Source organism: Roseateles sp. P5_D6, from assembly GCF_054049415.1.
On record NZ_JBFUMK010000005.1, the window covers coordinates 1 to 54,703 of the forward strand.

The following is a 54,703-nucleotide window of genomic DNA, read 5'->3' on the forward strand; positions in this document are numbered from 1 at the left end:
TTGATCTGCTTTCGCAGCATCGTCAAGTACTTTGCGAAAATTTCTTTTCAGAACTCTTCAGCACCCAACGAACTCTCCAGCTCGCCATCCAGACCTTTCAGCCCAGCTCCACCAACCACCTCACAACCATCCGCCGTTCCCGACAAGCGCTGCGTTGTGATCAGCGAAGCCCACGACTGTAGCATAGGTTTTTCGGATGCGGAAGCCACGCCAGTTCTTTTACTGGATCAGCAGGCGGGAACGTATTCAATCGACGTTGGCTTGCAATGCTCGCCGTCCGGACGCTGCGAGTCCGGCCAACGACCGCGGACGACCGACGTCAAGGCAAGAGTCAGGCAGGCAGCGGGCGACCGTCACGCCTCTTCGTGGAAAGCTTCCTCGCGCTTGCTCTTGATGGACGGCAGCATGACGACGACGATCATCAGTGCCGCTGCAATCAGCAATCCGGCGGATAGTGGACGGGTCAGGAATGTGCTCCAGTCGCCCCGCGCCAGCAGCAGCGCCCTGCGAAGGTTCTCTTCCATCATAGGCCCCAGAATGAAGCCCAGCAGCAGCGGCGCCGGCTCGCAGCTCAGCTTGTAGAAGACGTAGCCCAGCAGCGCAAACGCCGCAGTCATATAGACGTCAAAGCTGTTGTTGTTCAGCGAGTAGGTGCCAATGCAGCAAAAGACGACGATGGCCGGAAAGAGAAACCGGTAGGGCACTGTCAGCAACTTGATCCAAATGCCGATCAGAGGCAGGTTGAGCACGATCAGCATCAGATTGCCGATCCACATCGATGCGATCAACCCCCAGAACAGCTCCGGGTTGCTCGTCATGACCTGAGGCCCCGGCTGAATGCCCTTGATGGTCATGGCACCCACCATCAGCGCCATCACAGCATTTGGCGGAATGCCAAGCGTGAGCATCGGAATGAAAGAGGTCTGCGCACCGGCGTTGTTGGCGCTTTCTGGGCCGGCGACCCCTTGGATGGCGCCTTTGCCGAAGGGCACACGAGGATTGCGGACGACTTTCTTCTCCAAGGTGTAGGACGCGAAAGAGGCCAGCAGCGCGCCGCCACCGGGCAACACTCCCAGCACAGCGCCGAGGGCCGTGCCCCGCAGCACCGAAGGCCAGGCCTCCTTGAAGTCTTCCTTCGTCGGCCACAGGCCTTTCACCTCCTTGGTGAAGACCTCGCGATGTTCTTCGGGCTGACCCAGATTGGCGATGATTTCCCCGAAGCCGAACACGCCCATGGCGATGACCACGAAGCCAATGCCGTCAGTCAATTCAGGAACATCGAAGGAGAAGCGCGCCGTGCCGGTGATGACGTCGGTGTTGATCTGCCCGAGCAGCAGGCCAAGCACGATCATTGCAATGGCCTTGATGAGCGATCCCGACGCGAGCACAACGGCGCCGACCAGGCCGAGCACCATCAGTGAGAAATACTCGGCCGAGCCGAACTTGAAGGCCAGCTCGGTCAGCGGCGGCGCGAAGGCCGCGATGATGATGGTGCCCACGCAGCCGGCGAAGAAGCTACCCAGGCCGGCGGCCGCGAGCGCCGCACCGGCACGGCCGCGCCGGGCCATCTGATAGCCGTCGATGGCCGTCACGACGGAGCTGGACTCACCCGGCACATTGATCAGGATGGCCGTCGTCGAGCCTCCGTATTGAGCGCCGTAATAGATACCGGCCAGCATGATCAGGGCAGGTGTGGCGTCCAGCGTGTAGATGGACGGCAGCAGCATCGCGATGGTCGCGACGGGCCCCAGACCGGGCAGCACGCCAATAAGCGTTCCCAGCACCGACCCGAAGAAGCAGTACATCAGGTTCTGCAGCGTCAGCGCCGTATGGAACCCAAGACCCAGATTGTTCAGCAGGTCCATGGTGCCCTCAGCCCGTGATGTAGATGGGCCAGAGCGGGATGGTCAGCTTCAGGCCAAGGATGAACAGCGCCCAACTGCCGACCGTCAGCACAACACTGCTGATCAACACATCACGCCAGTGGAACTCATTGCCGGCCAAGGCGGACAACGTGATGAGCAACGGCAGCGTGCAGGCCAGCCCCAGGCGGGGCAGCGCGACGCCGAAGACGGCGATGGCGGCGACGATGATGAGCAAAGGGCGCCAGGCAATGGCGCCGATGGGATCGCCGCCTTCTGATTCCAGCGTCAACGCCTTGAAAAGCACGAGGCCGCCCAGCAAGGCCAGCAGGATGCCCAGGCCGAAGGGGAAATAACCCGGGCCTGGTCGGGCCGAGGTGCCGAAGGAGTATTCCGTCGAGCCCCATGCGAACGCCACGCCCACCACCAGGAACATCAGCCCGGACCAGAAGTCCCGCTGGCTTTTGATCTTCATTGCTTGTCGCCTCCGGCGCGCCGCGGGCGCGCGTTTTCTTGCCGGTGATTCTGGCAGTCGGGTCGACGCTGCCCGACTGTGGATTACACGTAAGACAAGAGAGACTAGCCTTCCCAGGACGGCGTGCTGCGCAACACCTCCTCCACCGTCGTCACCCCTTCCGCCACCTTCATCGCGCCGGCCAAGCGCAGTGGGCGCAGGCCCTCCTGCATGGCCTGACGTCGCAGCGCGGCCAGGTCAGCGACCGAGGCCTTGACGCCTTCTGAAACGGTCAACAGTTCGTAAAGGCCAGCACGGCCGCGAAAACCCGTATTGCGACATTCCAGGCAGCCCACCGGCTTGTAGGGCTTGACGCCTCCACCCAGGCGCCAGTGCCGCACCAGCTCATTGAGGTTCTCCCGCGTGACCATGGGGTCGGGCTGCTTGCAGTGCGGGCACAGGGTGCGCACCAGCCGCTGGGCCAGCACACCAATGACGGTGGCGCTGATCAGATAGCTCGGCACGCCCAGGTCCATCAGCCGCGTGATTGCCGATACCGAGTCGTTGGTATGCAAGGTGCTAAAGACGAGGTGACCCGTCAACGCGGCCTGGATGGCCATCTCGGCCGTCTCCAGGTCGCGAATCTCGCCGACCATGATGATGTCCGGATCCTGGCGCATCAACGCACGCAGGCCTTCGGCAAAACCGAGATCCAGCACATTCTGCACCTGGGTCTGGTTGAAGGCCGGCTCGATCATCTCGATGGGGTCTTCGATGGTGCAGACATTGACCTCTTCGGTCGCCAGGCGCTTGAGCGTCGAGTACAGCGTCGTCGTCTTGCCGCTGCCGGTCGGGCCGGTCACCAGGATGATGCCGTGGGGCTGCTTGACCAGGCTCTCCCAGCGGTCGGAGTCGTGCTGGCCGAAGCCCAGGGACGACAGATCCTTGACAGCGGTCTCGGGGTCGAAGATGCGCATGACCATCTTCTCGCCGAASGCGGTCGGSAKCGTCGACAGSCGCATTTCGACTTCGTCGCCGGYTGGGTTGCGSGTCTTGATGCGGCCATCCAGCGGGCGGCGCTTCTCGACGACGTCCATGCGGCCGAGCAGCTTGATGCGCGAGGTCATTGCGCCCATCACCGTCGGTGGCAGCTGGTAGACCGTATGCAGCACGCCGTCGATGCGGAAACGGATGACACCCATCTCGCGGCGCGGTTCAAGGTGAATGTCCGATGCGCGCTGGTCGAAGGCGTATTGCCACAGCCAGTCGACGACCTGTACGACGCCCTGGTCATTGGCATCGAGCTGCTTGTTGGTCTTGCCGAGTTCGACAAGCTGCTCGAAGCTGGCCACCTGGCTCTGCTCGCCCGCCTTGGCTGCGGCGCGTACCGAACGTGCCAGCGTGAAGAACTCGGTCGTGTAGCGCGCGATCTCCAGCGGGTTGGCAATGACGAGCTTGATGGGCTTGCGCACATGCGACTCAATCTGCGCGACCCAGCTGATGTCGAAGGGCTCGGATGTCGCGATCGTCACGTCATTGAGGCCGAACTGCACCGGCAGGCAGCGCTTGGCTTCGGCATAGCCGATGGACATCACGTCGCCGACGCGGCCCACGTCCACCTTCAGCGGGTCGATGCGCAGATAAGGCAATTTGGCGCGCACTGCCAGCCATTCGGACAATGCGTCCACATCCAGTGGCTTGCCAGTCGACAGGCGCACCAGAGCGGCGTGGCCCAGGCGAACGAGGGGATGCAAGGCGCTATCGCCGGCCGCGAAGCGCTGCTCCGTGCGCTGGACCTGGCTTTCGTCGATGAGGCCATCCTCCTGCAGCCAATGCAGCAGCTGGCGCCATTCCAGGCGGCCTTCAGTCTTCGTGGGGGCAGCCAGTGGCTTGGACTTGGTCGACATCGAGGCTCGGCTTCTCAAAGGGCGTTGAGGATGCTCATCGGCAGCGGCCGCACCAGCCTAAGCCATTTGCGGGCCGGCAACTTGAAGCGCGATTCGATATTAGCTGCGCGCTGCTCCAGGATGTCACGATGTGGCACCTGCACGCCGCGCGCCGCGACGACGACGGTGTTGCCCTCCTTGGTGGGCGCCAGGCTCCAGACCTGATCCGACCCGAAGGCCTTGGCGATACGCAATGCGCTGCGCGCAAAGCTCGCGCTGCGACCGAACAGATTGACCGTCATCAGCCCGCCGTCCGCCAGCACGCCGCGGCAGGCGGCGTAAAAGGCCTCGTCGTCCAGCACGGGCGACGCCGCGTCATGGTCGTAGAGGTCCACGTTCAACACATCCACCGTCTGCAGGTTGGCGTCGTCGTTGACCCAGGCCGCGGCGTCGCCGTTGACGACGCTCAACCGGGCATCGTTGCCCGGCAGACGGAACCACTGCCGGCAGGCGGCGATGACCTCGGGGTTGATCTCCACCGCCGTCGTGCGCATCTTCAGCTGGCCATGGCAAAAGCGCGTCAGCGCCGCGGCGCCCAGGCCGAGTTGCACGGCATGGCCTTCGCCCAGTGCGGCCGGGTCCCGCCACAACATCCAGGCGCACATGCGCTGGATGTACTCCAGCTCCAGCTGATCCGGCTTGCGAATGCGCATCGCACCTTGCACCCAGATCGAGTCCAGGTGCAGAAAACGCACGCCGTCGAATTCGCTCAGCGTCGCCGGGCCCCAGGTCGTTGGCTTGGGCTTCATCGCCCGGCCGTCAGCAGTCTTGTCATAGGCGGGATCCTAGGCCACCAGATACGGCGCCAGCCCGGCCCGCCAGGCGGCGATCTTGTCTGCCAGGCTCAGGCCGGCATGCGCTGGGCTCGTCGACGGCAGTCGCAGCACGGGCAAGGCCACGTCGCCCAGGGCCAGCAGCGTCTGCCGGTGAGCGAGCGCGCCGTTGCAGGCAATCGCGCGCAGCTGCGGCAGCCGGGTGACGAGATCCATCAGATCGCTCGGCTCGGCGGCTTCGATGGCCGTGTCCAGGCTGCCCTCGCGCCGGCAGGCAGCCACGGCGTCCCACAGCGCCACACGGCCGCGGCGCAATGCCTGCAGGCGCTCGGCATAGGGCCGCGTCGCCAGATCCGGTTCGCCCAGCAGCGCCGCCATGACGGGCCAGAAGGCATTGCGCGGATGCGCGTAGTACTGCGCTGCCTGCAGCGAAGCAGCGCCGGGAAAGCTGCCGAGCACCAGCAGGCGGGCCTGGGCGTCAAACACCGGCGCGAGGCCGACAAGACGCTCGTTTTCGGGGTTTGGAGGCCTGGCAAACACGGCCGGCAGCTGCGACGATGCGCGGGTTTTCACAGGGAGTGACTCGACATGATGAATACGGAAGCCATCTGGCTGTTTCTCAGCACCCAGGGCGTGGACTTCGGCTTGAAGATTCTCGCGGCCATCGCGGCCTGGGTCGTGGGCCGGTGGCTCATTTCAATCGCGCTGCGCGTGTTCTCGGCGGCGCTGGAGCGCGGCAAGCGCATCGACTCGACGCTGGCCACCTATCTGCGCTCCATCCTCAGCGTGCTGCTGAACCTCGTCCTCATCCTCGCGATCCTGGACATCTTCGGCGTCAAGACCACCTCCTTCGCCGCCTTGCTGGCCGGCGCGGGCCTGGCTATCGGCACCGCCTGGGGCGGGTTGCTGACCCACTTCGCGGCCGGTGTCTTCATGCAGGTGCTGCGCCCCTTCAAGGTGGGCGACTTCGTGCAGGCCGGTGGCGTGACCGGCACGGTGACCGAGATTGGTCTCTTTGGCACCACCATCAACACGCCGGACAACGTGCACACCCTCGTCGGCAACAACACCGTGTTCAGCAGCGCCATCCAGAACTATTCGGCGCAGGCATTCCGCCGCGTCGACTGCCTGGCCAAGGTTGCCAACAGCGTGGACCCGCTGGACGCCATCGCGCGGCTGCGTCCGGCCATCGCGGCCATTCCCAATGTGCTGGCCAAGCCGGCGCCCGATATCGAGATCCTGCAGTTCACGCCCGAAGGCCCGCTGCTGTGCGTGCGGCCGTACTGCCACACGGACCATTACTGGCAGGTCTACTTCGACACCCACAAGGCCGTCGTCGCGACCTTTGGCGCCGCCGGCTACCCGGTGCCGGAGACGCCCCTCGCGCCGCGCAATCGCTGAACCTGGAGAAACCATGGCTGACCTGACCGCCCGCGTCGCCGGGCTGTGGCGCTACCCCGTCAAGTCGTGCGCCGGCGAAGCCGTCAATACCCTGCTGCTGGACGGCGACGGCTGGCCCGTGGGCGACCGCGGCTGGGGCATCGTCGACGCGGGCGGCGAGCTGACATGGATGGGCGCGCACCCACGGCTCGCGCTGGTCCACGCCCGGTTGGTGTGCTCGGACCTCGAGTTGCAGGCCTTGGGCCGGTCGTTGACGGTGCCCGGCGAAGGCGGCGACGCGCTGGAAGTGCGCGGCTGGAACGGCGAACGCCAGGACTTCGACGTGCTGCAGGTCTGGGATGCTGGCGAAGACGCGGCCGCGCTGCTCAAGGCGACCACGGGCGAGCCGCTGCGGCTGGTGCGCTTGAGCATTGAGGCACAGCGCCGGCCCATCCTCAATGCCCTGCACATCGTCGGCGAGGGTTCGCTGCAGTCCTGGCAGGACGCCACGGCCCAGCCGCTGAACGAGCCGGCACAGCGCGCGCGACCCAATCTGCTGCTCAGTGCCGAAGACGGCGGCGACCTGCCGCCTTTCATCGAGGACATCCTGGTCGAGGCCCGCATCGGCGCACTGACGCTGCGCCGCACGACGGTCTGCGTGCGCTGCATCGTGCCCACCGTCGACCCGTCCACCGGCGAGCCCCAGCCGCCTGCGCTGGACGCGCTGACCCGGCTCAGCGCCGAGCGCGCCCCGGGCGCACCGGTGCAGTTCGGTGTCTATGCGCGTGGCGACGGCGCGGGGACCCTGCGCATCGGCGACCGCGCCGAACTCGTGCTGAACTTCGCCGGCGCCTGATCAGCGCAGCCGCGGCAGCGCGGCGCGCGCGTTGGCGCTGGTGATTGCCGCCGTCTGCTCAAGCGTCCAGCCGCGCAGCTCGGCCAGGCTTTCGGCAATACGCGGCAGCTCGGCCGACTCGTTGCGTGCCTGGCCTGGACTGGTTTCGCGCTGTTCGGCGGTCTTGTAGAGCCACTGTGGCGGGATGTCCGGCGCATCAGTTTCCATGACCAGCGCCGTATCCGGCACGCCGGCTGCAATGCGGCGGATCTGCAGGGACCGCTCGAAAGTCAGCGTGCCGCCGAAGCCGAGCTTGAAGCCCAGGTCGATGAAGGCTTGCGCCTGCTGCTCGCTGCCGTTGAAGGCATGGGCTATGCCACCGTGCGTGAAGCCGACACGGCGCAGGCCGGCCAGCAGCTTGTCGGCGCTGCGCCGCACATGCAGCAGCACCGGCAGGCCGGCGCGCTTGGCGAGCTTGAGCTGCTCGACGTAGAAATGCTGCTGGGTGTCCGGGTCGATACCTTCGACGAAATAGTCCAGGCCGATCTCGCCGACGGCGACGAGGCGCGGATCGGCATGATGCGTTTCCAGCGCTTCGGCAAGCTTGTCAAGGTCCCCATCGGCAGCCCCCATCACGCACAGCGGATGGATGCCCAGGGCGTAGCTGAAGTCGTGCTGGATGGCCAGCAGGCGCACCGTATCGAGGTTGTGCGCATCGACGGCGGGAATGACGATCTGCGTGACGCCGGCGGCCCTGGCACGCGCGACGACGGCGTCGCGGTCAGCGTTGAACTCGGCCGCGTCGAGGTGGCAGTGGGTGTCGATCCACATGCCTTCCCTTGTATCTCAGCGGAAGACGACCGTGCGGTTGCCGTTGAGCAACACCCTGTGCTCCGCGTGCCACTGGATGGCTCGCGCCAGCGCCACGCATTCCATGTCGCGGCCGATGCCCACGAGCTGCTCGGGCGGCATGCTGTGGTCGATGCGGGCGACTTCCTGCTCGATGATCGGGCCCTCGTCGAGGTCGCTGGTCACGTAATGGGCCGTCGCACCGATCAGCTTGACACCACGCTCGTAGGCCTGGTGATAGGGCTTGGCGCCCTTGAAGCTGGGCAGGAAGCTGTGGTGGATGTTGATGGCCCGGCCGCTCAGGTCGCGGCACAGCTCGGGCGACAGGATCTGCATGTAGCGCGCCAGCACGACGAGGTCGATCTGGTTTTCGGCCACCACTTCGCGGATCTTGGCTTCCTGCGCCTGCTTCTGTGCGTCGGTGGCGCCCAGCAGCGGGAAGTGGTGGAAGGGAATGTTGTGCGAGGCCGCGAGCTGATAGAAGTCGCGGTGGTTGGAGACGATGGCCGGGATCTCGATGGGCAAGTGCCCGGTCTGCACGCGGAACAGCAGATCGTTCAGGCAATGGCCGAGCTTGGACACCAGCAGCAGCACACGGGTCTTGCGGGCGCGGGCCACCAGCTCCCAATCCATGTCGAACTGGGCGGCGAGCGGCGCAAACGCGGCCTGCAGCGCACCCTCTTCAGCCTTGGCCTCGAACTCGATGCGCATGAAGAAGCGCGCATGGTCAGCGTCACCATGCTGGTGGGAGGTCAGGATGTTGCCGCCTTCGCGCAGCAGCACACCGGTGACGGCATGCACGATGCCGGCGCGGTCGGGGCATGAAAGCTTGAGGATGAATCGCGGGGTCATGCGGGAGTCGTTTGGAATTGCCCCGCCACCAGGCGCAGCTGCCGATCGCAGCGCGCCGCCAGGTCGCGGTCATGGGTGACGAGAACGAAGGCCGTGCCGGACTCGCGGGCGCGCTCCAGCATCAGCTCGAAGACGACCGCGGCGGTGTCGCGGTCGAGGTTGCCGGTGGGCTCGTCGGCCAGCACGCAGGCCGGGCGGGTGACGAGGGCCCGGGCGATGGCCACGCGCTGGCGCTCGCCGCCCGACAGCTCGGACGGGCGGTGCTGCGCGCGGTCCTTGAGGCCGACGCGGGCCAGCATCTCGGCGGCCGTTTCGCGCGCCTGGGCAGGCGTCTGGCGGCGGATGCGCAGCGGCATCGCSACGTTGTCCAGCGCCGAGAACTCGGGCAGCAGGTGGTGGAACTGGTAGACGAARCCSAGSTGCYGGTTGCGCCAGCGGCCACGCTCGGCCTCATCCATGGACGCCAGCGACCGGCCCATCAGCGTGACGGCGCCCGAGGTCGGAACGTCCAGGCCGCCGAGCAGATGCAGCAAGGTGCTCTTGCCCGAGCCCGAAGCACCGACGATGGCCAGCGTCTCGCCGCGCGACACATGCAGGTCCACGCCCTTGAGCACGGTGACGTCCAGGCCGCCTTCGCTGAAGCGGCGGGTCAAGGCCGTGGCCTGAAGAATCTGATCACTCATAACGCAGCGCCTCCGCSGGSTKCACGCGGCTGGCGCGCCAGCTKGGGTAGAGCGTGGCGAGGAAGGACAGGGCCAGGGACACCAGCGCAATCGGCACGATGTCGCCTTGCTGCGGGTCGCTGGGCATCTGGCTGATGACGTAGATGCTGCCCGGCAGGAAGCTGACGTTGAGCAGGCGCTCGATGGTGGGCACGATGACGTCGATATTGCAGGCCACCAACAGCCCCAGGCCCACGCCAGACAGCGTGCCGATGACGCCGGCCACCGCGCCCTGCACGATGAAGATGCCCATGATGGAGCGCGGGCTGGCGCCGAGCGTGCGCAGGATGGCGATGTCGCTCTGCTTGTCGGTCACGGTCATCACCAGCGTGGACACCAGATTGAAGGCGGCCACCGCGACGATCAGCGTCAGGATGATGCTCATCAGGCGCTTCTCGATCTGCACGGCGTCGAACCAGTTGGCGTTGGAACGCGTCCAGTCACGCACCAGGATGTCCGGGCCCAAGGCGCCCTTGAGTTCGGCTGCCACGCGGCGGGCGTCGTGGACGTCACGCAGCTTGAGCTGCACGCCGGTCGGGCCACCGGTGCGGTAGAGCTTGGCCGCGTCGTCGATGTGGATCAGGGCCAGGCCCGAGTCGTACTCGTAGTGGCCGGCGCTGAAGGTGCCGACCACATTGAAGCTCCTGTATCGCGGCGAGGCGCCCATCGGCGTGACCTGGGCGCCGGGCGCGACGACGGTGATTTTGTCGCCCACACCCACGCCCAGCTGGCGTGCCAGCTCCGCGCCCAGCACGATGTTCCAGGCGCCGGGCTGCAGTTGGGCGAAGACGCCGTCCTTGAGCTGCGCACCGAGGCCGGTGACCGTCGCTTCCTCGGCCGGCGAGATGCCACGGATGATGGCGCCGCGCATATCCTCGCCGCGCGCGATCAGGCTCTGGCTGGCGACAAACGGCGCCGCACCCATCACCTCGGGGTTCTGCCTGGCCTTGGCCGCCGTGACCTGCCAGTCCGGCAGCGCCTGGCCTGTGTACTCCAGCAGCTCAATGTGGGCGATGACGTTGAGCATGCGGTCGCGCACTTCCTTCTGGAAGCCGTTCATCACCGACAGCACGATGATCAGCGCCGCCACGCCCAGCGCGATGCCCAGGATGGACACGCTCGAGATGAAGCTGATGAAGCGGTTGCGCCGCCCGCCGCGGCCGGCGCGCGTGTAGCGCCAGCCGACCTGGAGTTCAAACGGCAGGGTCATGAGGCTTTGCAAAGGCGTACGGCATGGGGCCGGGATGGTAACTGGCAGGCCGTGGCGAGAATGGCACCCGACCTCTTCTGGAATCGCGATGAAGCCCTTGTCTGTCCTGCTGCCAGCCTGTCTTCTGACATTCGCCCTGGCCGCCCCGGCCGCGGCCGCGCCCGATCTCGTCATCCTGGTGCGCCACGCCGAGCGCGCCACCGAGCCCACGGGGGACCCCGCGCTGACGCCCGCTGGCGAGCAGCGCGCCCAGGCCCTGGCCCAGGCGCTGGCCGGCCTGCACGTGAACAGCATCCTGACGACGCAGTTCCGCCGCACGCGCGACACCGCCGCACCGCTGGCCAAGGCGCTGGGCCTGCAGCCGCGCGTGGTGGACGCCAAGGGTGCCGCCCATGTGCAGGCGGTGGCCGACGCGGTGCGCGCCCAGACCGGCGTGGTGCTCGTCGTCGGCCACAGCAACACCGTCACGGCCGTGCTGGCAGCGCTGGGCGGCCCGAAGCTGGCGGACCTGTGCGAGACGAGCTTTCATCACGCCTTCTTGCTGCAGCCAGCAACCGAGCCGCCGCGCTGGGCGCAGTTCAGCTATGGCGCGCCAAGCGGAGCGCCCGAAGCGAACTGTCTCTAGTGCAGCATCTGCTCCACCTCGGCCGCCGGGTCGCCGGTGGCGGCGATCTTGGCGGCGAGCAGGTCCAGGTCCAGATGCAGGTGCTCGATCAGCTCGGGCACGGCCACCTTCAGCGCATGCACGGGCTCGTCATGGTGCTCGGCGGCATCCGCCAGCACCTCGGCCACGTGCAGCACGGCCGCGATCAGCGAGAAGGGGCGGATCTCCAGCGGCGTGTTGGCGTCCTTGAAGGCCTCCACCATCGCCTGCGGGAAATGCCAGTGCGCAGCCAGCGACGCAGTCACGTCGGCATGGGTGCAGCCGAAGCGGTGCTCCTCCAGCGAGAAGCGGCTGCCGGGCTCGGCGGCATGGGTCTCGACGTCGGCCACCAGATGCGGCTCGTCCAGGGCCATCAGCAGCTGGCCGGTGCGCAGCATCAGCCCCGCGAGGTAGGCGGTGTCGGCCGTGGCCGCATCGGCGCCCAGCATGCGGGCCAGGATGCGCGCGTAGTTGGCCGTGGCGACCCCGTGGCGCCAGAAGGTGGCCCTGTCCAGGCCCTGGACCTTGGGAAAGGCGCCGCTCAGGCAGGCGGCCATGGTGAGGTTGCGCAGCGTCTCCAGGCCCAGCGCATGGGCGGCGTCAATGACGGTGGCGATCTGGTGCGCGGGGCTGTAGTGCGCCGTGTTCGCCAGGCGCAGCACCTTGGCGGTCAGCGCTGCGTCCTTCTCGATCAGCGCGGCGATCTGCGAAATGCCGACGTTGTCGTCGTCGAAGCTCTTCAAGAGCCGCGAGGCCACCTCGGGCATGGTCGGCAGGGCGTTGTGCCTGACGAAGAAACGTTCGGCAGCTGCACTCATCTTTGACCTCCGGGGTGATGACAGTCGGGCCAGTCTAGGACGAAGGCCGCGGACTCGCCACGGACTTCACGTCAGGGCCTGTTAACACCACGGCAATGGGCCGCGAAGGCTAGCCGCCAGGGGCCAATCAAGGCGCAGCGCGCCGCCCGCACTCATGTGCGGGCCAGCGGTGCAACGCCGAGTGGCCCCTGGCGGCTAGCCTTCCCTTCGGGTTGCGGCCGGAAAGGCCGCGCGCGGCGTTGCAAAATCCTCGCCGGGCACCCAGCCCGGCTGCGATTTGCGCCTTGCTCGCGGCCTTTCTGGCCACAACGCGGCCCGTTGCCGTGGCGTTAACAGGCCCTAAACGATCAGCAATGCGCGGAAGTCATTCACATTCGTGAAGCTCGGCCCCGGGACGAGCAGGTCGCCCAGCGGCGCGAAGAAACTGGCGCTGTCGTGCTCGTCCAGCAGGGCCTGCGGATTGAGCCCCAGGGCGCGGGCGCGGCCCAGGCTGCTGGGAGTCAGCAAGGCACCGGCATGGGGGCCAACACCGTCGATGCCGTCAGTGTCGGCGGCCAGCGCATGGACGCCGGGCTCGCACTGCAGGGCCAGCGCACAGCCGAGCAGGAACTCGGTGGCGCGGCCGCCTTTTCCAATTGCGGCCGCGAGCCGGCTCGGGTCGACGGTCACCGTCGTTTCGCCGCCGGACAGGATCACGCAGGGCCTGGCAAAGGGCTCGCCGCGGCGTGCGACGGCGCGAGCGAGCGCCGCATGCATGCCGCCGACCACGCGCGACTCGCCTTCGATCTCGTCGCTGAGGATGTGGGCGGCGATGCCCTGCTCGCGGGCAAAGGCGGCGGCCGCCTCCAGGCTCATTTGCGGCGTGGACAGCATGACGAGTTCATGGCCGGCTTGGGCGAAGTCACCGGGCTTGGGCGTCTCGAAGGTGCCCGACTCGAGTCCGGCGCGGGCGGCGGCGGGCAGTTCGATCTTGTAGCGCCGGCAGATGGCCAGCGCATCGGCGCAGGTGGTCGGGTCGGCCACCGTCGGGCCGGAGGCGATGACGGCCGGGTCGTCACCGGGCACGTCGCTGATCGCCAGCGTCAGCACCCGCGCCGGCGCGCAGGCCGCGGCCAGCCTCCCGCCCTTGACGGCCGACAGATGCTTGCGCACGCAGTTCATCTCGTCGATGGCCGCGCCGCTGTTCAGCAGGGCGCGGTTGATCGCCTGCTTGTCGGCCAGCGTCAGGCCGGGCGCGGGCAGGCTCATCAAGGCGGAGCCGCCGCCGGAGATCAGGCAGATGACCAGGTCGTCGGCAGTCAGGCCGAGGGTCAGGGCCAGCAGCTTCTCGCTGGCGGCCAGGCCGGCGGCGTCCGGCACTGGATGAGCCGCCTCGACGACCTGCAGCCGGCGCGGCTTGTAGTTCGGCGGTACATGGCCGTAGCGGGTGATGACGAGGCCCGACAGCTTGGCGTCGGCCGGCCAGGCGGCTTCCAGCGCCTGGGCCATGGAACCGCCCGCCTTGCCCGCGCCAAGCACCAGGGTGCGGCCCTTGGGCGGCGGCGGCAAATGCGCCGCCAACACCCGCCCGGGCAGCGCGCGCGCGACGGCCACGTCATAGAGCTGCCGCAGCAGCGCGCGCGGGTCCAGGCTCATGCCAGGCTCATGGCTGCTGAGCCCAGCGGCCGATCAACGCGCGCTCTTCTTCCGTCAGGCCGGTCGCGTTATTCAGCGGCATGGCGCGCTGCACGATGACCTGCTGGTAGATCTGGGCCTTGTGGGCGCTCAGGCCCTCGGCCGAATCCAGCCGCACGCCCTTCTGCGCCACCTCGCCGGTATGGCAGGCCAGGCAACGCTGGGCGGCGATCGCCTGAACCTGCTCGAGCGTGACCGGCGCGGCCGCGGCGGCCTGCGGCGCGGGCGCCATTCTGACGATGAGCCCACCGATGAGTAATGCTGCCAGGCCCAGCGAATCCCAGCCGTTCACGCCCTTGTGCCGCTTCACGAAGAAGATGCGGATCGACACGCCCGCGGCCATCAACACGCACAGCACCAGCCAGTTGTCCGGCCGCTGGTACAGCATGCCGTAGTGGTTGCTGAGCATGGCRAWCAGCACCGGCAGSSYGAARTAGGTGTTGTGSACGCTGCGCTGYTTGCCGCGCTGGCCATAGATGGGGTCGGGCTTCTGGCCGGCACGCATCTGCGCGATGACCTTCTTCTGGCCCGGGATGATCCAGTGCGCCACGTTGGCCGTCATCATGGTGGCCAGCGTCGCGCCGACGATCAGGAAGGCCGCGCGGCCGGCGAAGAGATGACAGGCCAGCCAGCTTTCCAGCGCGACAAAGGCAGCGACGACGGCCATCACGCGGCCGTCATTGCCGATTTGYCCATCCTTGGTGCGGCCGAGGGCCTGGCAGGCGATGTCATAGACCGCCGAGCCGACGACCAGGAAGCCCAGCGCCGCCGCCACGGCCTGCCAGGGCGCGCCCCAGGTATGGACGCGCGGGTCGATCAGCATCTGGCTGGCATTGCACAGGTAGAGCACGACGAACAGCGCAAAACCGCTCATCCACGTCCAGTAGCTCTCCCAATAGAACCAGTGCAAGTCCTGCGGCAGGTTGGCCGGCGCCACCATGTACTTCTGCGGGTTGTAGAAGCCGCCGCCGTGCACGGCCCAGAGTTCGCCGTCCACGCCCTTGGCCTTGAGGTCATCGGCGGTCGGCCTGACGAGGTGGTTGTCCAGCCAGACGAAGTAGAAGGACGCGCCGATCCAGGCGATGACGGTGATGACGTGCAGCCAGCGCAGCAGCAGGCTGGCCCAGTCGAGGAGGTAGATATCCATGAGCGGTGGTGTTCTCGCACGGCCCCACCACGGCGGGTGCTGTGGGGCCCAGGGGTCGCGTCAGCGCAGGCTCAACGCCTCCGACACCGCTGCGACAGGGCGGAAGTGTATGCAGCAGCGGCGCCTTGGCGTCAGCCCTTCTTGAACCCGACGTAGGCCACGCCGATCACCGCACCGCGGCCGTCCTTGATCGGGCTGTAGCAGGCATCGAACCGTTTGCCCAGCACTTCCACTTCGCCGCTGAAGGACTGGCCCCGGCTGATCGTCTCGTAGGCCTTGGCTCGCGCCAGCGGCGTACCCACGCCGCGCGTGCCCTCGGGCGTGAGCACATTGGTGCTGATGCGCACGAACTCGTCGCCGGACTTCACGAACACCGTGGCCGTGGCACCGGTCTTTCGCTTGAGGTCGTCCACCAGCTCGTAGTCGTTGTTCAGCTTGCGCGCGCCGAAGTAGAGGCCGGGCACCTGCTTGCCGCCTGACGTTTCAGTGCCCCGGAGCTCGGGCGCACCGAGTTGTGCCAGGCGCGCCTGCATGTCGGCGATGAGGGCCTGGGGGTTGCCGGCTGCGTGCAGCCGGAAGAACGCAACGGCGCCGACGAGTTGCTGCGCCTGATCGCGCAGGCTTTCGGCAGCGGCGGCGCTCTGCTCCACCAGGGCGGCGTTCTGCTGCGTGCTGCGGTCCATCTGGACGACGGATTCGCCCACGTCGTTCACGTGCCTGGCCTGCACGGCGCCAGCGGCGCTGATCTCGTTGACGATGCGGTCCACCTTCTGAATGGCGTCCACCACCTGCTGCATCGTCTCGCCCGCGCCGTCCACCTGCCGCGAGCCCTGCTGCACCTGCTCGCCGCTGTCGGCAATGAGCTGCTTGATCTCCTTCGCGGCGTTGGCACTGCGTTGCGCGAGGCCACGCACTTCGCCGGCGACGACCGCAAAGCCTCGGCCCTGCTCACCCGCGCGAGCCGCCTCCACTGCGGCATTGAGCGCCAGGATGTTGGTCTGGAAGGCGATGCCGTCGATGACGCTGATGATCTCGGCGATGCGTGCCGAGCCGTGGCTGATGGCCTGCATGGTGCCCACCACCCCGCCCACCACGGCACCGCCGCGCTCGGCCACGCCGCAAGCCGTCGTGGCCACGCTGCTGGCATCGCGTGCATGGTCCGCACCGAGCAGCACCTGCTGGCGCAGCGTCTCCATCGCGCCCGCCGTGCGCTGCAACTCAGCGGCTTGCAATTCGGTGCGGTGGGAGAGGTCGGTGTTGCCCGTGGCTATTTCGGCGCTGGCCATGGCCACGCTCTCGGCGCCCTCGCGCACCTGGGCGACAACCGTGATGAGCCGCTGCTGCATCTGCGCCAGACCCGCCATCACGCTGGCCTGGTCGCCGGGTTTGACGGGCACGTGGTGGGTCAGGTCACCTTGGGCAACATACTGCAGTTGCTGCGCCACGACGCGCGGCTCGCCGCCCAGCTCGCGCAGCAGCGCACGCGACAGCACGACGGCCAGCGCCACGACGGACAGGAGGCTGGTGATCAGCAGGCTCCAGATGAGTGCCTGCCCCAGCGATTGCAGCGCCGCCACGCCGAGCGCCACCGTCAGCATGACCAGCCAGCCGAAGGCCAACCCAAGCTTGTGCGCGGTCGACAGTCCGGCCCGCTTCTCGTTCAACGCCATGTCAATTCTTCGTGCACGCGCCAACCGCAGCAGGCGCCGCCGCCGGCGTCGAAAGAACGGGTTGGGCCATCAAAATCTCCGTGTCGGGGCGCATGAGTGCAAACAGCAAAATTGATCCTGCAGCCCGGGAGTATTGGCTGCATCCGAAGGTGCCGAAAGCTCGACGCCGGCGTTGTAACACCGCGTGCCGCGATTTAGTTCACGGCAATGCAAGAACCTGTGCCAACGCCGCAATTGCGATGACCGCCGGCTGTTTGCCCGCCACGCCGGGCACCCCGATGGGGCATACGACGCGAGCCAGGTCGGCCTCCGTGAACCCGCGGGCCTCCAGGCGTTGACGAAAGCTCGCCCATTTGGTGCGGCTGCCGATCATGCCGATGAAGACCAGGTCGCCCCGCTCGCGCTGGCGCTTCAGGCAGGCGGCAATGATCTCGAAGTCCTCGGCATGGTTGTGGCTCATGACGAGGACGGCCGAACCAGGGGAGAGATCGTCGACAGCATCGGCCGCTGGATCGCAGACCTCCTGGCGCCAGCCGAGCTCGGGCGGTTGATCGGGAAACTGGTTATCGCGGCTGTCGATCCAGTGCAGCGCAAGCGGCAGGTCGCGGGCGATGTGGGCGATGGCCAGGCCGACATGGCCGGCGCCAAACAAGGCCAGGGGCCGCTGCGGTGGCTGGGGCACATGGGCGGCCAGGTCTTCGCCCGCTGCGACGCGCTCGAAGGCCAGCCAGACCACGCCGCCGCAACATTGGCCCAGGCTGGGGCCGAGGGGATAGCGCACCTCCGCCTCCAGTTCGTCGCCATCCAGCGCCCGGCGGGCGCGGGCAATGGCGTCGAACTCCAGGTGGCCTCCGCCCACGGTGCCGGTGATGCCATCCGGCGTCACCGCCATCCAGGCGCCCTCCTCGCGCGGTACGCTGCCGGTGGTGCGGGCGACCGTGACGAGGATCAGCGGTTCAGCTGCCACGGTAGGTCGAGTAAGCCCAAGGCGATGCCAGCAGCGGCACGTGGTAGTGGCTGTCTTCATCAGCAATGCCGAAGTCCAGCGGCACCTCGTCCAGAAAAGCCGGCTCCGGCAACACCGTGCCAAGGGCGCGGAAATACGCAGCCACCTCGAAGACGAGGCGGTAGCGACCCGCTGTCAGGGCCGCACCGTCCAGCAGGGGGCCGTCGGCGCGGCCGTCCCCATTCAGGTGCAGGCTGCGCAGCCACTTGGGGCCTTCGGCGTCGAAGCGGTACAGGCGCACGGCCATGCCGGCGGCGGGGCAGCCATTGGCGGTGTCGAGAACATGTGTTGTGAGCTTGCCCATGGAATCTCCGTCGATTGATGCAAAGTGTAGGGATGAGCACGCCCCATCAGCCCCGGTATCCCCGCGACCTCGTCGGCTATGGCGAGAACCCGCCCCACGCGCAATGGCCCGGCAGCGCCCGGGTGGCCGTGCAGTTCGTCCTCAACTAYGAAGARGGCGGCGARAACTCSGTGCTGCAYGGYGACGCCGGCWSCGARCAGTTYYTGTCCGAGATGGCCAAYCCRCCCAGCTTYSCSGMSCGGCACCTSAGCATGGAARGCATCTACGAGTACGGCTCGCGCGTGGGCGTGTGGCGGCTGCTGAAGGAGTTCGAGCAGCGCGCGCTGCCGTTGACGATCTTCGGCGTGGGCATGGCGCTGGAGCGCTCGCCCGAAGTGACCCAGGCCTTCGTCGAGCTCAACCACGAGATCGCCTCCCACGGCTGGCGCTGGGTGCACTACCAGAACATCGACGAGGACACCGAGCGCGCCCACATGGCCCAGGCAATGGCAAGCCTCAAGCGCCTGACGCTGGGCCGTGACCCGCATGGCCTGGGCTGGTACACCGGCCGCGACAGCCCCAACACCCGCCGCCTGGCGGCCGATTTCGGCGGCTTCGACTACGACAGCGACTACTACGGCGACGACCTGCCCTTCTGGCTGCAGGTCAGGAAGACCAATGGCGAGCTGGCGCCGCACCTCGTCGTGCCCTACACGCTGGACTGCAACGACATGCGCTTCGCCCTGCCTCAGGGCTTCAGCCATGGCGAGCCCTTCTTCGAATACCTGCGTGACAGCTTCGATGTGCTCTATGCCGAGGGCGCCGACAGCCCGAAGATGATGAGCATCGGCATGCACTGCCGCCTGCTCGGCCGCCCGGGCCGCATGCGGGCCCTGCAGAAGTTCCTGGACCACATCGAGGCGCATGACCGCGTCTGGGTCTGCCGGCGGCTGGACATCGCGCGACACTGGAAAACCGTTCACCCCTTTGACGCCAAGACGGCCTTCGTCTGGGAATGATGAAACTCGACGACCTCAACAACGCCAGCGCCGCGGACTTTGTCGCGCTGCTGGACGGCACCTACGAACACTCCCCCTGGATCGCCGAGCGCGCTGCCGCGGCACGCCCGTTCAAGTCGCTGGCTGCGCTGAAGGTCGCGCTGGCCCGTGTCGTACGCGAAGCGACGGTGGATGAACAGCTCGGCCTGATCCGCGCCCATCCCGAGCTGGCCGGCAAGGCCGCCGTCGCCGGCAAGCTGACGGCCGAGTCGACGAACGAGCAGCAGAAAGCCGGGCTGACGGCCTGCACGCCCGAGGAGTTCGAGAAGCTCCAACTGCTCAATGCGAAGTACAACGAGCGGTTTGGCTTTCCCTTCATCCTGGCGGTGCGCGGGCCGCGTGGCACGGGCTTCGCGCGCGCCGAGATCATCGCGACCTTCGAGCGCCGGCTGCGCGCCCACCCCGACCTGGAGCGCGCCGAGTGCCTGCGCCAGATCCATCGCATCGCGGAGATCCGACTGAATGACAAATTTGGCGTTCGGCCCGAGCTGGGCGAGCAGCTGTGGGACTGGGCCGCCCAGTTGGCCGTTCACAGCGAGGCCGAGGACTTTCTGACCTGCACCTACGCCACGCCCACGCACACGGCCGTTGCCGAGCAGCTGATGGCCTGGATGCGCGATTGCGGCTTTGACGAGGTCAGCCGCGATGCGGTCGGCAATGTCGTGGGCGTCTACAACGGCACGGGCGCCGACAAGCGGTTGCTGACTGGCAGCCACTACGACACCGTGCGACGCGCCGGCCGCTTCGATGGGCGGCTGGGCATCTTTGTGCCCATGCTGGTCGTGCGCGAGCTGCAKCGCGCCGGCAAGCGGCTGCCSTTYGGCSTCGAGGTKGTGGGCTTCTCCGAGGAAGAGGGTCAACGCTACCCAGCGGACTTTCTCGGCTCGAGCGCGCTGATCGGCGCCTTCCAACCCGCCTGGCTGGACCAGACCGACGCCGCCGGCATCACGCTGCGGGATGCGATGCAGGCCGCCGGCCTGCCGGGCACGCTCGAAGCCATTGCCGGCTGCAGGCGCGACCCGTCGCGCTACCTCGGCTTTGTCGAAGTCCATATCGAACAAGGCCCGGTGCTCGACAGCCTGGACCTGCCCCTGGGCATCGTCACCAGCATCAACGGCAGCCGCCGCTACACCGGCGAGATCATCGGCCTGGCCAGCCACGCCGGCACAACGCCCATGGGCCAGCGCCGCGACGCCGCGGCGGGCGTGGCCGAGTTGATCCTGTTCACGGAACAGCGGGCCGCAGCGGTGCCGGACGTCGTCGGCACGGTCGGTATGCTGGAAGTGCCTTCGGGCTCCATCAACGTCATCCCCGGCCGGTGCCGATTCAGCCTGGATCTGCGCGCGACGACCGACGAAGCACGCGACGCGCTGGACGCCGACGTGCGCGGCAAGCTCGACGAGATCTGCCAGCGCCGCGGCCTGAGCTTCACGCTGCAGCCGACGATGGCCGCCAATGCCGCACCGAGCGATGCCGCCTGGCGGTCGCGCTGGGAGGCCGCCGTCACCGAACTCGGCCTGCCCATTCACCGCCTGCCCTCGGGCGCCGGCCACGACGCGATGAAGATGCACGAACTGCTGCCGCAAGCGATGCTGTTCGTGCGCGGCGGCAATGGCGGCATCAGCCACAACCCGTTGGAGTCGGTGACGGTAGATGACGCCGACCTGTCCATCCGGGCATTTGAACGTTTGATCGATACCCTATGACTCAGAACCGCATTGATGCCTGGATCAGCGAGAACCTCGACGACGAAGTCCGCTTTCTCCAAGCCCTCGTCCGCATCCCTACCGACACCCCGCCCGGCAACAACGCGCCGCACGCCTACCGCACGGCCGAGCTGCTGGCGGAACTGGGCTTCGAGGCAGAGAAGCACACCGTGCCCGCCGCCGAGGTGCATGCGGCCGGCATGCAGTCCGTCACCAACCTGATCGTGCGCCATCGCTTCAGCGAGGACGGCCCGACGATCGCGCTCAACGCCCACGGCGACGTGGTGCCCCCGGGCGAAGGTTGGACGCATGAGCCGTACGGGGCAGAGATCGTCGACGGCAAGCTCTACGGCCGCGCCAGCGCGGTCAGTAAGAGCGACTTCGCGACCTACACCTTCGCGCTGCTGGCTCTCAAGAACTCGGGCCTGCCGCTGAAGGGTGCCGTCGAGCTGCACTTCACCTACGACGAGGAATTCGGTGGCGAACTCGGCCCCGGCTGGCTGCTCAGGCACGGCCTCACCAAGCCCGACTACCTGATCGCGGCCGGCTTCAGCTACCAGGTCGTCACGGCCCACAACGGCTGCCTGCAGATGGAGGTGACGCTGCACGGCCTGGCTTCGCATGCCGCCTATCCGAGCACCGGCATCGACGCGCTGCAGGCCGCCAACAAACTGCTGACGGCCCTCTACGCGCACAACGACGTGCTGAAGATGCGCCGCTCCGAGGTGGCCGGCATCACCCACCCCTACCTGAACGTCGGCCGCATCGAAGGCGGCAGCAACACCAATGTCGTGCCCGGCAAGGTCGTCATCAAGCTGGACCGCCGCATGATTCCCGAGGAGGACCCGGCCGCCGTCGAGGCGGAAGTGCGCGCGCTGATCGAGAACACGGTGGCCCAGAGCCCCGGCATCAAGTTGGACATCAAGCGCCTGCTGCTCGCCAACTCCATGAAACCACTGCCCGGCGCCGCGCCCCTCATCGCCGCGATGCAGAAGCATGGCGAGGCGGTGTTCGGCGAGCCCATCCCGACCTCGGGCACGCCGCTGTACACCGATGTGCGCCTGTACACGGCCCACGGCATCCCGGCCGCCATCTACGGCGCCGGGCCGCGCACGGTGCTGGAGAGCAATGCCAAGCGGGCCGACGAGCACCTGGTGCTGGACGATCTCAAGCGCGCCACGCAGGTGGTGGCACGAGCGCTGGCAGAGCTGCTGGCCACCTGACTCAGCCGCCCAGCACCTGCTGGCGCGTGGCCAGCTCTTCGGCGGTGAAGGGGCTCCAATCGGGCCGCTGCGCGTAGAGCCGGTACAGGGCCTTCAGGTTGGCGCGCACCAGCGTGTCGTTCGGGTCCAGCGCCAGCACGGCCAGCAGTTCGTCGGCCAGCACCTTGGCCGACGCCCCATCCAGCGGCCGCTGTGCCGCCATCATGACCGCGGCTGCCTGGCGCGCCGCGGCGCCGCCGGGCAGGCGCTGGGCGGCCAGCATGAACTGGCGGCCTGCGGCGTCGCGCTGCTCCGCAACCCAGGCCAGCTGGCCAYGCAGGCCGGCAGCCACGGCCCAGGCGTTGGGGGCCAGCTCCGCGGGCACGGCGCGCTCGTAGCGGGCCAATGCCGCGAGCGCCGCGTCGGCCATGGGCTGGCGCTGCGCGGTGGGCACGCCGCCGGTGCGCAGCCGCAGCCAGCCGGCCACGCCCTCGGCGAAGTCCAGTTCAGGCAGCCAGCGCGACAGCGACCACTCCGGCGTGTCGTCACCCGTGCGGGCACGCACCCAGCCCGCCGGCAGGCCGGGCCGCATGGGTGCCAGGCGCAGCCAGTCGCCGCGCGACTCGGCCACCCAGTAAGGGAAGCTCTGGTTCGTGGAGCGGCCGATCTCCACGCCGGGCGCGTCGAGGTCGGGGGCGGGCCGCACACGCAGCGCTGCGCGGAAGGCGGCATCGATGCGCGCCAGGTCCTCCAGCCGGATGCGGCGCGGCGCAAAGGACAGCGCCTGCGCGGGAAGTGCCGCCTGCAACTCCAGCGTCGTATCACCGGCGCGCAGTGGCACCTTGAGCACCTCGGGCACGAGGCCATCGACGCCCTGGCGCGCGAAGCGCAGATAGCTCTGCAGGAAGATCTCGCCATCCTGCTCGAACAGCCGCCCCCACAGCACGACGACGCCCTGCCCCGCCTTCAGCCGGCCACTGGCCACGCCGGTGCGGCTGACGCGGTTCAGCACCTGGTCCACGTCGCAGACGCGGCCGGGCTCGGCCACCAGGTCCACCACGCCGATGGAGCCGAACTTCAGCATGGACATCAGCAGCTGCAACTGGGCCAGCGCGGACATCTGCCGGCTGGCGTCCTGCAGCGCCTGCGGGCCGGCCTGGGCGCGCCAGGGCAGCACCAGGGCGTTGACGGCCGCATCGCTGAACACGACGGGATCGGAGCAGGGCCGGATGTCCATCGCCAGCAGCCGCAGCGGCAGCAGGGCGAGCGACAGCGCCAGCAGCGCGTTCTGCAGGCGGCGCATCACTCGGCTCCCGCGCAAGGTTGGGCCGCCTGCTGCAGGCGCAGCGGGCCGGTCTTGGGGTAGGCCGCGTCGGCGAGCGCGTCGTGCAGCACGCGGCTGGCGCTGCCCCGCACGAAGTCGCGCAGCGCGGCCAGGTCGGTCTTGCTGCGACCGGCCAGCGGGCGCTTGAGCATGGCGCCCAGCAAGCTGCTGGCACGGCACAGATTGGCGTAGGCCGGCTCGTAGGCGCGTTCGCGCAGCAGCTTCAGGCCCAGGGCGCTGGCGATGAAGGCGTCCAGATCGAGCGGCTTGGAGATGAGCTGCACGGCGTCCTGCGTGGGCGCGGCGCCGGCCTCGGGGTAGCGCAGGCGCTGCAGGCCGGTCGGTACGGTCTCACGCTGGTCGGCCGCAAAGCGCAGCGGCACCAGCAGATAGTTGATCTGCGCGCTCAGCACCGGTGGCGTGCCATCGCGGTCGACGACGCCCCAGACCTCCAGCAGCACGCGCTGGTCATTGAGCTGCTCGACGACCTCAGCACTGAACTCGCTGCCGTCCAGTGCCGGCGCCCGCTTCGGGCAGGCGCGAAAGGCCACCGGCGTCGCGCCCGGGTTGATCCAATGCTCATCGCGCTCCTGATCCAGCTCGAACTGCAGCTTATTCAGGAAGCGGTCGATGGCCGCGCGGTCCGGCATGGCCGCGCCACTGGGTTCACTGAGCAGCACCGTGAAGCGGCCCGATGCCGGCGCGCAATTCACGACGGCGGCCTGCGCCTGGGCACAGAAAAGCAGGGCGAGCAAGGCGACTCTCATGGCGTCACTCCAGGTTGCTGATGGCTTCGTCCACGGTCTGCTTCAGGCGCGGATAGGCCTCGGCGGGCGCGGCGATGTCGCCGCCGACGCGCTGGCGCAGCTCGTCGGGCTTGCCGGCCACCGCGGCGTTGACGAAGTCGCGGTAGCGGCGTAGCTGCGGCAGGGCCTTGGTGCAGCCGTTGTCGCCAATGAGGCCGACGAGGGTGCGATGGGCGCCGATGTCGTAGTGCTGGTTGCGCTTGAGCAGCAGCGGCGGCAGCACGCGGCACAGCGTCTGCGGCTCGCGCACGGCCATGGCCTCCAGGCCGCGCGTGGCGGCAACGGCGTGCAGGTCGGGGCGGCGCAGCTCCATCAGCAGGGCCGGCAGCGCCGGCTCGCCGAAGGAGGCCAGCACGACGGCGGCGTTGTTGAGCTTGCCGAGGTCTTCCTCCTCGGTGAGCTTCTGCAGCACCGCCAGCATTTCCTTGGTGTAGCTCAGGTCAAGCTGGCGCTGCTTGATGGCCAGGTCCACCGAGTCCTTGATCCAGAAGCCCAGCACCAGCACGACGACACTGGCCAACAGCTTGGGGGCCTCCGCGCCCATCCAGCCGAGGATGCGGGCGGGCCAAGGCTTGGGAGGCGATGCCGGGGCGTCCATGGCGCAGTGTGGGCCGCCGACGGGCCGGCGCGCAATCCCACAGGGGTACGGCATCCTCTCGGCAGCGGATCGCGATGGGAGTGACGTCCCGAAGACATCGGCCCACAGGCGGCACAATCCGGGCGACGCCTCACCCACGCCATGACGCCCGCTCGCCACGCCCGCCGCCACCCCCGCGCCTTTGCCGCGTGGTTGCTGGCCGTGCTTGTGCTGGGCCTGTTGGCGCCGGGCATCAGCGCGGCAATGGCACATGCGCGGGGTGACTTCTCCGCCTGGCAGGACATCTGCCGCGCATCCAACACCGCGGGCAAGGCCGCCGAGCCCAAGCCCATCGAAAAGGCGTTGGACGTGCTGGCCCACGGCCATTGCGCCGCCTGCCACATCGCCGCGGCCGACTTCGCGCCGCCGCCAGTGGTGCATGCCATTGCGCTGCGCACGGAACTGGGCTTCGAGGCGCCGGAGCGCTTCTGGACGGCCCCCGTCACCGCCCACGCCTGGCGCCCCGCCAGCGCACGCGCGCCACCCGGGCTGATCTGAGTCCAACGCCGCCGCGGCCTTGCAGGCCCGGCGTTTTGCCGTCCTCTGCTGTGGGCGACGGCGCGACCCAGATCCAGCCCTTCCATGAAGAAATCCACCCTTGCGCGCGCGGCCGCCGCTTGCGTCGTCCTGTCCGTGTGGCCAGCCGCGCAGGCCTGTGACGACTGCGACGACGCCTCATCTCCGGCCCAAGTTGCCGCCGCAGACCCCGACACGCCGACGCCGCGCAACAAGCTCGACCTCGTCCGCGTGCAGGGTGTTGCACCCAGCTCCCTGCCCACCAACATCCCAACGACTCGAGAAACCGTCACGCGCGAAGACATTGCGCGCAGCATCAACGCGACCGACTCGGAAGACGCGCTGAAGTACCTGCCCAGCCTGCTGATGCGCAAGCGCTACATCGGCGACTACAACCACGCCATTCTGTCCAGCCGCGCCTCGGGCACCGGCAACAGCGCACGCTCGGCCGTCTATGCCGACGGCATCCTGCTGTCCAACTACCTGGGCAACGGCGTCGGCGGCTTGAGCTTCCCGCCGCGCTGGGGCCTGGTGACCCCCGAGGAGATCGAGCGCGTCGACGTCATGTACGGGCCCTTCTCGGCCGCCTACCCCGGCAACTCGGCCGGCGCCGTCGTCGACTACGTGACGCGCATGCCGACCCAGTTCGAGGTCCATGCCAAGCTGGGCTATGTGTCCCAGCCCTTCGAGCTCTACGGCGCCAAGGCCAACTACCGCGCCCGGCAGGGCAGCGCCTCGGTAGGCGACCGCGCCGGCGACCTCAGCTGGTGGCTCAACGTGAACCGCACCGACAGCGACGGCCAGCCGCTGACCTTCGCCAACCGCCTGGCCAGCACGGGCACCGTGGTCACCAACGGCACCCCGGTGACGGGCGCCGTGCTGCTGCCCAACAGCAATGGCCAGCCCTGGTATCTGCTGGGCTCGGCCACGCAATACAGCACCCGGCAGGACCACGTGAAGATCAAGCTGGCTTATGAGCTCAGCCCCACGCTGCGCGCCAGCTATGTGATGGGCGTCTGGCACAACGATTCAGACGGCAATTCAGAGAGCTGGCTGCGCGACGCGAGCGGCAAGCCCGTCTATTCGGGGCCTGTCGTCATCGATGGCAAGCAGCTCACCGCGCCGACTGGTGGCGACTTCCCGTTGACGCGCGAGCAGCTGCTGCACGTCATGCACGGCCTGTCGGTCAAGAGCCGCGGCGGCGGTGAATGGGACTGGGAGGCCGCGGCCAGCCTTTACGACTACCGCAAGGACGACAAGCGCCAGAACACCGCCGGCAACCCACAGCCGGGCGCTCGGACGGGCGGCGCGGGCACGCTGGCCGACGGCAGCGGCACCGGCTGGAACACCCTCGCCCTCAAGGGCATCTGGCGCCCCGCGGGGACCGCCCATGTCGTGGACCTGGGCCTGCAGCAGGACAGCTACCGGCTCAGCTACCTGACGTCCAACATCGCCGGCAACTACCTCGCTGACGGCCCCGGCGCGATGGCCGCCAATGTCCAGGGCAAAACCCGCCTGCAGGCCGCCTATGCACAGGACGCCTGGCTGCTGGCGCCCGACTGGAAGGCCGTGCTGGGCCTGCGCGCTGAAGCCTGGCAGGCCCACGACGGACGCACGGACTTCTCGGCCACGGCCGGCCAGGCCTATGCCGCGCGCAACGACAGCTTCCTGTCACCCAAGGCGGCCCTGTCCTGGCAGGCCACGGCCGACACCGTGCTCAAGGCCTCCGTCGGCCGGGCCGTTCGCATGCCCACCGTGGCCGAGCTGTATGGCGCCACGTCGACGACGAACTCGGCGTACATCAACGACCCCAACCTCAAGCCCGAGAAGTCCTGGACGGCCGAGCTGAGCGCTGAAGCCACCTGGGGACCGCTGCAGTCGCGCCTCACGCTGTTCGCCGAGACGACCCGCGATTCGCTGTACTCGCAGGCCCTCTTCGACCCGGCGGCCAACAGGAACATCAGCCGCGTGCAGAACATCGACAAGATAGGCACGACCGGCCTGGAGGCCACGCTCGCCGCCAACGACTGGCTGCTCAAGGGCCTGGACCTGTCGGCCAGCGCGACCTACACCGACTCCAGGATCAAGGCCAACAGCGGCTTTGTCGCAACGCCGGGCGACACCCTGGGGCGTTGGCAGCCCAACATCCCGCGCTGGCGCGCCACCGCCCTGGCAGCCTGGCGCTTCGACGAGCACTGGAGCGCCAACCTCGCGGCCCGCTACAGCGGCCGCCAGTACCGCACACTCAACAATGCCGACGTGAACGGCTTTGCCTACATGGGCGTCAGCAAGTATGCGACGGCCGATCTGCGCGTGCTGTGGAAGATTGACCGCCAGTGGAGCGCCGCCGTCGGCATCGACAACCTGAACAACTATCAATACTGGAACTTCCACCCCTACCCGCAACGCAGCTACTCGGCCGAGCTGAAATTCGATCTATGAAGACATACCTCACCGCCACTCTGCTTGCCGTCGCCGGCACCGCCCAGGCCCACATCACGCTGGAGCAGCCCGAGGCCCCGGCCGGCAGCAGCTACCGCGCCGTCTTCAAGGTCGGGCACGGCTGCGAGGGCGGCGCGGCGACGAAGGAAATCGTCGTCACCCTGCCTGAGGGCTTGCGCGGCGCCAAGCCCATGCCCAAAGCCGGCTGGACGCTGACTACCAAGCAGCGGCCGCTGAAAGTCCCCTACGACAGCCATGGCAAGGCCGTCACCGACGAACTGGCCGAGGCACGCTGGGTGGCCAATGGCGAGGCCAACTATGTGCAGGACGCCTGGTACGACGAGTTCGTGCTGCGTGTGTCCCTGCCAGCCGAGCCGGGCGAACTGGCCTTTGCCGTGCGCCAGGTCTGCACCCAGGGCGAGTGGAACTGGGCCGAGCTGCCGAGCGCCGCCAACCCCAAGCCGCGCGCACCGGCCGTCAGGTTGAAGGTGCTGCCCGCCCGTACCGAGGCTCACAGTCACTGAGCCGAAAAAGCCCGGTCGACCCCGGCTGATCGCGGCTTTGTTTTCAGATCGCTGCGCCGATGATTCAGCCCGTCACCAGTGCATGGCCCCCGGCAACGTTGCGGCCCCTGGCGAGGCGGCACGCGAGCCGCCCGCGACCATGAAAGCACGAGATTCGGGCCCGACTGCGTCACCTCCTGGTGTCGCCCTGCCAGGCCACCTGCGCTGTGATCCACGCCGCAGCCCCACGCCCCTCCGGGGTGCGTCCCGGGCGGCGTGAAGCGCTCTTTCGCCCCGAACGGCCTTGGCCGCTCGGGGCTTTACTTTGCCTGCATGCAAACGCCACTCGGCGTGCGCGGCGGCCTTCTGGGAACTGACCGGTAGCATCGCCACCTGTTGCACCAGCAGGAGTTCTTCATGACAGTGCTCGCTCGATTCTGCGCGGCACTGTGGTTTGCGGCGGCGGTGCAGGCTGCGGCAGCCGTCGAGGTCGTGCGCATTCCGCGCCCCGAGGTTCGGGAAGACCGCCGGTCGGTCTACGCCGATCAATTGCTGGCGCTGGCGTTGGCGCGCTGCGGCACCGAGTACCGGATCGAGCATGCGGGTGTCACCATGAACCAGGAGCGCCAGGTCCTTGAGCTGGAGGCGGGGCGCATGATCGACGTGGCGCCCATTCCCGCCTCGCCCGAGCGCGAAGCCCGCCTGCTGGCGATCCGCATCCCCGTCAATCGCGGCATGCTCGGTTGGCGGGTTGGCCTCATCCGGCGCGGAGATCAGGCACGCTTTGGGTCGCTCAACTCACTGCAGCAGCTTCAGCAACTGCGGGTAGGCCAAGGCCAGAGCTGGCCGGACACCGAGATCCTGCGTGCCAACGGCATTCCGGTCGTGGCTGGCTCGGCCTATCTGGCGCTCTTCAACATGCTGCAGGGGGAACGATTCGACTACTTTCCCCGTGGGTTGACCGAGGTCTGGGATGAACTGGAGGAGCGCTCGGACCGCTTCGAGGTGGAGTCGCACGTGGTGCTGCACTACCCCTATGACGCCTACTTCATGGTGAACCGCAAGGCCACGAAGCTTGCCGCCGACATCGAGCGCGGACTGAACCAGGCGATGGCCGATGGCAGCTTTGACAAGCTCTTTGAGCGCTACTTCGGCGAAAGGTTACGCCGTGCGCGCCTGCATGAGCGCGTGGTGATCGATCTCACCAATCCGCTGCTCACGCCCGGCACCGCCACGCCTGCCGAACGTCCGGAGCTCTGGTACGACTTCCGGCGCTGGCCGGCGAAGGCGAAGTAGGCAACGACGCCCTCACGCCGACAAGGCAATTTGCCTTTGAGACGCAAGCAGGCCGCCCACGCGCCCAGCCCGGGTGCGCTGCCTCAGCGCATCGCGACGATGCCGCCCTCGGCCGACGGCGCCAGCAGGAACAAGCCAGCCTCGCTGCGTTCGCCGCTGCGCACCTGCACGTCCACCAGGCAGGCCTGGCCGACGTCGGTGGCACGTAGCAGGCGCGTCTTGCGCTGCTGCGGCGAGCGGCCCAGCCTGTCGATCAACTCACGATAGACCGCCTGGCGGCCGGCATCGCCAGCGGCGCCCAGGCTGCCGTCCATCGTGAACTGGGCCGTCAGGCCCCAGGCGTCGCTGGCATTCCAGCGGGCATCGAAATCGTCCAGCCGCCGCTGCAGGGCGACCTTGTCGTCGCAGGGCGACGCGGCGGCATGGGCTTCGGCGGGCAAAGACAGCACACCCGCAGCCACGAGGCCCAGAGCGGTGACGAGCGCCCAGCTCAGGCTGAGTGGGGCAGAAGAGGAATCAAAACGCTTCATGAGGATCTCCTGGAAAAGGATCAACGGGACAGAGACACGCTCGATGCGCCCGGGGCAGCTCGGCGCGCGCCGCCGGTGCGGCAGTGCTGAGCAGAAGGACGCGGTCGAGGCGTTGCATGGATTGCACTTTGCCGAGCAGGCCGGGCCCTGCCATCGCCCCGAAGAGCCATCGCAGCGGGCCATGGTCACGGCCCATCGGGCATGGCCCGTCAGGGCGATGGCAGCGCGCGCGCCGGCCGGAACACTGCGGCGCATCCGGCCCCATCACGCCGGCTCAAACGGAGCCTCCACCATGACCACCCTCCCCCCGCGCCTGGACCTCTACGCCCATATCCACAAGGCTTTGCGCCTGTTCATGAGCGACACACTGCAGCAGCTGAGCCGCCTCGATGTCGACGACCCGCTCGAGCTGGCCACCAGTCTGGGCCAGCTCGACGCGTTGCTGGATGCCGCCCGGCACCATCTCGACAAGGAGAACGAGTTCGTCCACCCCGCCATCGAAGCCCGCCGCGCGGGGGCCAGCGCGGCCATCGAGGTCGAGCACGAGGAGCACCTGGACGCCATCGCCGGCCTGCGCGCCGAGTCCGCCGCGCTGCGCGCCATGCCGTCAGCGAGCGCCGCCCAGCGCCTGTACCGCCGCTTCGCGGCCTTCGTGGCCCACAACCTCGAGCACATGGGCGTGGAGGAGAGCCGCCACAACCTGGCGCTGTGGGCCGCCTACAGCGACGCCGAACTGCTCGACATCCACCACCGCCTCCTGGCCAGCATCGGCCCGCGCGAGATGAGCGAGACGCTGCGCTGGATGATCCCGGCCTTGACGCCGGCTGAGCGCGCCCTTGTCATCGGCAGCCTGCCGCCGCCGGTTCAGGCGCCGGTGCTGGCCTCGGCGCGCGCGCTGCTCAACGACACGGCCTGGGCCAAGCTGTGCCGGGCGCTGGGTCAGGCCAGCGTGCCGGGCCTGGTGGCCATCTGACGCTGGTTCCACCACGCGGCCGCCTCGCCGCGTGAGTTCAGGCCCAGCTTGTCGAGGATGTTGGCCACATGCCGCTTGACGGTGTGGGGGCTCAGGTCCAGCGCGCGGGCGATGTGCTTGTTGCTGGCGCCGGCGGCGATCTGGGCGATGACTTCGGCTTCGCGCTGCGAGAGCCGGTCGTCCCCGGAAACGGCGGCGGCTTCGACCACCACCCGCGTGGCCGGCCGCACGGCTTCGGCCCAGCCGCGCAGCCGGGCGAGGTCGACCGGGTCGAGCAGGTCGCCCCAGTCCTCGGCCGCCATCTGCAGCAGCTTCGGCACGGCCCAAAGCAGGCCGCCGGGCTCGCGCCGGGCCAGCGCCGGCGCCAGTGCCCGGGCCGCGCCGCCACGGTCGCCGCCCTCCAGCAGCAGCGCGGCCAGACGCAGGCGCGCCTCGGCCAGCTGGCCGAGCAGGTCGCCGCCTTCGCCGTCCGCCAGCAGACCGCGCCAGGCGGCGATGGCTTCGTCGCGCCGGCCCTGCAGCGCGGCGAGCTGGGCCTGCAGGCCCAGCAGCGGCCGTGGCCGGTGCGGCATGACGAGGTCGGGCAGGTCCGCACCGATGCGCACCAGACACTCCAGGCCCTCGGCCAGCGCCTCAAGGTTGCCGATGGCGGCCGCCATGCGCGACATGGCAAAGGTCGCATGCCAAGCGCCCCAGGCACCATAGCCCGGCACATGCTCGGCCAGGCGCAGCCGCATCAGGGCCAGGGCCTCGTCATGGCGGCCGGCGATCAGGTCGAACATCGCATGCAGGGCCTGGCCCTGGTTGCGCGCGATGACGATGCGACCCAACCAGGCTGCATCGGCTTCGGCATGAGCCAGCATCTGCCGGGATTCGGCCAGGCGGCCCTGCCAGAACAGGTTCCAGGCCTGGGACGTGTGCGCGTTGACGCCGAAGGGCAGCGACCGGTTGCCCAGCACCTGCATCGCGCCACGGTACCAGCGGTCGGCCACCGGCGACATGCCGACGCAGCTGATCTGGCGCGGCGACGGCGAGCAGATGTACCAGCTCTCCAGCGTGGTCGTGTTCAGCAGCTCGGTGACAAGGGCGTCGAACAGCGGCGCAACGGCATCGAAGCGGCAGCTTTCCATCGCATGCCAGGTACGGCCCAGCAGCGTCACGCGGCGCAGCTCGCCGCTCAGCGCAAACGGGTCGAGGTCGCGCAGCAGGGCTTCAGCCTCCTGGAGGCGGCCCTGCGCGATCAGCAGGATGCTGCGATGGCCGCGCGCGGCGAGCAGACCGGCCTCGTCGCCGCGCGCGTCGAACAGCGCCTCGGCGCGGCTCTGATGCCATTCGGCCTGCTGGGCCTCCCACAGCACCCACAGCGCCAGCGCCTTGACGCGGTGCAGTTCCGGGCTGGACTCGGCAAAGGCAGGGTCGAAGCGCCGGGTCAGGTCCAGCAGGCCCTGGGCGCCGAGCTGGTTCATCAGCAAGGCGCCGTCTGCCAGCAGCAGCTCGGCAGCGCGCTCGGGGCGGCCCGCGGCCAGCAACAGGCTCTGCCGGCGCACCGCGTCCGTCTCCAGCATCGCGGCGCGCTCCAGCTGCTGGCGGTAGACCTCGGGCTGCTCCTGGCGCAGGCGCTGTTGCAGCATGTCGCGCAAGAGCTGGTGCAGGCGCAGCGTGTGGGGCGCCAGGTCGACGACGGTCACGAAGAGCGAGAGGCGCTCCATATCGGCCAGCCAGCCGGCTGCGTGGGCGTCCTCTCCCAGCGCCTGGCAGCGCGCGGCGTCCAGTTCGTGCAGCACGCTGGTGCGCAGCAGGAAGCCGCGCAGGCCGGGTTCGAGGCGGTCCAGCACTTCGGCGGCGAGGTAGTCGAAGGTGGCGCGGTCGATGGCTGCGGGCAGGCGCTGTTGTCCCGCGCCCAAAGCCAGGCGCAGGCCGGCGGGCCAGCCCTGGCAGCGCTCGTAGAGCCCCGCCGCAGCGGTTTCGTCCAGGCCCGCGGCCTGGGCCAGTTGCTCGACCTCGCCGCGCGCCAGCGCCAGCTCGATGGGGCCGAGGTCAGCCAGCTCGCCAGCGGCCCGCAGCCGCGCCAGGCGCAGCGCGGGCTCGTGGCGGGCGGCCAGTACCAGGCGCCAGCGCTCGCCCATGCGGGCCAGCCAGCGGTCCAGGAACTGCAACGCAGCCGGGTCGACGAGATGGTGGGCGTCGTCCAGCACGATCAGGCCATGCTCGACCTCGCAGGCCTCCAGCGCATTCAGCATCGCATCGGCCACGGTAACGATCTCGGTGCCGCCGCGCAGCGCCGCGTCTCGCAGGCCCTCGGGCGCCGTGCGCCAGGGTGGGTCATAGGGCTCGAAGGCGGCGAACAGGCAGTCCAGCAGGCGGCCGAGGTCGTCGCCTTCGTCCAGGGCCACCCAGGCAATGGCCGTGTCGGCGCCCGCATCGGCCAGGGCCTGGGTCAGCAACGACGTCTTGCCATAGCCGGCAGGCGCGCAGATCAACAGCACGCGGTGGGCATCCAGCACGCGCTGCACGTCGGCCAGCAGGGCCGGGCGTGGCAGCAGCAGGCCGGCACGCGGGCGCGGCGCACGGGTCTTGGTGTGGGCGAGAGCCATGGGCGCGGATGCTAGTTCACAGACCCCGGGCTTGAGGGGGTGAGATGGCTCCATCGGCTAACGATTGCCTAACGGTCGCTCTCCAGACTGGCGCACAACCTGATCGGAGACCCCACCATGAAGCTTGCCCGACTGCTGCTGCCCCTGACCCTTGCCGCCAGCCTTGGCGCCCATGCCCAGCAGGGCGTGAGCCTGGCGACCGGATTCACCGATTTCACGACCTGGTCGCTGTACGGCAGCGCGACGGCGTCCAACATGACGCCGGGCAACGGCTTCACCTACAGCGACTTGATGCTGACGGCACCAGGTGTCGGCGGCCAGGGCGGCGCCGGCTTCGCGCCCAATGCCATCACGCTGGACTTCAACCAGGCCTTCGCTTTCGACTTCCACTTCTTCATCCCCGTCAGCCAGGGCCTGCGCGGCGATGGCCTCACCTTCACGCTGAGCGACACGGCCGGCGTCGGCGGCGCAGGCTCGGGCCTCGGCTATGACGGCCTGAGTCCGGCCAGCGTGTCCTTTGCCATCGACACCTTCCACTTCAACGGCGAGCCGGTGTCGCCCAGCCTGCAGATCCTGTCCGGCGGCTCAGTGGCGCCGCTGGCTGCTACCGAAACCGGCCTGGGCGACACCATCCGCGACCCTGACTTCCAGTGGTATGCCTCGGTGCAGTACACCCCCTCGGGGCTGAACGACAACGCCGGCATGCTGACCGGCACCATCGAGCACTTGAACCTCGGCATCTACACGGTCAGCGCCCAGGTCAGCTTTGACCAGCTCGGCCTCGTCGGCACACCGGTGTTCTACGGCTTCACGGCCGCCAATGGCCTGGCCACCGACGGCCACTTCATCACCTCGGCCGTGCCGGTGCCCGAGCCGGGCAGCGGGGCCCTGATCCTGGCCGGCTTGGCCTGTCTGGGCATGCTGGCCCGGCGCCGCCGCGCGCGTTGACGTGATGCCTGTCGCGGCCTGCCTGCGGGACGCCCCTTGACTGTCACGCCTCGGCCGCGACGTTGAAGACGCCAGCCTCGGACAAGCGAAACCCGCAACGGCTGTAGAACTCCCGCAGGTCAGGCTCGAAGTCGACGTGCACCCAGGTAACCCCGCGCCTCCTTGCTTGCTGCAGGGCGGCAAGAACCAACGCCGTTCCGATACCGTGCCGCCGGCAACTGGGATGAACCGTGGGGTCCAAGACAAACGCATGCGTCTTGCCGTCCCAGGCGACGTTGACGTAGCCGACAAGTTCGGCCCCCCGGTACGCGCAGACGTAAGCCATGCTGGAGCGCAAGACGGGCTGAAACGTCGTGGGGCGATGGTTTGCCCAAGACGCAGAAAACAACTCGTTCAGTTCCAGGTCACCCAGGGGTGGCGAGAGCTTGTATTCGATGGCTGGCGCTGAATTCATGGGAGCCGGTGGCTGGAACCCGTTGTCAGGCGTCATCCCACTCAGCGACGAACGCGGTAGCGGATGTGAGTGGCCTCCGGGGTGTCGATCACCCGGACAATCTCCAACTCCACGCGCGAAGGCAACATCTCGAACAACCGGCGACCACCACCGAGCAGGACCGGGATCTGGTGGATCTGCAACTCGTCCAGCACACCAGCCTCGAGCGCCCGTTGCGCCGTGTACGCGCCAAGCATCAGCACGATGCGATCCCCGGCGGCGGCCTTTGCCTGCGCCATTGCGCGCTCGATGCCGTCGGGCACGTAGGTCACCAACGGATAGTTCGCTACCGAAGGGCCCGGCGGCCGGTGGCTGGGCACGATGATCGGGACACCGTGGTTGTCACCGCCCCAGTGATCGACCTGCTCCACAGTCCGCCGCCCCGCCAGAATCGCGCCAGGTGAGTTCCACTGATCCCACAGTTGTCCGACCGCCCCAGATGGACGGGAGAAGTCCCCATACCACTCGTGCAACCGGTCGAATCCGTCGCCGCCGGGGTTGCCCACTTCGTCGTTCGGGCCAGCGATGTATCCGTCGAGTGACATAGACATGAAGAGCACCGATGTGGACATTTGGGGTCTCCTGTTCTTTCGAAGAATGGTCAGACGTACGCGATGCCGCTTGAGTGACGCCTGACGTTGAAGCTGAGCCGATAGCGGCGGCCTGCCGACGCGAGTCGGCTCGAGAGGCTGGTTCGGCCTCACGCTCGCCGCGAGTGACGCGCTACGTACTGCTGAAGCACACCGTCCATACGAGACTGCCACCCCTCGCCGGTTGACTTGAAATACGCCACGACTTCCGGGCTATAGCGGACGGACACCAACAGCTTCTTGTTCTCAGACTTAGGCCGACCACGTACAGCCTTCATCGGAACCATGGCTTGCAACTGCTTCGGAGTCAGGGGGTGCGCGTCCGGATCGGCCTTTGCGGCTGCCGTAATCGCTTTGTCTTCCGCCACCGTCGGCATGACGATGGCCGGGCGCTTAGAAACTTTGGACATAGTGCTTCACCTCGCGTCGGTTGGCTTTGCGCAAGCTGATGATCCTTCGCGTTTCGCCACGACCTACAAATGCCACGTAGTACAGGATCCCGGTATCCGGCGCTAACGCGATCATGCGCAGCTCGCTGTACTCGTACCGTTCATCAACCCACACCAGTGATGCATCCCAATCGAGTCCGGCGGCCAATGCCAGCGATAGCCCCGTGCTTCTCCAGATTGCTCGCGTCTTTGGCAGGGTCGAACTCAACTTGCACGCTTTAGTGTAGCTACATTAAATGCGGCCGCCAATCGCGGGGCATGGCGGCATTGGTGAGGCCGAACGTGCTAGCTCAGCGGGCGGCGAAGCCGTCCGCTGCAGTGAAGGGTTGAACGGCAACTATCTCGCACGGGGAACGCCTGTTGGCCTGTCATTGCAGCCTTCTCCGATGACCATCAAGTCAAGGAGCATGTAGAACTCGGCGGCCCTGGAAAGTCCTTTCTGTGTAGCCGGAACGTACTCGGCGCGACTCTCAATGGCTTTGGCAGCGGACAGAAGAGCGTCGAGCACCTGCTTTGAAATGACATGCTCGACCTTTATCAATTCGGCTTTCTCGCAGAGGTACGTCTTCAGCGCGGCAAATGCGTCGTCGTCGTAGGCATCCGCAGCGAGCAGCCGCCCAACTGACTTGCGGTGCAGTTCCTGCAGGTTTGAATCAAAGTCGCTGGCGGCCATTGCTGTATTGGGTTGCAGTTCAACGTCAAAGGTCAGCGGGCGGCGCAGCCGTCCGCTGCAATGACCAGTTAGACGGGAACCTATGGCTCATTTTGTTCCTTGATTCTGTGGATGTAGATCCAATACGCGCCATACCAGAACACTCCGGCCATAAAGAGATTGATTCCCAACGCGCTCCAAAACCCAACAGGGTCTTGAGCTAGCAGATGGACTACTTTGGATTTCCCGCCTGTCACGCGCCCTTCATAGACCGCTAGCGCCAAACCCGCCGAAAGCGCTATTGCGAATCCAACGACGGCCAAGCAGCACAACCAATTCATGAGCCTTTCAAAGCGCATCCAGTTCACCGTCTAACGTGAAAGTGAGCGGACGCCGAAGGCGGTCCGCTCCAATGGCAGGTTATGGATCACTGCGGAAGTAGCTGGCCGGCTCAGGATATTCATGTGGCTAGGCACGTAGCTTGATGAGGCCAATCGCGGCAGCCAAGAGTGCGAGCCCCAGAGCGACAACCGCAAGGCCTGCGATGACAGCCTCCTTCCCGCGAAGCCAACCATGTGTTTCGCGATCGTCTTCGCTGACGATTGGAATCTTCCTCGCCACGATAAACCGGCAACCGATGTAGATCGCGAGGAATCCACACAAGGTCAAGAAGGCGTTCTCAATGGTCATCTGAGCCATAACGTGTGCGCTCAGCGGGCGGCGAAGCCGCCCGCTGCAGCAAAAGGTTAGCAGTACCGCGCATCATGTTGATTTGAGACTGCACGACTGTACTTAGACTCGAACTCGGCTCGGCTTGCGGCTGACTCCCATAGGTCTGCAACGTACGCGAACTCCTTTTCGAACGGCTCTTCAAACGCGGGAACATCTGTGGCGTACTCGCAGTTGCGGCTGAGCAGATGCCCGACGCGCTCGCCCGCAAATACCCCAGGGCGGGTGCGAGCTGGGGCTGGTTCTGGGTCTTCCCGCAAGACCATCACGCCACGGACCCGCGCACCGGCGTGTTCCGCCGGCACCACCTTTATCACGAGACCTTCCAGCGTGCATTCAAACGGGCCGTCCAGGCCGCCGGCGTCGCCAAGCCCGCCACGCCTCACACGCTGCGCCATTGTTTTAGCTACGACATGACTTGGGTACAAGTCAGTCTTCACTGAACCTTCGGTTTGCCACCCACCTGCTGCAAGCCGGCAGCGACATCCGCACCGTGCAGGAACTCCTCGGCCACTCCGACGTGGCCACCACGATGATCTACACCCATGTGCTCAAGCTCGGCGGCGGTGCCGTGCGCTCGCCACTGGATGCACTGGCCATGGCTCGACAGGAGGCTTCATGAACCTGGACACCGAACGGATCGACGACGCCGTGCTGGCCTTGTTGCTACTGGGCCTGCATGACGGCCATCGGGCGTGGAAGTCCTTCGACTGGGATGCGATGGGCCGGCTGCACGAGAAGGGGTTGATCAGCGACCCGGTCGGCAAGGCGACGTCCGTGGCTCTCACCGATGAAGGCCTGCAGAGGGCGGAGGCCCTGCTGCAGTCGCTATTTGGCAAGGCGGGCTAAGCGGCTGAGGCCGCACTGCCGGAGCGGCGCAGGCCGATTCATCACCCCGCCAGCAACTGCTCCAACCGCTGCTCGCGCAGACCATAAAAGCGCTTGATCTCGGCAATCTGCGCCAGCAGCTCGGGCCGGCGCGCAGCCAATGCCTCGGCGGCCAGGCCCTGCGCCTTCACGGCCAGGATCATCTTGTTCTTGCTGGTGTGCTCCAGCGCGATGAACTCGAAGACCTGGGTGCGGTAACCCTGGCTCTCCAGCAGCAGGGCGCGCAGCGAGTCGGTCACCATCTCGGCCTCCTGACCGAGGTGGATGCCGTGCTGCAGCATGGGTCTCAGCACGGCGGGCAGCGTCATCTGCGGGCGCAGTTCCTTGTGGCAGCAGGGCGAGCTCATGATGACTTTGGCGCCGGACTGCAGGCCGACGTGCAGGGCATGGTCGGTGGCGATGTCGCACGCATGCAGCGCGATCATGACGTCCAGCGGCTGCACGGCTTGCGTGCGCACATCGCCCTGGTCGAAACGCAGGCCGGTCAGGCCCTCGTTGTCGATGATGGCACCGCACAACTTGACCATGTCGTCACGCAGCTCGATGCCCGTGACGCGGGGGCTGAGGCCGTGGGACTGCAGCCAGTCATGCACGGCGAAGGTCAGGTAGCCCTTGCCAGAGCCGAAGTCGGCCACCCGCACGGGGCCTTGCAGTTCGGCCTCGTCGACGGCCGAGGACAGGATCTCGACGAAGCGGTTGATCTGCTTCCACTTGCGCGCCATCGCCGGCACCAGCGCCGGCTCGCCCTTGACAAGGTGGGTCAGCCCCAGCGCCGACCACACGGGGTTGCCCATGTCCAGCGGGCGCTGCTTGGCCTTGTCGTGGGCAGCGGGAGCAACCGCTTCAGACCCATCGACGCGCGTCACCCGCAGCGTTTCGCGGCCCTTGCGGCTGACGGCGAACTGCACCTCTTCGGTCGCCGTGTGCAGATGGGCATTGCGAAAGCGCGCGCCCAGCAGCGTGGCGATCTCGGCCAGGCCCGCCTCGGGGGCGTGGTTCTTGGTGACGTCCTTGGTGCGGTGGCGCCAGAGAAAGCTCAAGGCCGGCTCACCGCGCAGTTCGACCAGGCGCACGGTGAGGCGCTCGACGTCCTCGTCATCACCCACGGGGCCGGACAGCAGCAACTTGCCAAACTGCCCGCCAGCCAGGGCCAGGCGGATGAGGCGCAAAAAGCGCTCGTGGGCCGGCGCGGTGGCGGCCGGCGGCGGCGTGATGAGGGACGTGAACAAGGGCGCGGCCATAGCCGCGCATTGTCAGTGAGCCCGTCGGCGCTGGCTCCACAGGCCGATGAAGCCCATGCCCGCCATCAGCAGTGCCAGGCTCTGCGGCTCCGGCACGGCGGCCGTGACCCGCAACGGCTCCCAGCTCATGGACACCAAGCCCAGGCGCTCGTCGGTGACGACGCCCGGGATCATGTAGCTGGGCCAGCCCTTGCTGTCGAAGCTGAAGAAGCGCACGCCCTCCTCGTTCTGGCTGAAGGCGGCCATGTGCGAGAGCGTGCCGCTGGAGAGTTCGAACTCCAGGCCGGCGCGTTCGCTGAAGCCGAGGTTGAAGGCCTGCACGGCGCGGTTGCCGGACCAGTTCAGCTCAAACTCGGTCAGCTCATAGGCATAGAGCCAGCCATTGCCGTCGAGGTCGCTGCCGGCGAAATGGCCGCTCAGCGTGGCACCATCGGCGTAGCCGGTCTGGTTGAAGCTGTAGCTCTGGGCCTGGGCCGGTTCAACGAAGGTGGCGGCCAGGCTGATCAGGGTGGCGAAGGCAAAAAGGCGGGGTGAAGACATGACGGAACTCCATCGGGGGTTGAGGAGTCGTCATGCTGCCGACCGGGTCGCACGGCCGCTTCGCCCAGGAGAGCCATGCCCAGTGCCGTCGGTATTGGCCCGTTTGGGGCCGGCGCGCTCAGGCGTGCGTGATGTGCGCCCGCATCTCCGCCGTATCCAGGTGCGGCAGCGTGTTGAACGTGACGAGGTGGTGGCGCTTCGGGTTGAAGGCAAACTCGGTGACAGCCGAGTTGCGGATGCGCAGGTTGAGTTCCACAAAAGTCTCGGGCGGCGTGGACAGCACCTGGGCCACGGCCGTGGCGATAGGCCCACCGCTGGAGACGATGAGCACCTGTTTGCCCACACCCAAAGCCAGCACGCGTGCCAGCGCATCGGCCACGCCGGCGGCGAAATCCGCGTGCGCCGGCATGCCCACCGGTGCCGTCTCGCCGCTCATCCAGGCCAGCAGGCCCTGGCGAAGCAGCCGGAAGTGGTGCTTGACGGCCTCGGGGGTCGTCGGGGCATCGATGGGGCCGGGGTGGATGGCGCGCACGACGGCCTCGCTGTCGTACTCGTTCAGCCCCGGCAGTGCGACGGCGGGCAGATCCTCACCGTAGCCCTCGACGATGCCCGCCAGCGACTGCTTGTGCCGCCGCAGCGTGCCGGTGAACACGGCATCGAAGCGCTGGCCGCGTTCGCGCCAGTAAGCGCCGAGATGGCGGCATTGCTCATGGCCCTTGGCGCTGAGCTGGTCATAGTCGGCCGCACCAAAGCTGGCCTGACCGTGGCGGACGAGATAAAGGCTTCCCATGAACGTGATCATGAACGGCAAGGGCAGCGCCCGCTGTCGCGACAATGACGCCATGACACTTCGAATCGCCACGCGCGACGACACTGCCGAGATCTGGCGCGTGCGCTATGCCGTCACCGAGAACAAGCTGACCCCGGGCCGCATCTCGGATGCCGAACTGCATGTCTATCTGGAAGATTTCGGCCGTGGCTGGGTTGTCGAACTGGAGCCCGGGCGCATTGCGGGCTTTGCCATCGGCGACGCCCGCGACGGCCACATCTGGGCGATGTTCGTGGACCCGGCGTTGCATGGGCAGGGCTACGGCCGCCAGTTGCACGACGTGATGGTGAACTGGCTGTTCGCCCAGGGCCACGGGCGCCTGGACCTGGGCACCCAGCCCGATTCGCGCGCCGAGGCCTTCTACCGTCGAGCCGGCTGGACGCCGACCGACGAAGGCCTGGACGACTACGGCGACAAACGCTTTGAACTTCGCATCGAGAACTGGAACCCCCATGCTTGAAACCCATGTCGTCGAGACCGGCCCCAATCCCGGCACGACGCTGATCGTGCTGCACGGCCTGGGGGCCGACGGCCATGACTTCGTGCCCATCTGCGGCGAGCTGGACCTGAAAAGCCTCGGCGCCGTGCGCTTCGTGTTCCCGCATGCCCCCGAGCGGCCCGTCACGATCAACGGCGGCTATGTGATGCGGGCCTGGTACGACATCCTCGGCGCCGACCTCGTCAAGCGCGAGGACGAGGCCGGCCTGCGCGAGTCGCAGCGGCAGATTGCCGAACTCATAGACAGCGAGCGCCAACGCGGCGTGGCAGCGAACCGCATCGTCCTCGTCGGCTTCTCGCAGGGCTGCGCAATGGCGCTGATGACGGCGCTGCGCTACCCCGAGCGCCTGGGCGGCGCCGTCGGCTTGTCGGGTTATCTGCCGCTGGCTGCGACGACGGCCACCGAGCGCTCGGCGGCGAACGCCGACCTGCCCATCTTCATGGGCCATGGCAGCCAGGACACCATCGTCGTGCCCGCCCGCGGCACGGCCAGCCGCGACGCTCTGCGAACTCTGGGCCATGAGGTCGAATGGCATGACTACCCCATGCCGCACTCGGTCTGCATGGAGGAGATCGAAGACCTGAACGCCTGGCTGCTGAAGCAACTGGCTTGAATTCGGGGGCTTGTTTCCATCACCGACGGATGGGCTCGTCGGGGAAGATCAAGTAGTCATGGAGCGCCTGGCCGAACAGATCGTTGACTGGCACAACCGCCACCCGCTTGCGCGGCGCATCGCCGTGGGCGATGTGCACACCGTGGGCGTGGTGGCCCTGCCCTTTGTGCGCGCCTCCGCCGAGGCGGGCGGCCTGGTCGAGCCCGTGCTGACCGATGTGGTCAGCGCCTTCGACGCATTGCATGGCTCGCCCCCTCTGTCACGCTGGGCGGCATGGAAGCAGCGCCTGACGCATCTGCCGCGCCTGATCGCCCGGCGCCCGCGCACGCAGTGGCGCGCCTTCAGCGAGAAATTCCTGCCCGGCCTGAGCCCGGCCCAGGTCGAGCGCTTTGCGCTGGCCCATGGCTTTGCCGAGCCGCCGGCCACCCCCGACAGCCGGCCCTGGCGCGTCATCGTCATCGACGAGACCCTGGCCAGCTCCCACGGCGGCTGGCCTTTCGAGCTCTATGTGATGACGGCGGGCGTCGATGTGGGCAGCGCCCGCACCCGCGTGCTGGCCGGCCGCGGCATCCCTTCGGAAATCATTGGCCGCCGGCTGTGGGACCCGATCCGCCTGGGCGCAGCGGGTGCCGTCCTGGCGGTCCTGATCGCCGTGGGTGCCTGGATGCTGTGGCCCCAACGCGCGGCCGAGCCGGCCGCTGCGCCGCCCCCGACGGCAGCGTCGGCGGCATCAGCGCCGGCCCTGCCTGTCTCCGCCTCAGCCGCTTCTGCGCCCGCCTCCGCTCCAGAGTCGGCCGTTGCGGCCGCTTCGGCCGCTCAAGCGCCCGCCAGCGAGGCTGCAAGCGACGCGCCACCGCCCGATATTCGCCCCCGCCTCGTGGAGCGCACCGACGGCATCAAGCGCCCGCCGATCCTGCGCTCGGACAAGCCCGCCGAGGCGCCTGCGGAAAAGCCGGGCGAAAAGACGGTCGACAAGCCCGAGCCTGCCGCCAGCAAGCCCGAGCCCGTCGACCCACGCCTGGCTCGCCTGGCCCAGTCATCGGACAAGGTCGTCGTCGCCCTCGTCGGCCCGCCGGGCAGCAAGGCCGAGGCCGAGGCGCTGCTGGGGAAGATGAAGGCGGGCCTGGTCGGCGTGCACGGCAACCCCGACGCGCTGCAGGCCGATGTCATCCAGACGCCCGAGGGCTGGCGCGCAACGGTCTGGCCTTTCCCGAGCAGGGAGCAGGCCCAGCTGATCAACGCGACGCTGGTGGCGCGCGGCCTCAAGACCAAGGCCGTGAACTTCTAGGACCGGCGTATGACGAAGGCGCGCTTGTCGCCGCTGTCAAAGCCGCAGCGCTCGTAGAAGGCCCACACGGCGGGGTCCTTGCGGCTGGTTGTCAACACGACCTTGTAGGCACCTGCGCCCCAGGCTTGATCAATCGCATGCCGGACGACGGCCTGGCCATGCCCCTGGCCGCGATGGTCCGCATGGGTGACGACGTTCTCGATGACGCCATAGCTGCTGCCGCCGCGCGTCAGGTTGGGGATGACGGCGAGGTTGCAGCTGGCGATGAGCGTCTCACCGTCAAAAAGCCCGAAATGGCGCAGCCACGGATGTGCGAACACGGCGTGTACCGCCTCTTGCGAAGGCGGCGCATCGCCGGCGTTCAGATGCTGATAGAGATCAAGCAGAGCGTCGACATCGCCGACGCCCAGGTCACGGATCACCACAGCACTGCTCATCGCCCTGCGGGCCGAGCGCTGGGCCGCTCCCGAGCCGGCCCGCGCTGGCGATGTGCTTGCGGCTCGACGCCGCAAGCATCGCCGTCACCTCGGGGGACCGGCTGGACTCGCCCGCGTTCAGCGGCGCGAGGCCGGACGAGGGGTCTCATTATTTGACTTCCAACTTCATCGTGTTGGCAATGAAAGCCAGGATGTCGCTGCGCTCCTCGATGATCTTGGATGTCGGCTTGCCCGCGCCGTGGCCGGCGTTGACCTCGATGCGGATCAGCTTCGGAGCCGCACCCGTGTCGGCGGCCTGCAGCGTGGCGGCGTACTTGAAGCTGTGCGCCGGCACGACGCGGTCGTCATGGTCGCCGGTCGTGATCAGCACGGCCGGGTACTTGGCGCCGCTCTTGATGGTGTGCACCGGCGAGTAGGCGCGCAGCGCGTTGAACATCTCCGGGCTGTCGGCGCTGGTGCCGTAGTCGGTAGCCCAGGCCCAGCCGATGGTGAAGTTCTGGTAGCGCAGCATGTCCATCACGCCGACCTGCGGCACGGCGACCGCGAACAGGTCGGGGCGCTGGTTGGTGACCGCGCCGACCAGCAGGCCGCCGTTGCTGCCACCGTTGATGGCCAGCGTCGCGGGGCTGGCGACCTTGTGGCTGATCAACCATTCGCCGGCGGCGATGAAGTCGTCGAAGACGTTCTGCTTCTTCAGCTTGGTGCCGGCCTCGTGCCAGGCCGAGCCGTATTCGCCACCGCCGCGGATGGAGGCAATGACGTAGACGCCGCCCATCCTCATCCAGGTCGCGGCCGTCACGCCATAGCCCGGGGTGATGGAGATGTCGAAGCCGCCATAGCCGTAGAGCAGGGTCGGGTTGCTGCCGTCGAACTTCAGGCCCTTCCTCGCGGCGATGAAGATGGGGAAGCGGGTGCCGTCCTTGCTGGTGACGAATTCGCGGCGGGTCTCGAACTCATCGGGGTTGAAGGCCGTCTTGGGACGCTTGAACAGGCTGATCTTGCCGGTCTTGACGTCGTAGCGATGGATCTCGGCCGGGGTGGTCAGGCTGGTGTAGCTGAAGAAGGTTTCCCTGTCGCTCCAGCGCCCGCCGAAGCCGCCAGCCGTGCCGATGCCGGGCAGCTTGACCTCGCTGAGCTGCTTGCCGTCGGCGCCATGCACGCGCACGAGGGTCGCAGCGTCATGCAGATAGCTCAACAGGAAACGGCCGCCGACGGCAGAGGCTGCCGTCATCGCATCCGGGCCCTCGGGCACCAGCGTCTTCCAATTGGCCTGCGCCGGGTTCTTCAGGTCGACAGCGACGAGCTTGCCGCGCGGGGCGCCCTTGTCGGTCTTGACGATCAGCTTGCCGTTGACGGCGGCGACAGGGGTGTACTGGGCGTCGAAGTCCAGCGTGATGGGCTGGGGCTTGCCGCCGGCAAAAGCCCCCTTGGGCAGGGGCAGCACCATCAGGCCGTTCTTGCTGCCGGCGCTCTTCCAGACGCTGATGACCAGCAGTTGGCCGTCGTCCGACACCTCGGTGCCAAAGCCCCACTCCTTGTCGTCGCGGTTCTCGGCGACGAGCAGGTCCTCGCTCTGGGCCGTGCCGAGGCGGTGGTAATAGAGCTTCTGGAAGTAGTTGGCGCCCTTGAGCTTGTCGCCTTCCTTGGGCGCGTCATAGCGGGCGTAGAAGAAGCCCTTGCCATCGGCCGTCCAGGCGGCGCCGCTGAACTTGACCCATTCGATGGTGTCGGCGAGATCCTGTCCGGTGGCCAGGTCACGCACCTTCCAGGTCTGCCAGTCGGAGCCGGCACCGGCGATGCCATAGGCCAGCAACTTGCCGTCGCGCGAGGGCACGACGCCGCTCAGTGCCACGGTGCCGTCCTTGGACAGCAGGTTGGGGTCCAGCGCCACGACCGGCGTGTCGGCCAGGGACTTGGCCGTGTAGAGGACGTTCTGCTGCTGCAGGCCGTCGTTGCGGGTCCAGAAATAGCGGCCGCCTTCGCTGAAGGGGATGCCGAAGCGCTCGAAGTTGTAGAGCTCGGTGTAGATGCGGCGCGCCGGCAGGCGCTGCGGCATGGCGGCCAGGAACTTGTCGGTGACCTCGTTCTGCTGGACGACCCAGGCCTTGGTCTCGGCGCTGTTGTCGTCCTCCAGCCAGCGGTAGGGGTCGGCGACAGCCGTGTCGTGATAGGCGTCGACCTGGTCGACCTTGCGCGTGGCGGGATAGCTGAGGCCCTGGGCCTGGGCGCTGGTGGCGAGAACGGCTGCGAGGGTGATGGCAGACAAGGTGAGCTTCATCGAGCGGTGTCCGGGATGTGTTCCGTGAAGCCGCGGATTGTCAGCGCCGCCCGCAGGCGGCGCCGATCGTCATGCGATGAAGCCCTGACAGCAATAACCCTCAGCTTCGATAGTCCGCGTTGATGCTGACGTAGTCGTGGCTGAGGTCGCAGGTCCAGACGGTGGCGCTGGCCGAACCGCGGTTCAGGCCGACGCGGATGGTGATCTCGGACTGCTTCATGACGCGCTGGCCGTCTTCCTCGCGATAGGTCGTCAGGCGCCCGCCCTGGCGCACCACGGCAACGTCATCCAGGTCCAGGTCGATCAGGCCCTGGTCCAGGTCGCCAATGCCGGCATAGCCGACGGCCGCCAGGATGCGGCCGAGGTTCGGGTCGCTGGCAAAGAAGGCCGTCTTGACCAGCGGCGAGTGGGCGATGGCATAGGCCGCCAGCCTGCACTCGGCCTCGTCACGGCCGCCTTCGACGGTGATGGCAATGAACTTGGTCGCGCCCTCGCCGTCGCGCACGATGGCCTGCGCGAGTTCCTGGGCCAGCGCGATCAGCGCCTCGCGCAACGTCTTGGCCTCGGCGCTGTCCAGCGACGTGATCTCGGCATGCGCCGCGCGGCGCGACGCAATCAGCATGAAGCAGTCGTTGGTGGAGGTGTCGCCGTCGATGGTGATGCGGTTGAAGGAGGCGTCGGCCGCTTCTTTCACCAGCGGCTGCAGCAGGGCCGGGGCGACGTTGGCGTCGGTGGCGACGAAGCCCAGCATGGTGGCCATGTTCGGCCGGATCATGCCGGCGCCCTTGGAGATGCCGGTCAGGGTGACGGGCACGCCGCCGATCTCGATGCGGCGTGAAGCGGCTTTAGGCAGGGTGTCCGTCGTCATGATGCCGGCGGCAGCCTCGGCCCAGTTGTCGGCCTTCAGCGCGGCCAGCGCCGCGGGCAGGCCGGCCGTGATGCGGTCGACCGGCAGGGTCTCCATGATGACGCCGGTCGAGAAGGGCAGGATCTGCTCTGGCTGGCAGCCGATCAAGCCGGCCAGGGCCTGGCAGGTCTGGCGCGCACGGGCCAGTCCGTCGGCACCGGTGCCGGCATTGGCATTGCCGGTGTTGATCAGCAATGCGCGGATGGCCGAGCCGCCGGCCAGATGCTCGCGGCAAAGCTGCACGGGAGCGGCGCAGAAGCGGTTGGTCGTGAAGACGCCGGCGACCGCGGCGCCCTCTTCCAGCGCGATGACGCTGAGGTCCCGCCGGTTGGCCTTGCGCACGCCGGCCATGGTCACGCCAAGGCGCACGCCCGGCACGGGCAACAGGGAGGCGGGATCGGGGGCGGTGAGATTGACGGGCATGGCGCGCTCGGTTGGTGTCAGGGAAAGCGCGAGGATTCTAAGAAGTGAAAAAGGCTCCCGAGGGAGCCTTTGCAAGGAGCTGAAAGTGGATCAGCGCGGCAGGCGGCGGCGGGCCAGCAGACCGATGACGCCCAGGCCGCCCAGGAAGAGGGCATAGGTCTCGGGCTCGGGGACCGCGTTGACGGCGCTTGCGACGACGAGGTCCTGGTAGCTGGCGTTGCTGAGCTTGGTCAGGCTGTACAGCGCCGGACCCTCGTAGCTCTGAGCGGCGGCCAGGTAGTTGGTGGCCAGGGCCTGCACCGAATTGTTGATGCCATTTTGCTGGCCGGTGGCACCTTCCGTCTTCAGGAAAAAGCTGCCACTACCCTGGGCAACGCTGAGCGTGCCGCTGCTCTCGCGCATGATTTCCCAGACTGCGAGCTGGAAGGCGGCTTGCTGGTTGCCGGAGTGGACCGAAGCAAACTTGCTGGAGTACAGCGCCTGCAGCAGTGTGTCCTGGCTGCCACTGAAGCTGCCGACCGTGTAGGTCTTGAAGTTGGGCGTCACGCCGTCGCTCTTGAAGCTCAGCGCGAAGGACTGGGTCGGCTCGATGCAGTAGGCCAGGAAACTGCCGGTGGCGGCATCCGTGAAGTTCAGTCCACCGGTGACGTAGTTGGTCGTCAGCGAGGTGGTGAGCGCCGGATCGCCGGCATCACGGTCGACGAAGCGGATGCTGACGGTGTCGGCGGCGAATGCCGAAGCGCTCATCAGCAGGGCGGCGGCGAGGGTCAGAGGCTTGAACATGGTTGGACTGCTTTCGTGATTGGGGCGGCTGGACGCGGCTCAGCGAGCGCGGCGACGGGACAGGCTCATTCCGGCCAGGGCCACGGCCACCAGGGCCAGGGCGGTGGGCTCGGGCAACTCGGTGGTCGACGTGCTGCCTTCCAGCGTGGCGGTGTAGCCCTCGAAGCCCTTGGCGCTGAAGCCGGCGCCAAGGACGTGCAGCTGCCAGGCGCCCGCCGACAGCCATTGCTGGCCCAGAGTCCAGGTCTCGATGCCGAAGATGTCGTTGTCCACGTCGATGCCGGCGCCGACCGGCGTCAGCGCGACGGACGTGCCACCCTGGGTGAGGTAGGCCGAGGTGATGTCGACGCTGGCCTGGTCTTCGGCCGAGAACGTGATGACGCTGCCGCCCATCAGCGTCACACCGTTCAAGGTGAAACCGAAGATGTCGTTGAACTGCGCGGCACCTGCGCCGTTGGACATGATGGCGTCGTTGGAAAAGCTGAACGACACCGGCGTCACCGCTGCGGTCGCATTGCATGCAGCGGCAACAAGACTGAGGGCGGCGAGCGCTTTAGACAACGTTTTCATCACGTACTTTCAGGTTCTCTATTCGGGTCTACCCGGAGTTTCGCCGGGGAATGACTGCACTCTAGGGGGGTGAGAGCGGTCCGAGCACCCCTCATGCGCGTGGCGCAGGCGGCGGGATGTGCCCAAACGCACGCTTTTCCCCCCACATGGGTGGACTGCGCGGGGCGAGCCACCAATGAAAACGGGCCGGCAAAGCCGGCCCGTGGCGGGATGCGACCAGGAAAACTCAGGCCAGCTTGCCGTGGCAGAGCTTGAACTTCTTGCCACTGCCGCAGGGGCAGGGGTCGTTGCGGCCCACGTGGCCGTATTCGGCCAGCAGCGTGGCGGGGTCGACGTCCTGGCTGATGGAGCCGTCTTCGTTGGGGTGCTGGTAGGTCACGTTGGACACCGCTTCGGCACGGCGCTCCATGGCCTCGGCGGCCTGGCTGGCCTCTTCCTGGCTCTGGATGCGCACATTCATCAGCGTGCGGGTGACTTCCATCTTCACGAGGTCCAACAGCTGGGAGAACAGCTCGAAGGCTTCGCGCTTGTATTCCTGCTTGGGGTTCTTCTGGGCGTAGCCGCGCAGGTGGATGCCCTGGCGCAGATAGTCCAGCGCGGCCAGGTGCTCGCGCCAGCGCTGGTCGATGCTCTGCAGCAGCACCATGCGCATGAAGGGGTTGAACTGATCGATGCCGACGCGCTCGAGCTTGTCCTGGAAGAGCTCGTCGCCGGCCTTGGTGACGGTTTCCAGAATGTCGTCGTCGGTGATCGAGTCGCTCTTCTTGACGAGTTCGGTCAGTGACAGGCCAATCTGCCATTCGCCCTGCAACACCTGCTCCAGACCGGGCAGGTCCCACTGCTCTTCCACGCTCTCGGCCGGCACGAAGGTGCGCACGACATCGCTCAGCGTGGACTCGCGCAGCGAAGCGATCTGGGCGATGAGGCTATCGGCCTCGAGAATGTCGTTGCGCTGCTGGTAGATGACCTTGCGCTGGTCGTTCGAGACGTCGTCGTACTCGAGCAACTGCTTGCGGATATCGAAGTTGCGCGCCTCGACCTTGCGTTGGGCGCCTTCAATGCTGCGCGTGACGATGCCGGCCTCGATGGCCTCGCCTTCGGGCATCTTGAGCCGGTCCATGATGGCGCGCACGCGCTCACCGGCAAAGATGCGCATCAGCTGGTCGTCCAGCGACAGGTAGAAGCGCGAAGAACCCGGGTCGCCCTGGCGGCCGGCACGGCCGCGCAGCTGGTTGTCGATGCGGCGGCTCTCGTGGCGCTCGGTCGCGATGATGCGCAGGCCACCCTCGGCCCGCACCTTGTCATGCAGGCCCTGCCACTCGTCCTTGAGCTGCTGGATGCGGCGCGCCTTCTCGTCGGCGGGGACCGCCTCGTCGGCCTCGAGGAACTTGACCTGGTTCTCGACGTTGCCGCCCAGCACGATGTCGGTGCCGCGGCCGGCCATGTTGGTGGCGATGGTGATGACGCCCGGGCGACCGGCCTGGGCGACGATCTGCGCTTCCTTCTCGTGCTGCTTGGCGTTCAGCACGTTGTGCGGCAGCTTGGCCTGGTCCAGCAGCTTGGAGATCAGCTCGGAGTTCTCGATGGACGTCGTGCCCACCAGCACCGGCTGGCCGCGCGTGTGGCAGGCGCGGATGTCCTCGATGACGGCGTTGTACTTTTCCTTGTCGGTCTTGTAGACCAGGTCCAGCTCGTCCTTGCGGATGGTCGGGCGGTTCGGCGGGATGACGACGGTCTCGAGGCCGTAGATCTCCTGGAACTCATAGGCCTCGGTGTCGGCCGTGCCCGTCATGCCCGACAGCTTGCCGTACATGCGGAAGTAGTTCTGGAAGGTGATCGAGGCCAGCGTCTGGTTCTCCGCCTGGATCTCCACGCCTTCCTTGGCCTCGACAGCCTGATGCAGGCCGTCGCTCCAGCGTCGCCCGCTCATCAGGCGGCCGGTGAACTCGTCGACGATGGTGACCTCGCCGTTCTGCACGACGTAATGCTGGTCGCGGTGATAGACGTGGTGGGCCCGCAGCGCTGCATTCAGGTGATGCATCAGCGTGATGTTGGCCGCGTCGTACAGGCTCGCGCCTTCCGGGATCAGGCCGGCCTCGGTCAGCAGCGCCTCCGCAACCTCGTGGCCGTCTTCGGTCAGGTGGATCTGGTGCGACTTCTCGTCCACCGTGAAGTCGCCCGGCTCGATGACGCCTTCACCGGTGCGCGGGTCGAGCTCGCCGATCTGCTTCTTCAGCTTGGGCACGACGGCGTTGATGCGCTTGTAGACGTCGGTGTGGTCGTCCGCCTGGCCCGAGATGATCAGCGGTGTGCGCGCCTCGTCGATGAGGATCGAGTCCACCTCGTCGACGATGGCGTAGGACAGGCCGCGCTGCACGCGATCGGCCGTCTCGTAGACCATGTTGTCGCGCAGGTAGTCGAAGCCGTACTCGTTGTTGGTGCCGTAGGTGACGTCGGCGGCGTAGGCGGTCTGCTTCTGCTCGCGCGGCATCTGCGGCAGGTTGATGCCGACCGACAGCCCGAGGAAGGTGTAGAGCTTGCCCATCCACTCGGCGTCGCGGCGCGCCAGATAGTCGTTCACCGTGACGACGTGGACACCCTTGCCCGTCAGCGCGTTCAGGTAGACCGGCAGCGTGGCCATCAGCGTCTTGCCTTCGCCGGTGCGCATTTCGGCGATCTTGCCGTCGTTGAGCACCATGCCGCCGATCAGCTGCACGTCGAAGTGGCGCATCTTCAGCGAGCGCTTGCTGCCTTCGCGGCAGACGGCGAAAGCTTCGGGCAGGATGTCGTCGACCGTCTCGCCGGCAGCGATGCGCTGCTTGAATTCAGCCGTCTGGGCGCGCAATTCGTCGTCGCTCAAGCCCTCGTACTTCGGCTCCAGCGCGTTGATCTGCTGCACGGTGCGGCGGTACTGCTTGAGCAAACGCTCATTGCGGCTACCGAAAATCGAGGTGAGAAGCTTGGGCAACATGCTGCGAGGAATGAGGAGCTGCGCGGCACCGGGCGGGCTGTCCAACCGGTGGGAGGCGCGAATCTGAGGGCACGGCGAGGCATTGCAAGACGGACTTGCCCGGCCGCGCAAAACGGCGCAGTTTAGCAGTGGGCTTTTGGCCAGGATCGCCGCCTCACTACACTGCGGCTATGGCCACCCCGCCCCGCTACCTTGCTCCCAAGAGCGTGCGCGTCAGCGTCCCGTCGCCGACACCGGTGGCCGACGCGTTGCGTGCTCACGAGGGCCTGAGTCAGCTCAATGCGCGCCTGGAGGCGTCACGGCGGCGGCTGCGCATCATCGGGCCCGCGTTGCCGGGCAATCTGCTGGCCAGCCTGCAACCCGGGCCGCTGGACGAAGAAGGCTGGAGCCTGCTGGCCGCCAACGCGGCCGTCGCCGCCAAGCTGCGCCATCTGCTGCCCCGGCTGGAAGCCCTGCTGGCCCAGGCCGGGCTGCCTGGACATATCCGCGTGAAGCTGATCCAGAAATAGGCGCACATGAAAAAACCCACTGTCGCGAGACAGTGGGTTTTTGATTGGTGCCGGCTATCGGATTCGAACTGATGACCTACCGCTTACAAGGCGGTTGCTCTACCAACTGAGCTAAGCCGGCGAAAAACAGGCGAGATTCTAGTCGCTCACTTCACCCGTTTGAGTGAAGGCCGCGGGCCACCGCTGGGCGCGTCGGGTGGCGGGGGCGTGTCATCGCCCTCGTCGTCGCTGGCTTCGCTGGCCAGACGCAGGCCGCTGCGGCGCGGCTCCTGCGGCGCCGGGCTGGGCAGCGGTGCACCTTCGGCCAGCGCCTCGGGCGCCGGAAAGGCCATGCCCTGGCCGTTCTCGCGGGCGTAGATCGCGACAACATGATCCACCGGCACGACGATCTCTCGCGCGACGCCGCCGAAGCGCGCCTTGAACTGGATGAACTCGTTGCCGAGATCCAGTCCGCTGGTGGCATCGAAGCCGACGTTCAGCACGATCTCGTTGTTGGACACGTACTCCATCGGCACCTGCACCGAACGATCGACGTGGACCGCGATATAGGGCGTGAAGCCGTTGTCCGTGCACCAGTCGTGCAGCGCGCGGATCAGGTACGGGCGGGTGGACGTGCCATTGCCCGCCCCGCCTTCAACTCCTTGCGATTTATCCATGTACGACAGTCAACCCGGTCAGGGTGCAATACGGTCTGTAGACCCCGCGGCCGCTATGGAACCGGTTTTGCCGGGCCACTGACGGCGCCCCCTTGAGGGGGAAGCGCACAGCGCTTCGGGGTGGGCAATCAACGGCGCATGACCTTTTCCGAGGGCGTCAGCGCCTCGATGTAGGCCGGGCGGCTGAAGATGCGCTCGGCGTACTTGAGCAGCGGCAGCGCGTTCTTGGACATGTCGATGCCGTAGTAGTCCAGGCGCCACAGCAGCGGGGCGATGGCCACGTCGAGCATCGAGAAGTCGTCGCCCAGCATGTACTTGTTCTTCAGGAAGATCGGCGCGAGCTGGGTCAGGCGGTCGCGGATCTGCGAGCGGGCCTTCTCAAGCTGCTTGTCGGTCGCCTTGGTCGTCGTGCCGCGGCCCTCGAGGATGTTCACGTGGGCGAACAGYTCYTTTTCGAAGTTCAGCAGGAASAGGCGCACGCGSGCACGGKCMACCGGGTCGCCGGGCATSAGYTGCGGGTGCGGRAAGCGCTCGTCGATGTACTCGTTRATGATGTKCGAYTCGTACAGGATSAGGTCGCGCTCGACSAGGATGGGCACCTCGTTGTACGGGTTCATCAAAGCGATGTCTTCGGGCTTCGCGAACAGGTCAACGTCACGGATTTCGAAGTCCATGCCTTTCTCGAACAGCACGAAGCGGCAGCGGTGCGAGTAGGGGTCGGTGGTACCGGAGTAAAGGACCATCATGGCTTGGGCTCCCGAGGGGTCAGTCAATCAAAAACGCGCGACGGCTGGGGCCGCGCTGAAAAAGCAAACGCAGTGGGTGGCTACAAGCGCGCCCCACTGCGTGTTTCGACACCGCCCGAGAGCGGTGCCGGGATGGACGGGCTTACTTCACGTCCTTCCAGTACGAGGCGTTCAGTCGCCAGGCAAACACGGTCAGGATGGACAGGAAGATCAGCACGATCACGCCGAGCTGAAAGCGCTGGCCCTGCGCGGGCTCGCCCATCCACTGCAAATAGGCAACCAGGTCGGCCACGGCTTCGTCGTACTGGCGCTCGGACAGCGTGCCGGGCGTCAGTTGCTGGTAGCCGGCGAAGACGTGGGTCTTCTTGTCGTGGTCGTGCGGGTCGGCCACTTCCTCGAACTTGGCGGCGCGCTGGCCCTGCAGCTCCCACATCACATGGGGCATCGCGACGCTGGGGAAGGCCATGTTGTTCCAACCGGTGGCCTTGGTGTCGTCGCGGTAGAAGCTCCGCATGTAGGTGTAGAGATAGTCCGCACCCGAGCCCTTGGCACCATCGGCACGCGAGCGGGCGATGACGCTGAGGTCGGGCGGGTTGGCGCCGAACCAGGCCTTGGCGTCCTTGGGGTCGATGCTGACCTTCATGGTCTCACCGACCTTCTCGGCCGCGAACAGCAGGTTGTTCTTGATGTCGGCTTCGGACAGGCCAATGTCGCGCATGCGGTTGTAGCGCATGTAGGCGGCCGAGTGGCAGTTCAGGCAGTARTTGACGAACAGCTTGGCACCGYTTTGCAGCGCCGCCATGTCCGACATCTTTTCCTTGGGGAACTTGTCCCACTCGATGCCGCCGGTGTTGGCCTGGGCGGCACCCACGAAGCCCAGGGTGGCCAGCAGGAGAGCGATCAGCTTTTTCATTGGTGTTGTTGCTCCGCGGCTCAGTGGGCGTGGAAGGTCA

General features: G+C 67.4%; 58 protein-coding genes, 1 tRNA gene and 1 pseudogene (1 of these 60 cut by a window edge). 20 read left to right on the plus strand and 40 right to left on the minus strand.

Annotated features, from left to right (window positions below; all coding sequences use genetic code 11):
• A partial coding sequence (locus tag ACXJKM_RS07600) for a hypothetical protein (protein WP_457351383.1) occupies positions 1-182 on the plus strand: 182 nt, incomplete at its 5' end.
• Positions 183-353: 171 nt separating this feature from the next.
• Here the strand turns inward: ACXJKM_RS07600 and ACXJKM_RS07605 are convergent.
• The 5 genes from ACXJKM_RS07605 to ACXJKM_RS07625 form a co-directional block, all read right to left on the minus strand.
• Positions 354-1,865, minus strand: coding sequence for a tripartite tricarboxylate transporter permease (locus tag ACXJKM_RS07605; RefSeq protein WP_056192690.1), 1,512 nt, complete (start codon positions 1,863-1,865; stop codon positions 354-356).
• A 7-nt stretch (positions 1,866-1,872) separates the two neighbouring features.
• Complete coding sequence (locus tag ACXJKM_RS07610) at positions 1,873-2,337, minus strand: tripartite tricarboxylate transporter TctB family protein (RefSeq protein ID WP_056192693.1); 465 nt, start codon at positions 2,335-2,337, stop codon at positions 1,873-1,875.
• A 104-nt stretch (positions 2,338-2,441) separates the two neighbouring features.
• Complete coding sequence (locus tag ACXJKM_RS07615; RefSeq protein WP_457351385.1) at positions 2,442-4,223, minus strand: GspE/PulE family protein; 1,782 nt, start codon at positions 4,221-4,223, stop codon at positions 2,442-2,444.
• 14 nt (positions 4,224-4,237) lie between these two features.
• Positions 4,238-5,011: a spermine/spermidine synthase domain-containing protein gene (locus ACXJKM_RS07620; RefSeq protein ID WP_457351386.1), complete on the minus strand. Its 774-nt coding sequence runs from the start codon at positions 5,009-5,011 to the stop codon at positions 4,238-4,240.
• 36 nt (positions 5,012-5,047) lie between these two features.
• Entirely contained in the window at positions 5,048-5,608 is a 561-nt protein-coding gene (locus ACXJKM_RS07625; RefSeq protein WP_457351388.1) for a DNA-deoxyinosine glycosylase, read from the minus strand.
• 18 nt (positions 5,609-5,626) lie between these two features.
• Between ACXJKM_RS07625 and ACXJKM_RS07630 the strand changes: the two genes are divergently transcribed.
• On the plus strand, positions 5,627-6,436 hold the full coding sequence (locus ACXJKM_RS07630) for a mechanosensitive ion channel family protein (protein ID WP_056193115.1): 810 nt from the start codon (positions 5,627-5,629) through the stop codon (positions 6,434-6,436).
• 13 nt (positions 6,437-6,449) lie between these two features.
• Positions 6,450-7,271: an MOSC domain-containing protein gene (locus tag ACXJKM_RS07635; RefSeq protein WP_457351390.1), complete on the plus strand. Its 822-nt coding sequence runs from the start codon at positions 6,450-6,452 to the stop codon at positions 7,269-7,271.
• On the opposite strand, the gene ACXJKM_RS07640 is transcribed toward ACXJKM_RS07635, so the two are convergent.
• Genes ACXJKM_RS07640 through ACXJKM_RS07655 form a run of 4 tightly spaced genes read right to left on the minus strand, consistent with a single transcriptional unit; the run spans position 7,272 to position 10,883 of the window.
• A complete protein-coding gene (locus ACXJKM_RS07640) occupies positions 7,272-8,081 on the minus strand; it encodes a TatD family hydrolase (RefSeq protein WP_457351392.1) in 810 nt (269 codons plus the stop codon). It lies immediately after the preceding gene.
• A 15-nt stretch (positions 8,082-8,096) separates the two neighbouring features.
• Complete coding sequence (gene purU / locus ACXJKM_RS07645) at positions 8,097-8,951, minus strand: formyltetrahydrofolate deformylase (protein ID WP_457325487.1); 855 nt, start codon at positions 8,949-8,951, stop codon at positions 8,097-8,099.
• Positions 8,948-9,634, minus strand: a complete 687-nt coding sequence (gene lolD, locus ACXJKM_RS07650) for a lipoprotein-releasing ABC transporter ATP-binding protein LolD (RefSeq protein ID WP_457351394.1) — start codon at positions 9,632-9,634, stop codon at positions 8,948-8,950. Before lolD ends, purU begins: the two co-directional genes overlap by 4 nt.
• The gene (locus tag ACXJKM_RS07655; protein WP_457351396.1) at positions 9,627-10,883 is read right to left on the minus strand and encodes a lipoprotein-releasing ABC transporter permease subunit; all 1,257 of its coding nucleotides are present in this window, start codon (positions 10,881-10,883) and stop codon (positions 9,627-9,629) included. Before ACXJKM_RS07655 ends, lolD begins: the two co-directional genes overlap by 8 nt.
• An 88-nt stretch (positions 10,884-10,971) precedes the next feature.
• On the opposite strand from ACXJKM_RS07655, the gene ACXJKM_RS07660 reads away from it, so the two are divergent.
• Entirely contained in the window at positions 10,972-11,508 is a 537-nt protein-coding gene (locus ACXJKM_RS07660; protein WP_056192718.1) for a histidine phosphatase family protein, read from the plus strand.
• On the opposite strand, the gene ACXJKM_RS07665 is transcribed toward ACXJKM_RS07660, so the two are convergent.
• The 6 genes and pseudogenes from ACXJKM_RS07665 to uraH all read right to left on the minus strand — a co-directional run bounded on the left by ACXJKM_RS07665 (position 11,505) and on the right by uraH (position 18,145).
• A complete protein-coding gene (locus ACXJKM_RS07665; RefSeq protein ID WP_056192721.1) occupies positions 11,505-12,344 on the minus strand; it encodes an HDOD domain-containing protein in 840 nt (279 codons plus the stop codon). The genes ACXJKM_RS07660 and ACXJKM_RS07665 overlap by 4 nt on opposite strands.
• A gap of 339 nt (positions 12,345-12,683) precedes the next feature.
• Complete coding sequence (locus ACXJKM_RS07670; RefSeq protein ID WP_457351398.1) at positions 12,684-13,979, minus strand: glycerate kinase type-2 family protein; 1,296 nt, start codon at positions 13,977-13,979, stop codon at positions 12,684-12,686.
• Positions 13,980-13,986: 7 nt separating this feature from the next.
• A complete protein-coding gene (locus ACXJKM_RS07675) occupies positions 13,987-15,165 on the minus strand; it encodes a urate hydroxylase PuuD (RefSeq protein ID WP_457351400.1) in 1,179 nt (392 codons plus the stop codon).
• 131 nt (positions 15,166-15,296) lie between these two features.
• A pseudogene (locus ACXJKM_RS07680) lies at positions 15,297-16,682 on the minus strand (methyl-accepting chemotaxis protein); the annotation flags it as partial.
• Positions 16,683-17,034: 352 nt separating this feature from the next.
• Positions 17,035-17,802, minus strand: a complete 768-nt coding sequence (gene xdhC, locus ACXJKM_RS07685; protein WP_457351402.1) for a xanthine dehydrogenase accessory protein XdhC — start codon at positions 17,800-17,802, stop codon at positions 17,035-17,037.
• The gene (uraH, locus tag ACXJKM_RS07690) at positions 17,792-18,145 is read right to left on the minus strand and encodes a hydroxyisourate hydrolase (protein ID WP_056192733.1); all 354 of its coding nucleotides are present in this window, start codon (positions 18,143-18,145) and stop codon (positions 17,792-17,794) included. The genes xdhC and uraH overlap by 11 nt, the downstream gene beginning before the upstream one ends.
• Before the next feature lie 32 nt (positions 18,146-18,177).
• On the opposite strand from uraH, the gene puuE reads away from it, so the two are divergent.
• From puuE to ACXJKM_RS07705, 3 genes are read left to right on the plus strand one after another with little or no spacing between them, the layout of a single operon-like run.
• Complete coding sequence (gene puuE, locus ACXJKM_RS07695; RefSeq protein WP_457351405.1) at positions 18,178-19,143, plus strand: allantoinase PuuE; 966 nt, start codon at positions 18,178-18,180, stop codon at positions 19,141-19,143.
• Positions 19,140-20,888, plus strand: a complete 1,749-nt coding sequence (uraD, locus tag ACXJKM_RS07700) for a 2-oxo-4-hydroxy-4-carboxy-5-ureidoimidazoline decarboxylase (RefSeq protein ID WP_457351407.1) — start codon at positions 19,140-19,142, stop codon at positions 20,886-20,888. The genes puuE and uraD overlap by 4 nt, the downstream gene beginning before the upstream one ends.
• Entirely contained in the window at positions 20,885-22,111 is a 1,227-nt protein-coding gene (locus tag ACXJKM_RS07705) for a M20/M25/M40 family metallo-hydrolase (protein ID WP_056192742.1), read from the plus strand. The genes uraD and ACXJKM_RS07705 overlap by 4 nt, the downstream gene beginning before the upstream one ends.
• Before the next feature lies 1 nt (position 22,112).
• Here the strand turns inward: ACXJKM_RS07705 and ACXJKM_RS07710 are convergent, their stop codons facing one another.
• From ACXJKM_RS07710 to ACXJKM_RS07720, 3 genes are read right to left on the minus strand one after another with little or no spacing between them, the layout of a single operon-like run.
• Positions 22,113-23,393 (minus strand): hypothetical protein, encoded by a 1,281-nt coding sequence (locus tag ACXJKM_RS07710; RefSeq protein WP_457351409.1) that lies wholly within the window; start codon positions 23,391-23,393, stop codon positions 22,113-22,115.
• Positions 23,393-24,181 carry a hypothetical protein gene (locus ACXJKM_RS07715; protein ID WP_457351411.1) on the minus strand — a complete coding sequence of 263 codons (789 nt, stop codon included), beginning with the start codon at positions 24,179-24,181 and terminating at the stop codon, positions 23,393-23,395. Before ACXJKM_RS07715 ends, ACXJKM_RS07710 begins: the two co-directional genes overlap by 1 nt.
• Positions 24,182-24,185: 4 nt before the next feature.
• Complete coding sequence (locus ACXJKM_RS07720; RefSeq protein WP_457351413.1) at positions 24,186-24,818, minus strand: hypothetical protein; 633 nt, start codon at positions 24,816-24,818, stop codon at positions 24,186-24,188.
• 141 nt (positions 24,819-24,959) lie between these two features.
• On the opposite strand from ACXJKM_RS07720, the gene ACXJKM_RS07725 reads away from it, so the two are divergent.
• The 4 genes from ACXJKM_RS07725 to ACXJKM_RS07740 all read left to right on the plus strand — a co-directional run bounded on the left by ACXJKM_RS07725 (position 24,960) and on the right by ACXJKM_RS07740 (position 29,614).
• Positions 24,960-25,355 carry a DUF2946 family protein gene (locus ACXJKM_RS07725; protein ID WP_457351415.1) on the plus strand — a complete coding sequence of 132 codons (396 nt, stop codon included), beginning with the start codon at positions 24,960-24,962 and terminating at the stop codon, positions 25,353-25,355.
• Positions 25,356-25,439: 84 nt separating this feature from the next.
• The gene (locus tag ACXJKM_RS07730) at positions 25,440-27,815 is read left to right on the plus strand and encodes a TonB-dependent receptor (RefSeq protein WP_457351417.1); all 2,376 of its coding nucleotides are present in this window, start codon (positions 25,440-25,442) and stop codon (positions 27,813-27,815) included.
• Positions 27,812-28,339: a YcnI family copper-binding membrane protein gene (locus ACXJKM_RS07735; protein WP_457351419.1), complete on the plus strand. Its 528-nt coding sequence runs from the start codon at positions 27,812-27,814 to the stop codon at positions 28,337-28,339. Before ACXJKM_RS07730 ends, ACXJKM_RS07735 begins: the two co-directional genes overlap by 4 nt.
• A gap of 396 nt (positions 28,340-28,735) precedes the next feature.
• Positions 28,736-29,614: a hypothetical protein gene (locus ACXJKM_RS07740; RefSeq protein ID WP_457351421.1), complete on the plus strand. Its 879-nt coding sequence runs from the start codon at positions 28,736-28,738 to the stop codon at positions 29,612-29,614.
• Between the two features lie 83 nt (positions 29,615-29,697).
• On the opposite strand, the gene ACXJKM_RS07745 is transcribed toward ACXJKM_RS07740, so the two are convergent.
• The gene (locus tag ACXJKM_RS07745; protein ID WP_457351423.1) at positions 29,698-30,144 is read right to left on the minus strand and encodes a hypothetical protein; all 447 of its coding nucleotides are present in this window, start codon (positions 30,142-30,144) and stop codon (positions 29,698-29,700) included.
• A 292-nt stretch (positions 30,145-30,436) separates the two neighbouring features.
• Here ACXJKM_RS07745 and ACXJKM_RS07750 point away from each other — a divergent pair, with 292 nt between their 5' ends.
• On the plus strand, positions 30,437-31,117 hold the full coding sequence (locus ACXJKM_RS07750; RefSeq protein WP_457325904.1) for a hemerythrin domain-containing protein: 681 nt from the start codon (positions 30,437-30,439) through the stop codon (positions 31,115-31,117).
• Here the strand turns inward: ACXJKM_RS07750 and ACXJKM_RS07755 are convergent.
• Positions 31,084-33,711 carry a LuxR C-terminal-related transcriptional regulator gene (locus ACXJKM_RS07755; protein WP_457351425.1) on the minus strand — a complete coding sequence of 876 codons (2,628 nt, stop codon included), beginning with the start codon at positions 33,709-33,711 and terminating at the stop codon, positions 31,084-31,086. The two genes, ACXJKM_RS07750 and ACXJKM_RS07755, sit on opposite strands and share 34 nt — an antisense overlap.
• 117 nt (positions 33,712-33,828) lie before the next feature.
• Here ACXJKM_RS07755 and ACXJKM_RS07760 point away from each other — a divergent pair, with 117 nt between their 5' ends.
• Positions 33,829-34,659 carry a PEP-CTERM sorting domain-containing protein gene (locus ACXJKM_RS07760; protein WP_457351427.1) on the plus strand — a complete coding sequence of 277 codons (831 nt, stop codon included), beginning with the start codon at positions 33,829-33,831 and terminating at the stop codon, positions 34,657-34,659.
• A gap of 43 nt (positions 34,660-34,702) precedes the next feature.
• On the opposite strand, the gene ACXJKM_RS07765 is transcribed toward ACXJKM_RS07760, so the two are convergent.
• From ACXJKM_RS07765 to ACXJKM_RS07790, 6 genes are all read right to left on the minus strand, one after another.
• Positions 34,703-35,149 carry a GNAT family N-acetyltransferase gene (locus ACXJKM_RS07765; protein ID WP_457351429.1) on the minus strand — a complete coding sequence of 149 codons (447 nt, stop codon included), beginning with the start codon at positions 35,147-35,149 and terminating at the stop codon, positions 34,703-34,705.
• A gap of 5 nt (positions 35,150-35,154) precedes the next feature.
• The gene (locus ACXJKM_RS07770; protein ID WP_457351431.1) at positions 35,155-35,724 is read right to left on the minus strand and encodes a dihydrofolate reductase family protein; all 570 of its coding nucleotides are present in this window, start codon (positions 35,722-35,724) and stop codon (positions 35,155-35,157) included.
• 128 nt (positions 35,725-35,852) lie between these two features.
• Positions 35,853-36,152: a BrnA antitoxin family protein gene (locus tag ACXJKM_RS07775; protein ID WP_457351432.1), complete on the minus strand. Its 300-nt coding sequence runs from the start codon at positions 36,150-36,152 to the stop codon at positions 35,853-35,855.
• A complete protein-coding gene (locus ACXJKM_RS07780) occupies positions 36,136-36,399 on the minus strand; it encodes a BrnT family toxin (protein ID WP_457351434.1) in 264 nt (87 codons plus the stop codon). The genes ACXJKM_RS07775 and ACXJKM_RS07780 overlap by 17 nt, the downstream gene beginning before the upstream one ends.
• A gap of 129 nt (positions 36,400-36,528) precedes the next feature.
• Entirely contained in the window at positions 36,529-36,864 is a 336-nt protein-coding gene (locus ACXJKM_RS07785; protein WP_056192781.1) for a hypothetical protein, read from the minus strand.
• Between the two features lie 447 nt (positions 36,865-37,311).
• Complete coding sequence (locus tag ACXJKM_RS07790) at positions 37,312-37,533, minus strand: hypothetical protein (RefSeq protein WP_457351436.1); 222 nt, start codon at positions 37,531-37,533, stop codon at positions 37,312-37,314.
• Positions 37,534-37,760: 227 nt separating this feature from the next.
• Here ACXJKM_RS07790 and ACXJKM_RS07795 point away from each other — a divergent pair, with 227 nt between their 5' ends.
• The 3 genes from ACXJKM_RS07795 to ACXJKM_RS07805 are packed head-to-tail and all read left to right on the plus strand — an operon-like array spanning position 37,761 to position 38,421.
• Positions 37,761-38,015, plus strand: coding sequence for a tyrosine-type recombinase/integrase (locus ACXJKM_RS07795; protein ID WP_457351438.1), 255 nt, complete (start codon positions 37,761-37,763; stop codon positions 38,013-38,015).
• A complete protein-coding gene (locus tag ACXJKM_RS07800; protein ID WP_457351440.1) occupies positions 37,991-38,194 on the plus strand; it encodes a tyrosine-type recombinase/integrase in 204 nt (67 codons plus the stop codon). The genes ACXJKM_RS07795 and ACXJKM_RS07800 overlap by 25 nt, the downstream gene beginning before the upstream one ends.
• Entirely contained in the window at positions 38,191-38,421 is a 231-nt protein-coding gene (locus ACXJKM_RS07805; RefSeq protein ID WP_056192786.1) for a DUF6429 family protein, read from the plus strand. Before ACXJKM_RS07800 ends, ACXJKM_RS07805 begins: the two co-directional genes overlap by 4 nt.
• 41 nt (positions 38,422-38,462) lie before the next feature.
• Here the strand turns inward: ACXJKM_RS07805 and ACXJKM_RS07810 are convergent, their stop codons facing one another.
• The 3 genes from ACXJKM_RS07810 to ACXJKM_RS07820 all read right to left on the minus strand — a co-directional run bounded on the left by ACXJKM_RS07810 (position 38,463) and on the right by ACXJKM_RS07820 (position 41,031).
• On the minus strand, positions 38,463-39,701 hold the full coding sequence (locus ACXJKM_RS07810) for a class I SAM-dependent methyltransferase (RefSeq protein ID WP_457351442.1): 1,239 nt from the start codon (positions 39,699-39,701) through the stop codon (positions 38,463-38,465).
• A 12-nt stretch (positions 39,702-39,713) separates the two neighbouring features.
• On the minus strand, positions 39,714-40,241 hold the full coding sequence (locus ACXJKM_RS07815; protein ID WP_457351444.1) for a PEP-CTERM sorting domain-containing protein: 528 nt from the start codon (positions 40,239-40,241) through the stop codon (positions 39,714-39,716).
• Between the two features lie 118 nt (positions 40,242-40,359).
• Positions 40,360-41,031 (minus strand): histidine phosphatase family protein, encoded by a 672-nt coding sequence (locus ACXJKM_RS07820; RefSeq protein ID WP_056193121.1) that lies wholly within the window; start codon positions 41,029-41,031, stop codon positions 40,360-40,362.
• Positions 41,032-41,083: 52 nt separating this feature from the next.
• Here ACXJKM_RS07820 and ACXJKM_RS07825 point away from each other — a divergent pair, with 52 nt between their 5' ends.
• From ACXJKM_RS07825 to ACXJKM_RS07835, 3 genes are read left to right on the plus strand one after another with little or no spacing between them, the layout of a single operon-like run.
• The gene (locus ACXJKM_RS07825) at positions 41,084-41,530 is read left to right on the plus strand and encodes a GNAT family N-acetyltransferase (protein WP_162247735.1); all 447 of its coding nucleotides are present in this window, start codon (positions 41,084-41,086) and stop codon (positions 41,528-41,530) included.
• Positions 41,523-42,182, plus strand: coding sequence for an alpha/beta hydrolase (locus tag ACXJKM_RS07830; RefSeq protein WP_457323575.1), 660 nt, complete (start codon positions 41,523-41,525; stop codon positions 42,180-42,182). Before ACXJKM_RS07825 ends, ACXJKM_RS07830 begins: the two co-directional genes overlap by 8 nt.
• A gap of 58 nt (positions 42,183-42,240) precedes the next feature.
• Complete coding sequence (locus ACXJKM_RS07835; protein ID WP_457351446.1) at positions 42,241-43,470, plus strand: hypothetical protein; 1,230 nt, start codon at positions 42,241-42,243, stop codon at positions 43,468-43,470.
• On the opposite strand, the gene ACXJKM_RS07840 is transcribed toward ACXJKM_RS07835, so the two are convergent.
• From ACXJKM_RS07840 to secA, 6 genes are all read right to left on the minus strand, one after another.
• Complete coding sequence (locus ACXJKM_RS07840) at positions 43,467-43,892, minus strand: GNAT family N-acetyltransferase (RefSeq protein WP_235531819.1); 426 nt, start codon at positions 43,890-43,892, stop codon at positions 43,467-43,469. The genes ACXJKM_RS07835 and ACXJKM_RS07840 overlap by 4 nt on opposite strands.
• Positions 43,893-44,055: 163 nt before the next feature.
• Positions 44,056-46,185 (minus strand): prolyl oligopeptidase family serine peptidase, encoded by a 2,130-nt coding sequence (locus tag ACXJKM_RS07845; protein ID WP_457351448.1) that lies wholly within the window; start codon positions 46,183-46,185, stop codon positions 44,056-44,058.
• Between the two features lie 100 nt (positions 46,186-46,285).
• Positions 46,286-47,515 (minus strand): bifunctional glutamate N-acetyltransferase/amino-acid acetyltransferase ArgJ, encoded by a 1,230-nt coding sequence (gene argJ / locus ACXJKM_RS07850; RefSeq protein ID WP_457351450.1) that lies wholly within the window; start codon positions 47,513-47,515, stop codon positions 46,286-46,288.
• Positions 47,516-47,605: 90 nt separating this feature from the next.
• Complete coding sequence (locus ACXJKM_RS07855) at positions 47,606-48,298, minus strand: PEP-CTERM sorting domain-containing protein (protein WP_457351452.1); 693 nt, start codon at positions 48,296-48,298, stop codon at positions 47,606-47,608.
• Between the two features lie 39 nt (positions 48,299-48,337).
• Positions 48,338-48,868: a PEP-CTERM sorting domain-containing protein gene (locus ACXJKM_RS07860; RefSeq protein ID WP_157281139.1), complete on the minus strand. Its 531-nt coding sequence runs from the start codon at positions 48,866-48,868 to the stop codon at positions 48,338-48,340.
• A 226-nt stretch (positions 48,869-49,094) separates the two neighbouring features.
• Entirely contained in the window at positions 49,095-51,839 is a 2,745-nt protein-coding gene (secA, locus tag ACXJKM_RS07865; RefSeq protein ID WP_056192814.1) for a preprotein translocase subunit SecA, read from the minus strand.
• Between the two features lie 170 nt (positions 51,840-52,009).
• On the opposite strand from secA, the gene ACXJKM_RS07870 reads away from it, so the two are divergent.
• Entirely contained in the window at positions 52,010-52,348 is a 339-nt protein-coding gene (locus ACXJKM_RS07870; RefSeq protein WP_157256508.1) for a hypothetical protein, read from the plus strand.
• A 45-nt stretch (positions 52,349-52,393) separates the two neighbouring features.
• On the opposite strand, the gene ACXJKM_RS07875 is transcribed toward ACXJKM_RS07870, so the two are convergent.
• The 5 genes from ACXJKM_RS07875 to ACXJKM_RS07895 all read right to left on the minus strand — a co-directional run.
• Positions 52,394-52,469, minus strand: a tRNA-Thr gene (locus tag ACXJKM_RS07875).
• A gap of 25 nt (positions 52,470-52,494) precedes the next feature.
• Positions 52,495-53,004 (minus strand): ClpXP protease specificity-enhancing factor, encoded by a 510-nt coding sequence (locus ACXJKM_RS07880; RefSeq protein ID WP_056192817.1) that lies wholly within the window; start codon positions 53,002-53,004, stop codon positions 52,495-52,497.
• A 128-nt stretch (positions 53,005-53,132) separates the two neighbouring features.
• Entirely contained in the window at positions 53,133-53,750 is a 618-nt protein-coding gene (locus ACXJKM_RS07885) for a glutathione S-transferase N-terminal domain-containing protein (protein WP_457351454.1), read from the minus strand.
• Positions 53,751-53,892: 142 nt separating this feature from the next.
• Complete coding sequence (locus tag ACXJKM_RS07890; RefSeq protein WP_457351456.1) at positions 53,893-54,663, minus strand: cytochrome c1; 771 nt, start codon at positions 54,661-54,663, stop codon at positions 53,893-53,895.
• A 20-nt stretch (positions 54,664-54,683) separates the two neighbouring features.
• Positions 54,684-54,703, minus strand: partial view of a cytochrome b gene (locus tag ACXJKM_RS07895; RefSeq protein WP_457351458.1) — the 3' end only. It continues 1,387 nt past the right edge of the window; the window shows 20 of its 1,407 coding nt (coding positions 1,388-1,407); its start codon lies beyond the right edge, outside the window; it ends in the stop codon at positions 54,684-54,686.

Bases quoted from the DNA above. Each gene is read 5' to 3' on its own strand.
- ACXJKM_RS07725 (WP_457351415.1), top strand. From the start codon at position 24,960: ATGACGCCCGCTCGCCACGCCCGCCGCCACCCCCGCGCCTTTGCCGCG.
- ACXJKM_RS07815 (WP_457351444.1), bottom strand. From the start codon at position 40,241: ATGTCTTCACCCCGCCTTTTTGCCTTCGCCACCCTGATCAGCCTGGCC.
- ACXJKM_RS07835 (WP_457351446.1), top strand. From the start codon at position 42,241: ATGGAGCGCCTGGCCGAACAGATCGTTGACTGGCACAACCGCCACCCG.
- ACXJKM_RS07870 (WP_157256508.1), top strand. From the start codon at position 52,010: ATGGCCACCCCGCCCCGCTACCTTGCTCCCAAGAGCGTGCGCGTCAGC.
- purU (WP_457325487.1), bottom strand. From the start codon at position 8,951: ATGACCCCGCGATTCATCCTCAAGCTTTCATGCCCCGACCGCGCCGGC.
- argJ (WP_457351450.1), bottom strand. From the start codon at position 47,515: ATGCCCGTCAATCTCACCGCCCCCGATCCCGCCTCCCTGTTGCCCGTG.
- ACXJKM_RS07785 (WP_056192781.1), bottom strand. From the start codon at position 36,864: ATGGCCGCCAGCGACTTTGATTCAAACCTGCAGGAACTGCACCGCAAG.
- ACXJKM_RS07665 (WP_056192721.1), bottom strand. From the start codon at position 12,344: ATGAGTGCAGCTGCCGAACGTTTCTTCGTCAGGCACAACGCCCTGCCG.
- ACXJKM_RS07770 (WP_457351431.1), bottom strand. From the start codon at position 35,724: ATGTCCACATCGGTGCTCTTCATGTCTATGTCACTCGACGGATACATC.
- ACXJKM_RS07605 (WP_056192690.1), bottom strand. From the start codon at position 1,865: ATGGACCTGCTGAACAATCTGGGTCTTGGGTTCCATACGGCGCTGACG.
- ACXJKM_RS07740 (WP_457351421.1), top strand. From the start codon at position 28,736: ATGACAGTGCTCGCTCGATTCTGCGCGGCACTGTGGTTTGCGGCGGCG.
- secA (WP_056192814.1), bottom strand. From the start codon at position 51,839: ATGTTGCCCAAGCTTCTCACCTCGATTTTCGGTAGCCGCAATGAGCGT.
- ACXJKM_RS07790 (WP_457351436.1), bottom strand. From the start codon at position 37,533: ATGACCATTGAGAACGCCTTCTTGACCTTGTGTGGATTCCTCGCGATC.
- ACXJKM_RS07670 (WP_457351398.1), bottom strand. From the start codon at position 13,979: ATGAGCCTGGACCCGCGCGCGCTGCTGCGGCAGCTCTATGACGTGGCC.
- ACXJKM_RS07735 (WP_457351419.1), top strand. From the start codon at position 27,812: ATGAAGACATACCTCACCGCCACTCTGCTTGCCGTCGCCGGCACCGCC.
- ACXJKM_RS07760 (WP_457351427.1), top strand. From the start codon at position 33,829: ATGAAGCTTGCCCGACTGCTGCTGCCCCTGACCCTTGCCGCCAGCCTT.
- ACXJKM_RS07620 (WP_457351386.1), bottom strand. From the start codon at position 5,011: ATGAAGCCCAAGCCAACGACCTGGGGCCCGGCGACGCTGAGCGAATTC.
- ACXJKM_RS07820 (WP_056193121.1), bottom strand. From the start codon at position 41,031: ATGGGAAGCCTTTATCTCGTCCGCCACGGTCAGGCCAGCTTTGGTGCG.
- ACXJKM_RS07805 (WP_056192786.1), top strand. From the start codon at position 38,191: ATGAACCTGGACACCGAACGGATCGACGACGCCGTGCTGGCCTTGTTG.
- ACXJKM_RS07775 (WP_457351432.1), bottom strand. From the start codon at position 36,152: ATGTCCAAAGTTTCTAAGCGCCCGGCCATCGTCATGCCGACGGTGGCG.
- ACXJKM_RS07630 (WP_056193115.1), top strand. From the start codon at position 5,627: ATGAATACGGAAGCCATCTGGCTGTTTCTCAGCACCCAGGGCGTGGAC.
- ACXJKM_RS07750 (WP_457325904.1), top strand. From the start codon at position 30,437: ATGACCACCCTCCCCCCGCGCCTGGACCTCTACGCCCATATCCACAAG.
- ACXJKM_RS07635 (WP_457351390.1), top strand. From the start codon at position 6,450: ATGGCTGACCTGACCGCCCGCGTCGCCGGGCTGTGGCGCTACCCCGTC.
- ACXJKM_RS07825 (WP_162247735.1), top strand. From the start codon at position 41,084: ATGACACTTCGAATCGCCACGCGCGACGACACTGCCGAGATCTGGCGC.
- ACXJKM_RS07640 (WP_457351392.1), bottom strand. From the start codon at position 8,081: ATGTGGATCGACACCCACTGCCACCTCGACGCGGCCGAGTTCAACGCT.
- ACXJKM_RS07810 (WP_457351442.1), bottom strand. From the start codon at position 39,701: ATGGCCGCGCCCTTGTTCACGTCCCTCATCACGCCGCCGCCGGCCGCC.
- ACXJKM_RS07860 (WP_157281139.1), bottom strand. From the start codon at position 48,868: ATGAAAACGTTGTCTAAAGCGCTCGCCGCCCTCAGTCTTGTTGCCGCT.
- ACXJKM_RS07795 (WP_457351438.1), top strand. From the start codon at position 37,761: ATGCCCGACGCGCTCGCCCGCAAATACCCCAGGGCGGGTGCGAGCTGG.
- ACXJKM_RS07845 (WP_457351448.1), bottom strand. From the start codon at position 46,185: ATGAAGCTCACCTTGTCTGCCATCACCCTCGCAGCCGTTCTCGCCACC.
- ACXJKM_RS07730 (WP_457351417.1), top strand. From the start codon at position 25,440: ATGAAGAAATCCACCCTTGCGCGCGCGGCCGCCGCTTGCGTCGTCCTG.
- ACXJKM_RS07705 (WP_056192742.1), top strand. From the start codon at position 20,885: ATGACTCAGAACCGCATTGATGCCTGGATCAGCGAGAACCTCGACGAC.
- ACXJKM_RS07720 (WP_457351413.1), bottom strand. From the start codon at position 24,818: ATGGACGCCCCGGCATCGCCTCCCAAGCCTTGGCCCGCCCGCATCCTC.
- ACXJKM_RS07745 (WP_457351423.1), bottom strand. From the start codon at position 30,144: ATGAAGCGTTTTGATTCCTCTTCTGCCCCACTCAGCCTGAGCTGGGCG.
- ACXJKM_RS07830 (WP_457323575.1), top strand. From the start codon at position 41,523: ATGCTTGAAACCCATGTCGTCGAGACCGGCCCCAATCCCGGCACGACG.
- ACXJKM_RS07855 (WP_457351452.1), bottom strand. From the start codon at position 48,298: ATGTTCAAGCCTCTGACCCTCGCCGCCGCCCTGCTGATGAGCGCTTCG.
- ACXJKM_RS07715 (WP_457351411.1), bottom strand. From the start codon at position 24,181: ATGAGAGTCGCCTTGCTCGCCCTGCTTTTCTGTGCCCAGGCGCAGGCC.
- ACXJKM_RS07880 (WP_056192817.1), bottom strand. From the start codon at position 53,004: ATGGATAAATCGCAAGGAGTTGAAGGCGGGGCGGGCAATGGCACGTCC.
- ACXJKM_RS07610 (WP_056192693.1), bottom strand. From the start codon at position 2,337: ATGAAGATCAAAAGCCAGCGGGACTTCTGGTCCGGGCTGATGTTCCTG.
- ACXJKM_RS07755 (WP_457351425.1), bottom strand. From the start codon at position 33,711: ATGGCTCTCGCCCACACCAAGACCCGTGCGCCGCGCCCGCGTGCCGGC.
- uraH (WP_056192733.1), bottom strand. From the start codon at position 18,145: ATGGGCAAGCTCACAACACATGTTCTCGACACCGCCAATGGCTGCCCC.
- ACXJKM_RS07660 (WP_056192718.1), top strand. From the start codon at position 10,972: ATGAAGCCCTTGTCTGTCCTGCTGCCAGCCTGTCTTCTGACATTCGCC.
- ACXJKM_RS07765 (WP_457351429.1), bottom strand. From the start codon at position 35,149: ATGACGCCTGACAACGGGTTCCAGCCACCGGCTCCCATGAATTCAGCG.